The organism is Zooshikella ganghwensis, from assembly GCF_018263875.1.
Classification (GTDB): domain Bacteria; phylum Pseudomonadota; class Gammaproteobacteria; order Pseudomonadales; family Zooshikellaceae; genus Zooshikella; species Zooshikella ganghwensis.
In genome coordinates this window covers 1-41,461 of sequence record NZ_JAEVHG010000029.1, presented here as the reverse complement: position 1 = coordinate 41,461, position 41,461 = coordinate 1, and the positions used below count along the sequence as shown (strand labels likewise).

Here is a 41,461-nt window from a genome sequence, read left to right as displayed (position 1 = left end):
GAGGCTAAGCCTTATAACTAACTGCGATAACAAAAAAAGGTTAATAAATACAGCTTATTTAAAGGTAAGTAGTTGCTAACATTAAAGGCTGCGAGTAATACGTAATCGGACGAGTGGCAGGGCTGGCAGTTGAAAAAATAGCCGATAACCCTGCGTATCGGCTATTTTCACTCAGGGGCGGATGGATCAAAATTCATTATCCTAACAGATAAATTAAATGAACTGCCCTGTGCGGTCCCGCATGCAGGGTGATGTGGGGAGAGCTGGGTAGATACCAGCTCTTACCCGATTAGAAGCTACCACGCTATTACCCTTTATACTTTTCAATATCTGTTGCCACAATTTCAGCTGGCCAACCCGAAAGATGACCACAGCCACCAAAATTTGGATCCGGTGCCAGAACTTTACCCTCAACAAGGACGGGTTTGTGAGCGAGTTTCTGCATGGCTCTGTCCTCGAACTTGAGAACAGGGCTACAGCTAAGCCAAATACTACTGTCGGAGAAACCTTCCTTTCTCTCTGACCTGGGGAGATGGCAAATTGAAACATTCTCAAACTCCCAAATGAGCACGCCATGAAGATATACATTCTTCCCTGCATACTCATCAAGATTTTCGATAACTTCGTTAACGCTCAAAATTTCCATAGGCTTCTAACTATTAATGAACGTCACTCTGACGCAATATATTACGTCGCATTGACGTAAAACACTCTGATTAATTTTAACCAGCCCTCACTATTTGAGCCAGATTAAAAAAGCGGCCCTTTTTCATTTCTCCTCGTGCACACTGTTGGCTATGAAGGCCGCATTAGCCACAAGGTTAAAATCAATAGAGGCGACTGCAAATAAAACCACCGTTTTCTTTACAGGTAATTATCGCTCAAGGACGGATGGATCAAAACTCATTATCCTAACGGATAAGTTAAATGAGCTGCCCTGTGCGGCCCCGCATGCAGGGTGGTGTGGGGAGAGCAGGGGAAATACCAGCTCTTACCCGATTAGGCTTAGTAGTAGCCAATGATACTAAGAACACCCGCTGCCTCTCTCACTGGTTGTAAATATTGTTCGAGATCTTCAAACCATTTTGCAGGTTTGGAAAGTTCGTTGCTCTCGTCTTCTAGTGGGGGGTACCACTCTTTGTGACGATTGAATAAATCAGGAATACCTCGGTTTAACATGTTTAATTCTTCTTGCGTGAAGCCTTCATTTAGTAAACGGTTTGCCTCCGCTAGTGCTTGCTCATAGACTGGAATTTTCTCAGCGAATAAGCACACATTGTTCAAATGAGAAATGAGAGCTTCTAGCGCTGGAATTAACTTACACAGCTGATTCTTTCGATCTTCTTTTGTGTAACGATATTCACTCATATGGAGCCTAACTATTAATGAACGTCACTCGGACAGAAGCCTAACCTCATTGTAGGCCTTATGGCTAGTGGTATCCCGGGAGGTGGGTAGATACCAGCTCTTACCCGATTATGTTCAGACAATTTGCACACATTTTAAATCTGTTTTCGATTGAATGATTGCTGCCAAGTATGCTGAAAGATCAACTGTCTCTGCATTTTCTAAATATGAAGCATGACTTCTGCTTGTTAATTGATAAATATCTTCTGGCTCCTCCCTTAAATCAAATTCCGGTTCTGGTAGTGCTAGGAGTGCCAACTCAATTCCTATTATTACTGATATGTAGGCAGGAAATTCTTCCCATCTGCCACTTTCATCTTCTTCGAAAACTAAGTTAAGTGCATTTCCAATAATTCTTGCTGTCTCTACATGAGAATACTTTTTCTCAATATTAAACAATGCATGAAGAGTTATATTACTTACCACTTAACTTCACTCCATAGAGAACATAACGCCCCAATCAACGTAGCTGGCTCCGCGTGCATTAGCTTGTTAGCTCTATTTAGCACCATTTTTTCTTAGAATAGACTTTACTTCATTGTTTAATGCCATGTTCAATGGTGTAGCTCCTGTAATATCTTTTACGTTAACGTCTGCCCCGTTTTGAATAAGTAACTTAACAACTTCGCTATGTCCATTCATTGCTGCCAAATGTAGAGGGCGAATATTTTCATCGGCTATTAAATTTACATTGGCACCAGCGGTAATCAATATTTTAACGCATTCTACTTGTCCTCTCTGGCTTGCACGTAGCAGGGGGCTAGCCTTATTTTTATCCAGTGGATCTATGGGGGAACCGCTTGATATCAGTAGTTTGAGTATTTTTATATCGCAGTTTTGTGCTGCTAAGTGGATTGGTTTTAACCGTTCTTCTTCAGTTGTGGTATTAACAAGATCTTTATCTTTATTCAGTAGTTCATGTACTTTTTCATAGTTACCGTCATTCACCTCAACGTGAATTTGCCCGGCTATAAGATGCTGACTAAACAATATAAATAGTAGTGCTAAAGATACCTTACTCATATTCATCCTTTAGAGCTAACTATTAATGAACATCACTCTGACGGAAAACCTACCCCCATTGTAGGCTCTATGGTTACTGGCATCCAGTGGGGTGGCTTCTTGCCTGATTAAGGCTTTCTAGCCATTCATTCACTTGAGTACGACTTTTAAGTCTCAATTTATCTCCGTTAAAGCGTTCATAAAGCGCATAGTGGAATGAGTGAGAGTTCTTGCTGTCTCGTGTGTAGTACTCAGCACACCAGTCTATCAAGCTATTTAATGATTCATCAGTTTGGCCTTGCCTAGCTCTAGATAGCATGCTTGCTTTACAAACCTCCCATGGAATATCTAAAAAAATTACAAAGTCTGAATAGGGCATAAATGCTTCTGCCAATGCACCAAAGACACCTTCAACAACCCAATTACTCTTTACTTTAAGGAGCTCAATATCACTTTTAACTATTTCTTTTGGCCTTTTGGTATTGAATCCATCTGGCTCCCAGAATAAATCATCTAGGGAAATTAGTTTATTCCCATTTGCTTTGACAATTTCTTCTGATAAGAAGGACTTACCAGAGCCACCATTTCCTAAAACTACAATTCGTTCCATTTTATTTAGTTGGTATTAACTATTAACGAAGACCATCTCAACTCTAGCCTCACTGTAGAGCCTATGTAGTGGTATCCAGCGAGCTAGGTAGATACCAGCTCTTACCCAATTAGTTTTTGGTCTCGATATCATAAATTCGCTCTCGACAGGACATTGAGGCTACCACAGCAGCTATGAAAAGAATTGGTGAAAACCACATCCAATTACCCATTTTTGGTGTAACATAGCCTAGCATGCCACAAAGACCCAATAACAATATGATACTTATGATCTTATTTTTTTCTCCAAGCTTAGCCAATGTATGTTTTGATATAATTAGCTCATTACCTTTATATAGATCACATTCAATCCTCCCCGTAAATACATTTTTGACTTTAAATTTTATAAAGTAATAATTTTCGTTCACCAAAAATTTATATTTTCCAGACACTCTAAAGGATTTATTCGTTTTAATAAGCTCTTCATTGATATAAAAATCTTCTTTACCCAAATATCTAAGTTCAAGCAGAACCTCATGCCCTTCAACATCGAATATAAATTTTGGATTAGCCATAATGAGCTCGTATTACAGTATAAATGCTAACATCCAAAGCAAGCACGCCGCCTTTTGGTGTCACCTTGCCTTTACTTGTTAGATGCTGATAAGTTCTGGATCATGCCATACATCCTCATACTCTCCAGCAATTAAAAATCTATAACCCGGAGGCAAGGATAAATATTGCTCTATTCCTGGCAGGTATTCTCTAATATGGCTTACGTGTAGTGCTTTAAAAAAATCCGGGTCTTCAGACATTTCTTCACCGCACCAAATATACCAGCCACATGCTCCATTTTCAGGGTCGTGCCGTAACCCGTTCACAGGCAGCTTGCCAATAGTTTCTATAGCAATTCCTATCTTCTCTTCCGCTTTGCAGAGAAGTGGGGCCGCATCGAACTTTTTACATATTTCATTCTGATTAGGCACAATGTCTCCTAAGGCATGTAACCATTAATGAACGTCACACCTAACGCAAACCTGAACACATTCTAGGCCTTGTAGTTACTGGTATCCAGTGAGGTGGGTAGGGGTGGCTCTTGCCCGATTATGCGATTTCGTCAAAACTTGCACCACTCAATACTGCTTCGGCAATTAAGAAAGCACAACGACGGTAAATATCATACCTTGGGCTGTCGTTAGCGACATACTCAAGCTCGACAATTTCCAATTCCCCGTTTAGTTTACCATTGGCCGTGGCTACACCTTCTAAGGAGTGCTTGATTATCTCTTCTTCATCGAGACTACCATTAAGACGCACATCGGTAGATCCCGTTTTTATTACTTTAATAGAATTGGGTTCTTCAGAACCAAACTTAAGCCCAAGATAAACATGAGCTGGCCCAGTTATCATCGTAACAATGTAACGATTACCTTTCTTATAATATCCCGGCATGTACCAAGCCTATTTCGCATAACTATTAATGAACGTCACTCTGACGTAAAACCTAACCCCATTGTAGGCCTTATGGTTAGTGGTATCCAGTGGGGTGGGTAGGGAGTAGTTTTTGCCCAATTAGCATATTCATTTGCCGGAATGGCCAATGGAGTTCGACCATTTCGACAACCAGTTCTTTATTTGTTGGTTTTCTACAAGTTCATCTACACTAACCAACCTCGAAGACATATCTATATGAGGTTTAAATTCAATATTTAGTATGCTCTCTAACTGTTTAACTAAAGCTGGAAATTCATATATATCTCCAAGCGTTGGCCATTTAATTATTTTCTTATATTTAATCTGTTGTGATTCTACTCTTACATCATTACTGGGACGCCACTGAACTTGAAATAGTTTGTCATGCCGTTCGAGAGTAGCCACCCAACACCCCTCCGCTGGAATATTTAGATCCAATTTGATGGAATCACCTACAAGTCTGTTTCGTTTATAAAACCAGTTTTCTATCGGCACCGTACTAATACGAAAACCAACGACCCAGGAATCATTTGGAACTTCAATTGCCAGCTTATCTGCCCATTCATTTACATTCATACTGGATCAAATACTCATTTCTTTAGTAATGCTAACTATTAATAAACGCCACCCTGACGCAAAACCTAACCCCATTGTAGGCACTATGGTTAGTGGTATACAGCGGGTAGATACCAGCTCTTACCCGATTAGGCATACCTACCTATATATTTATGTTTTTTACCACAGGATTCGAAAACTCTCGCAGCAAAGATAAGTGTGCTATGCCCTTAACCCTACTCAGCCTCTCTATCTTGATATTCCCATCCAAAGTAAGTGCAGGCTCAAAACCATAAAGCTCATCATGCTCAAGGTGGCCAAGTCGATTGAAGGCATCATTAAAAATGCCTTTACCACCTAAAGAAATATCGTACGCGCCTTTCCTTTGCATTACGAACCAAGATAATATTATTTCTTCTTTATCTTCGAGGTCAGATTCTTTACTAATCTCACTAAGATCTAAACTTATAAAACCTAGAGCCGGGCTAATATTGATAATGGCGCCAGATTTAGCTTCTAATATCTGGAGATCCCCAAAAGCTCCTCTGGCGATACAAAAGTAACTTCCGTCTTCTGGCAGACCAGTACCATCTAACCAGTCAGCAATAACACCCTCATACACTTCAGGATTGACTAGCCAAAATAATCCATTATCAAAACCTGAGAAGCCTACTATTTCCCAAGCTCCAATTAGGTTTGATGGGAGGACATTGCGGTATTTATCGATCACAGCAGCGTCAGCTTCACATCGCTTGGTAGGGATGTATTTCTGACTTATATACTCAGCTAATTCTTTATCCATGCATCAAAACCTTCCTTGCCTAACGCTCCGATCATCGGGCCAGCGTAGTGGAACAGTTTTTTTGTAAAAGAGCGCAGCGATATCATAAAAACTGTTGAGCGTAGCTAGCTCCACATGCATGGCTTGTTAAGCATTTGCCCGAGTTAGTAACGAGTTTACCAGTTCTTGGCTGGACTCCATATACTGATATACATTTCGCTCAAAATATATAATTGGATCAACTTCGTCGTAATCGAAATAATGATCTAGCTGGTAGCCAAATTGCACTTCTGGGATTTCATAATCCTCGCCTATGGCGTTTCGAGCCACCCAATGAACAAATTTCCTAACTGCTTCATAATTCGTTTGGTCTAATTTTGTTAAGCGAATACAAAAGCGCTCCTTAAATGAGAATTCAATTGCAGATGGAAATTCATAGCTAGGCTTTTTAACACATACTGAAGGACCCTTGAGCGATAATTCAATCAATGGATCATAGATATCATCATCTAATTCGATAATTTGCTTGTCTGCCCAGGCTTTAACTTCTCTTTCAGTGAAGTAACCTTCTGCTCATAAACCAATAATTATTGAAATTCGTTGCTCAATCATGACCGATGCTTAACGTCCACGGCGTTTTCATGATCAATAATTATACAGCACTATCAGTACACAGGGTGGTGTGGGGAGAGCTGGGTAGATACCAGCTCTTACCCGATTCTGTGTTTTGCGGCACTAATAGCATTGCCAGGTGAGTGCCCAATCGTTCTTTTTACCCTTGGATGTGCCGCGCCCGAAATAGCCAACACCATTATCTCCCCACATCCAGTTCCCCTTTTCTGTTGTATCGACTTGAAAAACATACTCAGGATTAGCTTCATGCTTATTCCAAGGAGCCCAGAATATTTCCGCTTGAATTAAAGTAGGCCAGCCCCCAAATTTGAACCCACCTACATTCTCAAAAAGATCATAATACATATCTTCGATTTCTTCCGGGCATTCAACTGGTACATCTTCCCAACATGGGAAATCCTCATCAACAACCCTCGGCTTCATGGGAAATGGCTTTAACCAACTACCGCTATCTGATTGCTTCAACGGAACAAGATCTTTAATGCTTTTATAAGTTCGCAATTCCCAATTGTTACCATTTGGCACATCAATTGGAAGCTCTTTTGGGCCAATAAAAATAGTAATAAACTCGATATCTTCCAAGCCCTTTGGCTTAAAAGGGAATTCTGTGAGGTTTACTTGTGCTAGCGCATGCATTGGCTCTCCACTCTGTTCAGGCCACTCTTCGCCAGGGAGACAAAATGATACTTTTCCAAACCAGGAACAGAAAGGATCCTCTGGTGGTCTGAATCCACCAATATCCATTACGATTGCTTTACGAATTATTTCCCTTTTAAAACTTTCGATAATTTCATCCATGCTCATTTCCTACTACACAGAACTTAATGAACGTCACTCTGACGCAATACATTACGTCGCATTGACGTATAACACTCTGATTAATTTTAACTGGCTCTCACTATTTGAGCCAGATTCATATTATGAATTTTAACTTATCTAATTGATAATAAAGGGTATTTTGTTTTTTTGAAGGGGTGTTATACGTCAGAGTGACGCAATATATTACGTCACTTTAGGGTACTTAACCGTCGCTATTTATGAGAGTGATTTTGAGAAAAGCCTATCATTAATCAAGTTTATAATTGTGTCCTCTTGGTGAGCATGCCTGAAGCAAATGCACTAAACAGCACATCCTCTCAGCAGCCGTGCATAGTTTATTTCATGGCTCTGCATACTTACACCGAGGGGACACGTTTAAAAGGGCTTAGCTTCTTCGCTATTCTCCGTATCTTCTTATGAGACAGTAAAGTCTTTGAGCTTTTTCAGGGGTTGAATTCTCACTTGCATAGAAGCGGGTTTAGCCTTAAACATCATCTCTTCACCCGTAAATGGATTCACGCCTTTTCTGGCTCTAACAGCAGGTTTTTTCTTGGTTTTAATCTTGAATAGGCTAGGGAATACAAATTCACCACAGCCGCGCTTACTGATATGTCGCCCCATGATATCAGCGAGAGACTCCATTACTGCATTCACATCCTTTTTGGAGAGCTCCGTACTTTCAGCAATTTCGCTGACTAGCCGACTTTTGGTGAAAGGTTCCTGTACAGCGGTTTTCTTACTAGATGATGCCATTAGCATATACCCTCAAACATAACCATTTCCGGTAACATGATCTCAGCACTATACTTAATTTGTAGTATGCATTCATGACAAAAGGCAAGATAGTATGATAAGAAAAACGAAGACCATTGACAGAAGTAGAGTGTTTCCTCGGCAGCCGTGCAACCTGTCATAAGTCTGTAGACAATTTGATACATGACTTATGAGAGCACTTTTGATAGTCCTCACCTGCCCCTCTCAAAATGTATACTTTTTGATAAACACCTAAATGCATTATACATAGGCAACTGGTACTTATTGCTTTACCCTATGGATAGGGCCTTATAGTTATAACCTAAATGAACTAGATGTTGTACATCTCTAGCCGAGGGGACACCAATGAATAGGTAAATAGGTGTTAAATTTGCACTTTAACCCTATTTAAAGTCAGTAGGTTAAAGCTTTTTTTGGCGAAAATTTCCAGAATCCAGTCAAACCATTAATACAATTAAATACAAAATAATTAATTTAAATACACGACACTACATGTATTTTTATATATGTTATGCGATAATGATTCTCGTTTTTGTTAGGCTTTCTACTGATAAATGATGCTTCAGAAATCAATAAATTGCCTGTATTAAAAAAGGAAATATTAGTCGGTAACTGTTTGCCGCTCATTAAAAGGACTATTAAGATGAATACTTATAAAAAGTTAGCCCTCACATTTCTATCATTAGGCACTGCTTATGCTTCTGCGGCCTTTGCAGAAAATTCAACAAACTTTATAGAAATTGTTATTGATCAAACGAGCTCAATGTCAGCCACGCGGAGCAGCACAGGTAACTCTCGATTCGCTGATGCAATTAGTTCTGCAGTCAAAAACCTGCAGCTTGTCAATGACAGAGCAAAGGTTAAAAATACAACGTTATTAGTTGGTGTATCTACGTTTGATTCTAGCCAGGGGTTTAAGCAGCGAGTAGACTTCGTAACACCAGAGCAAGCACTTGATACATTACAGCAAATTGCTCTCGAAAGTCCCCGCGCAAGTACTCCCTTAGCTGATGCCTTATGTTCAGCTGCTGATGAACTATATCAAGAATCTGTTCCTAGTGGTAAATATAGTCGCTACATCTATTTCTATACAGATCTTAATGAAAATCAAAGCAAAGGCTCTTGTTCAGGCAGTGATTGGCAGTCTAAAGTAATTCAAAAATTCTTCAGTGGGTTTCCACACCCCATCATGAATGTAACCATGTTTACTACTAAAGATAACCTAACAACTCCAAATTATTCCCTTAGGGAACTTAACGGTATGCTATCACGGCGCCATACAACCAATAATAATGATGCCAGCATAATAGAAGCTGCAAGAGAGTTTACCTGGTCAACCCAATTAAACGGTGATGTTCAAAACGAGGTATTATTTTTTACTTACCTAGCCAATTATACCAATGGCTCTGCAGTGGGTTATAGTGATGAATCTGCTGACCCTATAATTGATTCAAGCAATACTAGCGGTAGTGGGTGCGATTGGATGTACCCATCTTGTAAAGAGTGATTACACTGTTGGCTGTGATTCTGGATTGTGTACAGTAGAGCATAAGTCAGATCCCACCAACCTAACTCTGACACACAGAGCCATACTTTAAACAGGTTAATTTTGCCTCAAAGTTAACCTGTTTTACTTTAGAGTCAACGAGTTCACTTGCTATCGAGTAGATTTGATCGATACTCGCATTTTCTAAGTTGTGCTTTCGAAACTCCCTGCCAAAAGCACTGGTAAGAATCTCATAACCATCTTGGTTGCAAAGAAGCTCAAGATTACCAGGTAAGACATCGTTAACCCAATTGATGAAGCCATCGCATACTGAGTTGATCATATCTTCGTGATTATCGAATCCATCTACCATGTTCGAACTATCTCTCCAGCCAACTTGTTGGCGTTGCTGCCCGGGATTGTTATAAGCGAACCGTCTTAAAGAATTCGCATATAGCATCATACTCCATACCTTCAGCTATTTCCTTAGCCGTTCGTTGTTGGTGATCTCTCAGTGCTAAATTAGCTCCGAGCTGAACTAACCTTTTTACCGATTCAATTTGATTAAACACAATGGCACTCATCAATGCCGTCTGCCCCTCAAAGTCTTGATGGTCAATATCACTGCCGTAGGAGATCAATAAATCTATTACGCCAACGTTTCCTTCATCTGCAGCGCAAGTTAAAGCCGTATAACCAAATTCGGGCTCTTCCTCCTCAAGGTTTGCTCCATTTTCTATCAGATATGACACAAGCTCGAGACTATTTCCCCAACCCGATGCTCTCATAAGTGGCGTCCAACCAGCATCGATATCAGATGTATCTGGAATAAGTCCGTTACCTAAATACTTCTTAGCTTTTTTAAGATTGCCTGTCTCACAAGCTTTGAGAAACTCGATTTTTGACCCTGTATCCATTGCTATCGCTTATAACGGTAAGTTCTGCCATGCGCTTTTTGCGTCGGCTGGGGCGCGTTGTTATGCGCAATTAACCTATTTACAGATACTTTCATTTTCTTTAGCTTGAATGCTAGTGAAATAAATTTGGCGTGGATATTTTCCTAAATGACCAAAACTCCCTTCATCCGTAATCACTGCCGCTCCAGATACCACCACCTCTTGATGTTTACATGGCATGGCATCAAGATCGCAACGGGGCTGGGCATCAAGAAGTTTTTTGGCATTTTTCCAGCCTTGGGCGTTAAATGTTGGTGAACTAAGCCACCATCTCTCCTCTGAATTACATTCAATAAAATACATTGCTTCTGGGCCAAAGAAAATTTTACCCTCTATATATACTTTCGAAGCATGAACAGTGTTGGATAAAATCACCAAGAGGACGATTGCCAATAAGTTTTGTAGATTTATCATGTTCTACATTTTACACATAACTATTAATAAACGTCACTCTAACGCAAAACCTAATCTCATTGTAGGCCTTATGGCTAGTGGTATCTAGTGAGTGGCTATTAGCCGGTTATGTCAATTTAATATATCAAATGAATGACTGAAAAATTCCACATATAGACACCCAATTAAATAGCTTAAACCGGTCCCCAAGGGCTTGCCATGAGAACGAAGGAACAGCGCAATGAAGAGGCTACAGAAAGTCAAGATCACAACAACGATAAAATAATTAATCAAACCAGATACCCCATACCAGGCACCAACCATAGCAAAGTATTTCATATCACCAAAACCGATGACCTCTTTTCCAGTATCGGCTTTAAATGCAATATAGATAAAATAAATTAACAGATACCCCGTTACGGCACCATATACAAAGTCGTTGGAATTTCCGTTAAGATAAGCATTCGACAAGAGACCAAGCCATAAGCAAGGAAACACTAGAGAATCAGGATAAAGTTGATGTTTATAATTAATGGCTGTCAACACACAGACAAAAGCAAAAAATATAATCTTTGCAATCACGACATGACTGATACCATTTAGAAAAACTAAAGCCCCGACTATGGCACCGAAAACTAATGTTAGCAATGCTCGCTGCCCCCAATTAAGCTGAAATTCTACTGGGTTCAAATCACTATAATCATAAACTTCTACATTTTCATTCCAACTTTTTTTTAGCCTGAAAGGAATAACCTCAGCCAGCTTGACTCCCAGAGTGAGAAACAACATCGCACAAAGCGCGATCACACCATATGACAGTTCACTCATACTACTTTTTCCGATAATTTTTCGAGGACATAACTATTAATGAACGTAACTCTGACTTAATATATACAATCTCACTCATAGTATTCGTTTAACTAGCTAAGTAACAGCCTTTAGCTGATTAATGCGTTTTAAAGCCAGTAAACCAAATACTAAAGTAATGGTGATTGGTACATAAAAAAACTGCTCAATAAGAATACCTATAAAAAAAGCCATTGGTGATCCATAACCATCCAATCTTTCCATACCTTCATTCTCAATGATAAAGCTCACTCGACGAATAGTTTGCCAAGATAAAGGCAACCAACAAACCAAAACAGGGATCATTGAAACAATATACGAAAACTTTAAGCCAATTTTAAGGGTTAAATAGCTGCCCCACCATACCATTAATGGCACAGCCCAAAAAGCTATTTGATAAAAGTCAGACTTATATATACCTGCTGATATGAAAATGATTATTGGTATTGATACGATGACACATGTAACTAGAAACGATTGCTTGTATTTATTCATAATTTGAACGCACTATGCTGATGCAGCACTTAGCATCATTCTATGCCTTATTTCTTTCCTCTAAGAGCTTATCAAGCTCTACTAGCACCGCATTCCTACAAACAAGTTGTGAGCGGTATTGATTATTCTTTATAGTTAAGCTAGTTGGCTTGTGAGTGACTTTTACATACCCATTTTGTATTATACGTCCAGCCACACCATACTCATTATTTTTCACCTCTAACTCAATTTCATCTTTCTTTATGTTTTTGAGTGAGGAAATATCTAACCTTTTCAAAAACGACTCATCCATTTCCTTGAACTCTCATTAGCTACAACTACTACTAGCCTACGCAGGAATAATCTCAAATTTGGAATTGATTACTATGGTGTAACCAGGCTAACAGACGGAAAATACGTCGAAAAACGGCCTTTATCTCTTGAAATCAAAGTATAACCCTTTACAGCAGCATGAGCGCCAATGAAGAAATCAGGTAATACATTGCTCTTGTTGCCTCTTCTTCTACGATACTGCAAAAATGCTTTTCCCGCTAAAAATAAGGCTTCGCGAGGAGTATCAAGCAATTCAAACTGGCAATGTCCTATAAACTCTTCATAATCTTCTATCTTTTCAAATCCTATAGAAACCTCAGCATAAATAGTCGAATTGATTGCAAACGTATAGTGTTCATCAAGGTTTTCAAGCGTTCTTGCGGACCATTCATACCAGCTTGAGTCTGGGTCAGCTAAATCCAGTAATATATTGCTATCCACCAACGCAACAGACATCAATTATCACCCCTTGTTAAGGCCATGATCTCGTCTGTTGTCATGGTTACACTAGCCACTTTGTGGGCTGTTCTGAAGCGGCTCTTCTTGATGGTTGGTGTAACAACTTCAATGTATATCCGACCGTCTGGAGCTTCGATAAACTCGACCTCGGTGTCTGCTGTGATGTTCTTCTTGTCCCGTATAGCTTGTGGGATCGTGACCTGTCCCTTTGTAGTGACTTTCATGACTAATCGCCTTCAGTATTACTCATACAGGTAAGAGTAATACCATTGACAGCTTTAAACAACCCTACTCCCCTCTCGTTCGCCTACCTATGGCTTGCAAGGCGCATGGGGCTTGGCTTTAATGAGTGCCACATAGCAATGTTTGACGTAGCACAGTGCCAGGAAGTCGTAAGAGTCAGTAAAATGTTTCTCTATGCCGCAAGGAAGTAGCAAAATGATTAAACATACTAGCAATGATGAAATGTGGGTTAATATATCAGCCAAATACCAACGCAAAAAAATACAGAATATCGAGACAAGGAAAAAGCTGCAAAAGGCTATAGAAGAAGCTCGAAAGCGGATTAGTAAAACTCAGTAACTTAATATTTAAATCATTTTTATTTTTTAGATGCTGGCCGGCATAAAAATATTATTCTAAGGGATTGGATTACCAGTTCTTCGCTGATTATGAGTCTAATTTGCATCCCATATCCAATATTTCTTTCCATTTAAGGAGAATAGATATACGGAAATATCACCACCCTCATTGTAATGATTCAGCTTCTTCTGAGGTAAGCGATCCCACAACCACTCAATTTCTTCCTTCGTTTGATCTTCTTCAAGAAACGAATTAAGAAAGTCGTTTTTGTCGAGAAAATCTTCTGCCGATGCAATACATTCAAATACAGGAAACTGGCCATCAACCATTGGCCACCCAATATCTTGCCAGGTAGGTAAAGCTGGTGTTTTGTACGTTATAGTTTCTGCAGCTTCCGAGCCATCGTCAAAATTCATATTTGGCTCTATTTCTAAGTCGATTAGCGCGCCAGCCTTTAAACAAGAAGTGCAAATGCAGTCAATATCGTTAATACCGGAGTAGCCTCCTGCATCAAAGCAAAGCTCTTCTCTACCACATATAGAGCAAGGTTTTGGCTCAGTAACTTTATAAGCAAATTTTTCAGGATATCTAAAGAACTCAAATTCCATAGCTTCTACTCATAACTACTAATAAACATCACACTTACGCAAACCTAACTTCATTGTAGGCCTTATGGTTAGGGGTATCCAGTGAGGTGTCTTTCCCGATTATAACGCTTCGTATCCATCATACAGATCCTTTAACCAACTGTCGAAACTACCAAACTTTTGCCCAGTGGAAGCTCCATATTTGTCGTAGTAAAAGATTTCACTTGTTTTCTGTGAAAGACACATATAGTTTCCACCACCATTTTCAGTAAATGGAAACCAATCATAATTCCAATTATCTGGTGGAATATCGCCGGATTCCTGTAACTCATTGAGTTCTTCTCTAACTTCAAGAGATACTTCAAGGGGCATTAGCATTTCATTAGTTTTTGAGTGAAAGTTTCCGTAGAAGCTTTGACTTTGCCCATTACACCACGCCCATAATACTCGCAGATCCGCAGGAATATCAGTATTAAAACCTTCAAAGTCTTTAATGGAAAGTCCTGGCAACAATGCTTCAGCAAGATCAGGCCTTTTATCTTTGATTAATTTCATTAGATCATTGAGCATAGGCTTCATGTCAGGCCTTATGAGTTATAGCTATTAATGAGCGTCACCGTAAAACACTCTTATTAATTTTAGCTGGCACCCACTTTTAAAGGATATTTTTTGAGTAAGGCGGGGATGTCATAGTAGCTGAATATATTGCGTCATTTTATTTTTATATTTTAGTCAGAATAAAAATATTATCTTGATGGGGTGATAGTAGGTTTTATCTGATTAAGTCTGCTCTATCCATACGCGATAGTAACGTATAAAAAAATAACCCCAAATATCACTACGCAAGATAGAGCAAAAAATAAAGTACCCAACACACCTCTTTGCCACCCTGCTAATAGATTCCATCTTGATGCCAGCTCATCAAAAGGCATACCTGCAACCAATTGCATTATACCAACCATCGCTATTGCTCCCGGTAGAGCAAACCCATAGCCAATAAATGTCCAGTTTCCTTCACCCATCATGTAATTTGCAATCACGATCATAGCAACTGTAACTGCCAACCCCACGACTAGTAAAATCAATCCTTTTTTTCTAACTTCATTCATTTCTCTGTTTGACCCTGATTGAGGCTTAACCACTAATAAAAGTCACCCTGACGTAAAACCTCACTTCATTGTAGGCCTTAAAGTTAGCGGTATCCAGGGAGGTGGGTAGGTGGCAGGTCTTAGCTGATTAGCTATTTTATTCATCTTCAATCAATTCTTGCCAAAGTTCTTCAAAGACCTTTTTCGTTTCATTGGTTAATTTAGGCCAATCATGCAGTAGCCACTGCCTTCCTTCTTCAGTAGGTTCCACATAAGGATATTCTTTTTTGGCAAGTGCTATGCCTTGTGGAATAACATCTTGAAAGTCGGTAAGACCACCAGCGATCATGCCTTCGATGGGATGTCTAATGAGCCTTTCCGTCAAATGCGGCCTCATGAGGCATGCAGGAGCTATAATTGACAAAGACTGCTCCACAAAACACCAGCAGTTGGTTCCCCAAAATGATTCTTCTATTTTAGAGACAACTTCATCATCCGAATAAGAGCTTGGATTCTGAATCATCCCCTCGTAAAACTCTCTTAACTCTACAAGTTGTTTTGGTGATTCCCACATATCAATCTCTTGATGGCTAACGCCTCAACCATTGGTGCGTAGCATCCAATGCCCATGCCGAGCGTATACAATTTTATCCAGCGGTAATGCATTATCCCACGCCTTCTGTGTCTGACTCTCCACGTTATTACTGCACAAAAGGCTCTCCGCAATGCGTTCCGCTAATAATGACGTTACTTTTTTCTGGGGTTACATTCAATATGGCGTATCCTCTCGGCAACTATGTGTGGATGATTAAAAAAATTTTTGTTTTCACGCATCTTCACCGAGAGTACACGTTGCTTCATACAACAGTAAACGGCTATTAGTGAAATGAATGCAGCGTACTAGACAGACAGAGAACTGAGTAAGAAGACATTAGCGGTATAGAGTGTACGTTTTTTACTGCAGCACACGATTGCAGAGGGGACACGATAAGTTACAGCTCCGTAAAACTTCTACAATAGTGAGTAAGCTGTAGACTTTGGAGTTTTTTTGAACACCTCACAAAGCCCTAGCAAACGTTAACAAGACAGGGCTGGCTACCCTGAATGACCATCATAATAGCGCTGAGCCTAAACTGTAGCTATAATCGCCGCCTTTAATGAATCCCTAAAAGCAGTGTTTCGAAAAAATTGATGTTAAAAAAAATAAAGCTTGGTGCTCTGGTCATTTTAATCAGTACTTTATCTATAGGGTGTGTAGCACAAAAACAAGATACGTTTGTCCCCTTCACAACAGATAAAGAAACATTAAAAATATATCTTAATGATGGCGCCGATGTTAATGCCGCAGATGAGCAAGGTATGACTGCACTTCACATAGCAGCAAACACTAATAGTTTAGATATTGCAAAGCTACTTCTTGAGGCGGGAGCTGATATTAACGCTAAAACTAAGCAAGGAGCAACGGCTCTTCATATAGCGTTAGCCACAAAAAGTTTAGATGTTGCAAAACTACTTATTGAAAAAGGAATTAATATTAATGCAGCAGAAGAGCACAATGTCACTGCTCTTCGTATAGCTGTACAAGAAAACAGCTTTGACCTCACAAAGCTGCTTATTGATAAAGGAGCCAATATCAATGCTAAGAATGAGAAAGATGTAACCGCACTCCATTTTGCAGCACGAAACAACAGCTTGAATATTGCAAAATTGCTCATTGAAAATGGAGCAAATATTAATGCTACAAATATTCAAGGCTTTACTGTGCTTCACACGACGGCACAAGAAAACAGCTTTGATGTCGCAAAACTGCTTATTGAAAATGATGCAAATTTAAATGCTACAAATAAGGTTGGCTGGACTCCACTTCATACTGCCGTAAAACACGGAAACACAGAGATAATAAAGTTACTTGTTATGGCTGGGGCAAATATTAATGCAACCAGTAATGCAGGTTTAACACCGCTTAGTGCTGCAGTACAAAAGGGAAAATTAGAGGTTGTAAAATATTTAATTGACCAAGGAGCAAATATTCAAGCTAACATTATTAATACGAAAGATGAAGCCCCTTGGACGAATCTCAATGTTGCTATTAAGTATGGGCATGTTGATATAGCTAAATTACTTATAGCCGCTGGTGACAATATTGAAATACCTACCAATAAAGAGGGAACACTACTTCATTTTGCAGCTATACAGCCTCAAATTGATCTTGAATTGATAAAACTGCTTATTGAAAAAGGTATTGATGTTAATGTAAGAGGCGTAGATGGAGCCACAGCTCTTCTTCTTGCTTCTGGTCAAGGGCACCTTGAGTTAGTTAAATTGCTGGTCGAATCAGGGGCCGATATTAATGGAGTAATAGCGTCCGGTCATACCCCCTTGTCTATTGCCGCATCGCTAGGCAAGCCAGGTGTTGTAAAATATTTAATTCAAAAAGGTGCAGCTGTTAATGTCAAAGTAATGCATGGTACTACAGCGCTTCATCTTGCAGCCTTACGTGGACATCTTGAGGTAGTTAAGTTACTTGTAGCCAATGGAGCTAATATTAAACAAAAGACTCCTGAAGGTATTGATGTTCTTATGTTTGCGCAGCACAATGGCCACCACGAAATCGCAGAATACCTAAAATCCAAGATGTAAAAATACATTACCGCTTGAATCTTCCTGCTCTTCTCTAGGGCAGGAAAGCAAATTGTTTAACTTGCACGCTTGCCGAGGGGACACAGAGCTATACAGAGTGGACGGCGCTATAAAAGTTGAAATCACAGAAAGTTTAGCCAAAGAAATATGCTATAAAGTTCACAGAGGTACTGTGGGGATTCCTTACGACTTTATAGGGTTTTGTGAAGCTGAGGGTGATTTAAAGGTTTCAGACCATGTCGAGCTGGCTTTATCCTATTTGAAACTATCTGGAAACGAAGATTATGATAGAGACTTTGAATACATTGCCGCGCTAAAACATGGTCAGGTAAGAGCTAGTATCGACCCAACTCCCTAGATACCACTAAACATAAGGTATACAATGAGGTTAGGTTTTTCGTCAGTGGTATGGCCTGACGTATAAGAGGTGAACAATAATGTTAATTGAAATTTTAAAAGGTGCTCTCTTCTAGGTATTTACCTAAAGGAGAGTAAAATGAAAAGAGAATGTCGTCTTATTAAGGCATTTGGAAAAAATGAAGTTTGTTTGGCAGATATGCCAAACAAAATTTCTGGGATCAAGGTTTCCAGAATTGTAATTGGTGAAGACACAGGTTGTTCTTGGTGTTTTCCTCATGGCTATGAAACATATAATAGTCATTATGCAAATTACCAACGAAGCTGGAAAAAGCAAAGAAAAACCAAGTGGAAATAAAGTTAAGCGAAATCATTCACATAGCCGGGTAAGAGCTGGTATTTTTTCAGCTCTCCCCCACACCACACCCTACATGCAGGACCGCACAAGGCGGTTCATTTAACTTATCCGTTAGGATAATGGATTTTGATCCATCCGTCCCTTAGTGAAAAGTGTCTAAGGTTTTCAGGCCGTACGAGGTCTACGGCACGTTCGCTGCAACCTGCAGTTCTGGCCGTTTGTAATAAAACAAAGTACTTCGATTCACAAGGCTATTTTTGAATATATGATAAGAATTACAAGGATGGAAGTATTTATATAAAAAAGAATAGAAGACACTTTAAAAGACTGGCATGCTATATTACCAAGGCGTTTTATTCTTTCGTTATTTTCAGTTAAAAACTCTTTTTTATCGAAATAATCTTGCAAGTGACATTTTTCCTGGCTGCTTGAGAAGTAAGGGTTTAAACCCCATATTGTCATTTTTTTCCATGCAGCTTTATTCACAGATTTTAGCTTGAATAGAAAAAAAGAAATTAATATTGGTGAGATAATAAAGTGAAGGAACATTGTTAAAAACAAAAATGGTATATATACATCAATAAATGTCATGGTAAGTCATACTGTTAGCTTGTGAATGCTCTTTATTAGGAGCAAAGAAGAGAGGTATATGGATGCCCGGCCTATGTCAATTGTATGTTGGTCGGCATAAAAACATTATCTTGATGGGGTGATAGCAGGTCTTGCCTGATTAAGCATTTCATTGTAATTAGCTGTACTCATCAATAATTACCAAGCATGGATAATGCTCCATAGATAAAAATTGTTCAATTACATCATTACTATTACCCTGAACTTCGAGCCACTTAACCATTTCATCTTTAGATTCGAATACTGGACTAACTGGAGTTCCTTCTGAAACATTTTCATAAATCTGAAAACACGTTTTCTCAGCTTCAGAGGTATACCATAGTGGTTCCAAATGAGCTCCAGGTTCAAAATAACCATCTGCATCCTTTGGGTGTTTAAAGCCTATAGGAACTTTTCTAATTTCTCTACCCATGCTACTACCTTTGCATGCTTAACTACTAATAAGCGTCACTCTGACGCAAAACACAACCTCATTGTAGGCCCTATGGTTAGTGGTATCCAGCGAGCTGGGGAGATACCAGCTCTTACCCGATTAGGCATTTGTAAGACGATAAACCTCGAATATACGATATGGTCCAGGCTCACATTTATTGAAAGCTCCAGACTCAATAAGGCTCTTCGCCTCTTCAAATGAACTCAATAAGCAATGCGAGGTGACTTTTATACCCTCTGCCATATGATTGCATGAAAGCGGAGAGCATTCAGCGTATGTTTGAGCCGTGAATGTTGTTACATCGTAACCCTCTAGTACCAACGAACCTGGAAGCTGAACATTAGTTTCAAATGATCCTTCAGGTTCAAATTTCTCCCACTCAGACGTTTCATCATTCCACTGGTATTCAAACACTTTGTAAAAGAAGAGCTTCATTTCAGATAAATCAATCTTGTGCTCTTTAGCTAAACTTTTAATGATCTCGGGTGAGTCGAAGAACCAATAACCATTGTGTTTCCAATAATTGATCCAATCGTCAAAGTCTTCTGAAACACAACCGCTGACAGAATATATGTCCTCCACCTGATCGGTCTTAAGCCAGTCAGGTTTAGATTTTACCGACTTATACATGTAGCCTGCGGGAATCATTTTCTATGCCTAACCATTAATGAACGTCACTATGATGTAAAGCCTAACCTTATTGCAGGCCTTGTGGCTAACGGTATCCAGGGAGGTGGGTAGGGGCGGCTCTTGTCCGATTACCTGTGACGCTACCACAATTTCCACCATTTTTTTTGGAGGGTAGCTACTTTATAACCCGTAGGCTCTTTTTCTTCGGGTATTCTTGAATCTGTATACTGAATACCTTGAAAATCACCGTTGTGGCCAGTAAGAACTATTTTTCCAGTATCAAGCCAGCCAATAACCTTTTCAGCTTCTTCACAAACACTTGGATAAAAGCTCTCAATAAGCCGCTTCTGTTCTGGAGATTCCAATTTATCCCAGCTATCTGCGTTGTATTCAGATGGAGGGACGGTGACAGCCAAACCATAGCCCAATCCAAGATTGTCTAAGAATCCATAACCATCACAGTACATGTCATAGCATTGCTCAATATATTTATGAGCATCAATCGGATGCTCAATTACATTTTGTAGAACCCTACGCAAATACCACTCATAATACTTTCCTATATCGATGTGTGGTTTGAGAATCTTCTCGGCTTCGTATAGAAACGATGGCTGCTTGTAGGTTAGAGAAATCAAATTTAGATACTCGTCGGAGCTGAGAAAACTTTCTAGGTCTTTCTCTGAGTATACCCACTGCTCGAATTCATTTATTTCGATCTCTCTAGCAATAAGCTTATAAATGATTAACTCGAACTTATTCAATGCACTTTCTCAAGACAGGTAACTATTAATGAGCGCCACTCTGACTCAAACCTAACCCCATTTTAGGCTTTGTGACTAGAGTGGGTAGATAGCAGCTCTTACCTGATTATATTCCACCTAGAAAATCCTCAAAATATGGAAAAACTGGGTCAGACTCCATTTGCCAAGTAAGGTGAACACGCACCACTGGATGTTCTGGGTGAGACGTTTCGAATATAAACTCATTTGGATCGTTATCATTTTTAGCCAAAACCTGAAAGCTACAACCACTTAAAGGATGAGAAGCGGGAAGCTCACGAGCAAGCTCTAACTCCAAAGATGACTCTGTGGCTTCCCCTCCAAACGTTTCAGCCATTACCTGTGGGTACTCAAGAGCTTCATTACGATCAAATTCCTTTATCCACATGGTAAGTACGCCTAGACCTGATAAAAAAATATAACGTTAAGCTGTGAGGCTGCCGTAGGCGGTCCTTACAAGCGTCGCGTTATGTGTTTAATTTTCTATATTTCAACGGACCATCCTTATCTATATGCAATAAGGATTTTTTGTCACATGCACCAAAATCATTAAAGTTTCTTTTACCTTCACCTAAAGTCATATGATTTGGGCCACTATAATCATTATCGTTACGGGCGCCATCATCCTCCCAAAAGCAAACAGGACAAATATCATAAGCACTCGATTCACTGAGTGCATGGTAGTGGCAACAGGGGCAAACAGATAAGTTTTCCGGTTCACCATTGATAGTGCCAGATATAACCCCATACTCGGCAAGTTTATTCTGAATGTATTCGTTTAGCACACCATACAAATCACCTTTAATACTTTGCAAGATTATTGGATCATATAAACTGTCATTGATGTTATTTGGCTCCTTTCCCTCACAAATCATCATTCTTAAATTTGGGGGAAAATCTTTTATATCTTCATCATCTTCTTCATAACCGCTTAAAAACCACCCATCAATGGTATCTTTTCTTTTTTTAAGGGGAAATTCTTCAAATAAAAATTCTGCTAATTTATTTTTTGCTTCTTCTCTATTCATTTTATTTCATAGTTCAAGCACATAACGCTTAGCTAAGGGGGGCCCACTCAGTGGACGTCCCATGGAGGGCCAACGGCCCGGAATATGCCTGAGCGTATTGTTATGTGTTTTTCTAACCTGACACTAATGCAATAGAGCGAATATAAACAACGCCCCAAATAAACCACACTAGCCACAGACTCCACAACAACCAGAATAACAACGCCCAAAACAGCTTTTACAAACCAACTCTCTTTCTTACGATACCTTCTGAACGCACTAACGAAAAAAGGGAAACACACAAGTAAACCCATAAGCCAGACTACAAACCAGCCATAGAACCAAATGTCCACCTCCCCTCCAGAAGGGTTCAATAACTCATTAATAACATTATCAAGACCAGATGCTTGTACCTGCCCAGATATTAGAAACAAAAAAAATAATACACTGAGCTTCAATTGATATTTCCTTTATATATTACGAGCACATAACTATTAATGAACATCACTCTGACGCAAAACCTAATCTCATTGTAGGCCTTATGGCTAATGGTATCGAGGAAGGTGGGTAGATACTAGCTATTAGCCGATTAGATCCAATCCTCATCATGTTTTTCAAATTCTTCAGGGTTATTGATATAGCCCATTTCTAAATCTGAATTTCGTTGTTGCTGTATCTCTAATTCCCGTGCATTTTTCAAAATGCTATACAAATCAGCGATACTGATTAACTCATCTGTATCCGTTTCAATTAGGGTGAATGGGGGGGGGTCATTTTCCCACCTGACATAAAGTTGTTTCAAAGTCTCTCTTACATTTTCCCAGTCTCCTTCAAAAAACTTATACTCAATAATTGAATTTCCTTTAATTGAAGCTTCTTTTATAGAAGATAAAGACTCGTTGGTGATTTCACGAAGCACCTTAATGTCAGCAGTCGAAAGATTTTTTTCTGGAATTAATTTAATCATATTCCTGGGATCTAATTATTAATGAACGTTACTTTAGAAAAGTTAACCATTGTTATTTATGAGAGCGATTTTGAGAAAACCCTATCATTAATCAAAAATATAATTCACTGAACTAATTAATTAAATATAATTAACTAACCAACCCCCGCACTAACTCCGCGCTCTTGACGTATTCTTCCGGCCTACCCTTCCCGGCTACGGCGTTGTAGTGCTTTTTCCAGTAGTTGGCCCGACCCTCTAACGTTTCAGGTATTGCACCCGGTCTTAGCTTGTAATGCAGGCGACAAAAGATAAACGACAATAGCGGGGAGTATGCTAAATCCCTGTGCTGTAGCTTGCTGAGATCGACGTTAAACGACTCTTTGAGCCTGTCTCTGTCTGCGGATCTCGCACGGTTGTCCTTGAACGAAATCGGATCTATCTGACACAAGCCCACTCCCGCGCCTGTAGGTGTTCTGTCCGGGTAGTTGCCAAGTTTGGTTTCCTGCGCTGCAGTTTCTAGCAGCAAGTCAACAGCGTAGCCGCTGCCTTTTCCAAGGACCTCGTATACTTTCGTTGCGATCTTTAGCGCTTGATTGGATGAGGTAAGGCCGTAACCCTTCATTTTTGATACTCCTCATTTTCGAATGGCTCTAGCAAGTGCATGACGAAAGCCCCGTCAGCCGTGCATTTGAGTCATTTATATTTTAGGTTACGCATAACTTTTAAAACTTTATTTTACTTTATCCGTAACCTAAAATAAAACTAAGTGAGGAGTAGAAACGATGGCAGACAAGAGTGACAGCAATACAACCCCGACAAGACCTAGAGGGCGGCCAGCAAAGTATGCAAGCGACAAAGAGCGCAAAGCAGCGCGCGCAAGAGCTGCACGGGAACGGAGAGCGAGGCAGAAAGCGGCAGGCTTTAGAGAGGTCAGGCGGCTAGTGAAGCCAAAGGACGTCGTGCTTGAGAGCGACATAATTGATTTGTCGCATATACCGGATCATCGAAAGCGCTAAAACTGTCGTTCAGGTGAACAGGTTATAAGATATTTGAAGTATATAGCAAAAGGTCATACAAAACTTGTCTTTATAAGCGCTTACAGCTTCGTTTGAGGACGTCTACTGTTGTATGTATAGGTTATGGTTACTATGAACTATTTACCCTTGTAGAGGCTTCCTAATCGCTCTAACTGTAGAGTAAAAAATATACAATCTATACAGCTTACGATTTATGTTTGTAAGTCATGTTTTATCTTGTTTTTTATAACTTGTTTTTAATTCTTGTTTTACCCTCCCCTACAAGCATTGAAAATAAAGGCTTACAGAGAATAATCGACGACAACTTAACAGTTAATTGACGACATTATAACAGTGCTAATGTCGACATTTTGACAGTTTAAAACAGTCAAATTGACAGTCTAATGGCGACACTTTAACAGAGAGAGGGAGATGTTGTAGGAAAGGATTTGTTCAAATTTTGAACGATAAATATTAAGGCTATGTTGCTGGTTTTATAGCGACACTTTAACAGTAATGGCAGACATTTTAACAGTATGAGTCTTGGTTAAAATCTTCTCTGGTTAAAAAATATACATTGTGAATATTTTTTACAAACAAATAACACCAACAACTTAACAGTAAAAAGCAGACTCTTTGACAGTTTTTAAAAAAATTATTTTTTACACTGAAAATCAATCGCTAAATTTTATCAAATAAAAACAATTGCTTATGTTTATTTAGTGTTTAAATGGAGTATTTTATATTAACGCAATGACGCATGTAAAGTTGTTGATGCGTTAATGGTCTGTTATTATGTTGTTGTTTCGTAAGCTTAGTGTGAGGGGCTATGAAGAGACAAAATCGAGTAACTAAAGCTAATCAGCTAATTCAAGCACAGCTTGTTGAGTCAAAGGTTAGTTTGTCTGTACGAGAGCAGAAAATTGTATTAGCGATCATAAGCTTAATTTCTCCAGAAGATGACAACTTAAAAGACTACGAACTTAGTATTAAAAAACTTTGTGAGCTCACAGGTATAGATGAATCTAACCTCTACCGTAACCGAATGAGAGATATTGCAACTAACCTCACAACGAGTTCTATTCGAATCATAAGACCAGAAGAACCAGATGGAGCTCTATATACTACGTGGTTCTCTGACGTTGATTACAGGCCTCGTGAGGGTGTTGTACGCTTTTCTATATCAAAAAAACTACGCCCATACTTGTTGCAACTAAAGTCTCATTTCACTACCTACCAGTTAAAGCAAATCACCTCGTTACGATCAACTAACGCTATTCGAATGTATGAGCTTTTACGACAGTTTTATCCCGAAAAATCAGAAGAACCTGTTGTATACAGTGAAATTAAGGTAGCCAACTTGAGAGCCTATCTAGGAATAGAAGATTCAAAGTATAAGCGATTTAATGATTTTAAAAAGCGTGTACTGGATCATGTCCGCGAAGAACTAACAGATAAAACTGATCTGACCTTTAACTACAAAACAAAAACTCATGGACGTAAAGTTATTGCCATTGCGTTCAGCATCTTCAAGAATAATGTGTCTGAGCCAGTTGATGAGTTTGATGAATACGAGCAAGCGCTTGAATTGGAGAAAACCCTGGAAGATAAAGTTGCTGAGTATCTCCCAGCCCGCTTGGTAGTCACTGTTTTCAACAAATTTGATAGGAATCGGATTGAAAGAAACTTCGACTATACCGTTGTACAGATTGAGCTTGGCGATGTAAAGAACCCTGGGAAATACCTATGGTCAGCAATCAATGAAGATTATGCTAAAGATGATAGCTCGTCTTCACTTGAGGATGAAATTAACGATATTTCTTGGGTAGATAGGCGAGATAATTTCTGAGGTGGTGTCGTAGCATGAAAGTCTTTGTAGGTTTTTTAATTCGCGCTGCTGCCAGTGGCTGTATTTTGATAAGCAATGCACACAAAGTATGAAGTAATATATCATACTTCATACTTATTAATTTTAACTGATTGATTTAGCTTATTTTTTTAAAGTAAAGTTCAACTGCCTCTCTTATGATTGCGCTGTTATTCTTCCCTTTTTTACTCTTAGCTCTCTTACGATCTCTAGCTAAATCTTCAATCTTATTTAGCAAACTTAACGGTAAGCTAATTGTTGTCCTAGTGAGTTCATCATCAAGATCAGTGATTTCTGGCTCCTCTATTATTTGAGGTTCAGGTTTCACTACACTAGCATTTGCACTATAAGGACGATCAGCAAGCTCATCCGCAAGCCTTTCAGCTTCTACAGCTGACACAAGTTTACGCTGTGATGGCTTCTTGATTGGCATGCGAGTATATCTCCCCAAATAGTTTTAATACTTCATTAGATGCTTGCTCATTCTTAGACTCAAGCACACTCAACCCCTCGCTCATCACATCCCTATAAACTTTACGGTATCGACCCACAGATGTAAGAGCTTTAAATTCTGGAAATTCTGAAACATAGCTTTCGAACTCTTGGCGCTCAGTGTCCATTACGCTTGGATTTGTTGACGCCATGGATTGATAAACATAAACACTTAACTCAGGATTTAAGTCACGAACCCTTACTATTTGGTCGTGAAGTTCTCCAAGAGTATCTAAATCTAATTGGCTGCATTGGTGAGGGCATATCATTACGTCTGCAACAGTTGCAGCAGTAATCATCTCGCGGCTATTTCTACCTGCAACATCAACAACTACTCGATCATACTTCTCTCGCAAACTATTTAGGGTTTGGGCTAAATTGTCGTACTTTTGCGTTAGTATGATTTTGGGCGAATGTCCCTGCTCTTCTCTCTCAGTGCACCACCTTGCTGCGCTACCCTGCTTGTCAGCATCAACTAAACAGACTTCGTAACCCAGGCGAGCAAAAGCAACCGCAAGATTGCAAGAAACAGTTGTTTTGCCTGACCCTCCCTTGTTGCTAGCAACTAATGTAATCATGACAAGCCCCACACATTATGTATTTATGAAGTGTTACTTATGAAGTATGAAATATTTGTTGTTAGTTAACAAGTATCACATGTTAAGTGTTAACAAATACTTCATATGTATTACCTATGAAATATTAAAGCATACTTATGAAGTAATACTTATTATCACCATAGTTCATTTGTATTAAATATTAACTCATAAGTATTACTTATGAAATATTAAGAAATACCTATGAAATCATACTTATTAGATAACATGTCATACCTGTGACATAATACTTAACCAGTATTATTTAGCATTTCATACTTATTAATTCATAAGTATTACTTCATACTTTTTCGGAGGTGCTTAGTGCCACTAGTACGCCACCCCAAGAGCGCACTACAACTGATACCCAGCTACACGGGTGCCACCCTGAGTGTCACTTTATCAGTGGCACTATCTGTATTGCTCTTTGCATCAATCTCAGAAAATTACTACTACAGTCTTATGTTCGCTGGGCTTGCGATTGCATTCGAGTTAGCAAAATTTGTTGCGCTACCTGAGATTGCACGACGCAAACATCGCAAAGACTGGGTGGGTGTCATGGGTGCCACCCTTCTTTTTGTCACGCTAGCTGCTGCAAGCATCCTTGGCTCGATTGGTGGGTTGCAGAGTGACACCCAGCGAATTCAGGCCAGCATTACCAAAGCAGAACAGCAGCGAGCAGCTCTGATTGAAGAACGTCAGTTGCTACTTGCTGAAGTGGCAGAGAATCAGAAAGCTATAGATAAGTACATCGCACTTAACAGAATTAAGAACTTTGCGCAGCCTTTGCAGCAACGTAATGAGGCGTTGAGGATGAAAGCGGCAACGATACAAGACAAAATCAGTACGCTTGATGTTACGCAAGAAACGCCAATGACAGCTTTACTTGGTGCAATTGCTACAGCAGTGGGTGAAGATAAAGCAGTGGTGCAAGTTTATGTATTCATACTTTTAGCGGTACTGCTTGACCTAGTTGCAAGCTTTTTCATTTGCTTATTGCGTGAAGAAAACGACTTCCGTCGTGACTATCAAAGTAAACTAAAAGTTAACGAGGGTGGCACTAATGAACATGAGGAAGAAAACACAACGGATGCACTTTTAGAAACTGCCACCCCTGATGCTGAAAAAGTGCCACCCACTGCTACCCCTTGCCAACGGGAAGATAGCGACGTTGGGTGTCAGCAAGAGGAGGGTGGCGATAAACCCAAAGATATGGAACAACATCAAAATGTTGTCAGCATCAATAGTAGCAACAAGTACGAAAAGATAAAAAAAGAAGTGATATCGATGAAAGGAGGGGAGGCTATAAGCAAACGTCAAATGATTAAAGACTACAAGCTTGGTACCCGAACGGCAGATCGTTATTTTAACTTACTGCTTAAGGAAGCCTTGATTATTCAGGATAGTGAGACAAAGTATTTTTATCGCGCTGCTTGATGTTGAGTAGATTGAAGGGACGTTCTATCACGCTGCCTGTTTTTGTACTTTTGTGATCGCAAGTTCATCAGCTCAAGCTAGAATTAGCTTACAGTGCGTTAAGGATGACTTGGAGTGGTTCGAATGATTTTAATGCATAAGATCAACGCTGAGACGAACGAAAACAAGTACTACAGTTTGCACATACAGCCAGATCTTTTTGGGCACTGGTCCCTTATGAGGTACTTTGGCCGTATTGGCAAAAATGGGCAGCTTAAAGTCGATAGCTTCGAGTCCGAGGAAGAAGCGAGAGAGTTATACGACAAGTTAGAGGCAAGCAAAAAAGCGCGGGGTTACTTCGAAGTATAGAAACTGCCACTGTGTGCTACTAAGCCCAGTTGCAGTACCTTTCAAAAAACTGCACTTTTTTTCATTTTCTTGCGCTTTTTTTCACACCGTGCAATCACCCATTTTTGCCTGAATCCCAGTAGATATATGGGGTAGGGCGGTGATTGTGTTCACTTTGAGATTTCACAAAACGTTTAGGACGCAAAGTCCACAGGGTGGCGAGGAGGAGTGCGTTTTCAACTAGCATTCTTTTATGGATACGTTGAATAAAGTGTGCCGTAGTTTTTCACTACTGTACTTCCCCCTCAGGGGGATAAGAGGGGGCCTTGTGATTGTTAAAATGGTCCGTGGGGGAGTTTGTGGGCGAAGCGGTAATAGCAGTGTAGAAGGGGTGTGAAGCAGGGCGGAACACCGCTTATGCAGGGCTTTTACCGCGCCTCGAAGCGTCGTCCACTGATCAGACATACTTCAAATGCTGCCCTCACATTTTAACTGTAGGATAGGGCATTTATTTTTTAACTCGCTGACTCTCCAACACGTTTTTTCGCGTGAACCATGTCCCACTTTTATACATTGTTTAAAGTAGATAATAATCGATATTCATACGCTATTTTGTGTTTTAAGTATATACATATCAATTTATGGGGCTTTTTATTGTTATAAATTGATTTAAATAGATTAATGTATATTTTTATATATAACTTGGTGCAAAACGACAAGTAAAATATATATGTATCAACATTTTTAATGAAAATGACACGGTTGCCATTCTGTCCCTAGTGCCTAGGGACAGAATGGCGGACACGCACATTCATTGGACTATACGACGATTGCATTGCGTTATCAGCACGTGACGTATACTATTTCAGGCTCATGCTGTGCACCTCAGACAGTCAACTGAGGTTGATCATCGTAGTACGTCAAGCCCAGGACGAAAACCAGGCGACCATCCTGGCTTTGCCAGCGTAAACGTCAAACCAAAGACGCAAAAAAAGGTTCCCCTTACTACGATCGATCATCAGGTCCCACTCCAGACCCTAAACGGAGTACCCGCCGCAAGACCTGGAGCCAACCAGCCAATAGTGCCGTAAAACCTCCCTTGCAGGTGATAGCAAGGTCCCAAACCATTGGCCTTCCCAGTGAAGCCCGCAGTGCCCAACTGTGATAACAAGGTGGGTTAATAGGAAGCAAGCAACAAGCGATAGTTGTCGTTCACTAGAAAAAGACTGCGAAGTCCTAGTACGAGAATGAAGCGTTGAACCGATGTAAACACCTCGTGTTGACCCTTCAATCTGCTTTGCCATCAGCCACCGCTGACCAATGCAGAGGGTTTTTGACCCCACTTAACATCTATGGCCTTAACCTGTGATCACAGGACTTTTCTACGCAACGACGTAGGCAAGAGGCTTTAACACTTACCGTTTTTATTGTTGTTAAGATCAACCGAGCTTGTTTAAACCATGAGTCAATCCACGCTGAAATACCAGCTAAAGCAGCTGTGTGCTCGTAATCGGGATGGTTCCTTTGCCACCCAGGCTAATCGACAGCGACTATTAACACGCTGTGCGGATGAATTAAAAAGCTTGGGCTATTTGCACATGAACCTGCATAGCCTCAAAGGCAAGCAGAGGATAAACGTCCGGCAACCATTAAAAATCGAATGGCAGCCTTACGTTGGTGGGCGGAAAAAATCAATAAACCGCAGGTTATTGCCAAAGACAATGACTTTTATGGTATTGAACGACGTCAGTATGTCACCAATACCGATCACAGCCGAACACTCTGCCAGGAAAAACTGCAACGTATTCGTGACCCACATATTCAATTAAGCTTGCAACTACAGGCCGCTTTTGGTTTACGTCGAGAAGAATGCTTAAAATTCCAGCCCAGCTATGCGGATCAAGGTGACCACCTCCAACTTAAAGCCTCTTGGTGTAAGGGCGGTAGGGAAAGAATAACCCCAATCAGGACACAAGCTCAGCGAACACTGCTACAGCAATGTCATGACTTAGCCGGTAATGGCTCCATGATTCCTGCCCATAAAACCTATGTACAACAACTGCGGGCCTATACCTATTGGACCATGCAAGCCACGCTCGATAAAAATCACGGCTTACGCCATCGCTATGCACAAGACCGTTACCAAACAATAACGGGTTGGCCTTGCCCCAAACAAGGCGGTCCTTTAGCTAAACAACTCACCCCACAACAGAAAGCACAGGATCACGCAGCACGACTCAAGATTTCTCATGAATTAGGCCATGAACGGGAAGAAGTCACGGCAGTGTATTTGGGGCGTTAATATCATGAATGGTTTAATTTATTTAGAAAATAAATTAAACCATTGCCACCGTTGAGCATGCTGATCTGCTACAAAATAGCGAAAGAACAGGACTGAATAATAAGAGAGTGTGGCCTAGCTCAGGATGACAGCATTGATTGCCACAATATTTCTCATTGAAAACTCACAGTAGTTTGAATTCCATAAGCGTTTATCGGTATAGATTTTCGCTATTTTACTGCTATTAGAAAATCACTATTTTAGCACTACAAGTGCACTACAAGTGCGCTATTACTCCACTATTAGTGCGCTATTAGTAGCCATTACATGCCTGTTCTATAGTATTTCAGGATATCAAACGTAAAATAGTGGTGAAATTGTGCAGAAATGGCAGCTTATTCGAAATGGTTGTTGCACACTTATTGTGGGGTAATGAACGCCGTTAGGCGGGCAGGATGGGTGAAGTAGGCCCACACGTAAACGTGATGCTCCTACTTCACTTAACCTTATTCGCATGGCATGCTCAACGGTTATCCTGCTCTGCGAGGCTAGCCGATTGCCATCGGATAATTACCGAAGAGATATTGAATTGCTGTTCACTTTCTTTGTGGGACAAAGAAATAGAGTACGTAGATATGAGGGTTGGCTAGGCTAACGTCGGTTGAATGTTCGGACAAAGAAACAAAGCTGTGATATTTTGGCTAGGACTTGAATCCATTTAAATCGGCTTCTGACCCGTAACAACAGCTGTAAGGTTCTGTTCGTCTACAGCGTCTGTGGCAGGAGCGAGTCAGGAGAAGACATAAAATATGTATAAATACCGCTTTGCCCTTAAACCAAGTCAAAAAGAGAAAAAACTCGTTGCTCAGGTATTTTATTTTTTTCAAAAAGAAGAAGATAAACTAGAGGATGCAGCGCTAATTGAGATTATTAAAGCAAGAGAAAACCAGCCATCAATACCTGTAGATATAGATGATCTGTAGGCATTTTTTGTTTCCTTCAGTGAACGTGTGTAATTCGAAGTATTGTTATTTTATGCACCCTTTCCACATGGACACATTTTATTTGCGTGGATCTTACTGTGACAGATGTAGTCAATCATCAGGATAAGGAGCAACCAGCATCACTTATGGTGTTTGGTATTGAGCTAACTCGCCCTGATGGCACAGTCTTAAAAAAACATCAGTTACTGACCAGTGTTGTTGATGCGTTAAATAAAGTTCATCACCTTCGGAAGGTGGGGGCCAAGGTACTCTATAGATTCAAGCTCCCAGTCTCCAACAATATTTACTGCTAGTTCTCGTGCTTTTTTGGCGCTGTCTGTTTGGACAAGCGCTTGATGACGTATCCCGATAACCTTCCAGTAGCCATTTTTTCCATTGTCAGGGTGGAGATCAAAGTCAGGTAACTCATTTGAAAATAGTCCTGGGCACTCAAGGACATGAGATAATCTATCCGTGCTTTTATGTTCAGTATGGTCGTCACGTTGACAACGAATAATCTTCATAGAAGTGCTTATGTTAATAAGACACGCTTCGCACAGTGAAATATCGACAGATGTCATATCCCATCCTGGTGGAGAATCATAGCCAAAGGTATGTTTAATGCGAACACAAGTATGCATTTCATATATTTTATGGCATTTGTCACAGGTGAACTTATCTGGTTCCTTTACTGATACTATTTTGTAGTGGATTGGCATTCGTGCGTTTTTCTCCTGAAAAAGAGCTAATTCGGTATGCATTGCTCGCACATAATATTAATCAAACGATCATCCAGGCAAGAACGCATAAACTGATTCATAGGACCTTGATCACCAGACTGATAAAAGTCCAACATTAACTGGTTAAACTCCAGCTGTCGTTTAACAGGAAGATTAATGACGGGGTAACCAGCATTGAGCAATATGCCATTCATCATGAGCCGCCCCATCCGTTTATTCACACCATAGAAAAACCGATGACGCGCCATGGTTAGGAATACAAAAATCGCTTGGTCATAGATGTCGTCTATCCCTTTGGCACCCGCTACCATTTTATCAAACAGGCAAGGAAGTTCACTGGCTCGGGGAGGCATGTAATCAGTACCCGCAATGGTGACTCCTCCAGAACGGAACTGACCCCACTCTAAAGCTTCTTCTTTCCCTGCAATGCCATGCAACCAACAAGCATAGTCAGCGTTCAATTTAAACGTCCCTTGCTGTATAGAGTCAAACAAGTGCCGCCACGCATTACCCTGGTTTACAGCAATTTGCTGATCACTGAGTTTATAACCACCAACGGTAATACCCTCTAACAGTGTTTGGATCTCTGGCAACGTGAAGTGAATACCTTCCAGTGCTACAGCATCATGTACAAACACTGCAATTTCACGTTTTGCCAGCATTAATGCTTTATTTTTATTGGGCGTAATATGCCAGTGTTTATCTGTTGCCATACGATTATTTTCTATTATTCAAAACCAACAAAATGTGAGTAAAAGCGGTGATAGTGGGTAGTGCTTCCAGGCTATCTCGAAAATACTTATATTTTATGCGTTTTTGACTTGGACTGACGGGCAACATTTTCATTTATTTTTTGTGTAGCTTCCTCAAGTCGTTTATTGATATTGCTGACTTCTGCAGGTGTTGCATGACGCTCAGGTGTTTCAATAAGCGACTTTAATTTAGTGTAATTATTTTGAAGTTCTGACAGTTCCTTAAGCGTCATTTGGCGATCACGTTCATACTTCAGTAGCTGTGATGCTTGAGGCCCAATTCTCCATTGGTCATCTTCTAGCTGATTCGTGTAAACGGCCTTATGGTCCTTGTTATACAAGGTGCTCTTATCTACCAGTTTGAGGGCTTCAGTGTGTTCAACTACGTTAGCTAAGCCTTTATAGGCTTGATCATGCTTATCTTTCGTTGAAAACCGACCAAAACCATTTTGTTTTTTCTGTTCTTCATAACGGGTATAAATACGCTGTTCACTCACCTTCTCATTAACGGCCATGGCTCGAAATTCAACGGTATACCCTGCTTGCTTTAACCCTGTTGCTAACTGCTTAAAAGCTGCTAGACCCTTTGATGTCTGATCAATGATCAGGTTTCTGCGGTTTTCTACCGCTGACATGATGAGCTTTACTGCCCATTGGCTAGCATCTTGGTGTGTTAAGTTCGCTGCTTGAATATCATCTTTTTTTAGCAAGTCATAGTAGCTAGGGTGTTGTTTCCTGAGAATATCAGCATCAACAAGGATATGACCGCCCTGGGTTTTCAGTTCCTCTTTTGCCTTTGAGGTAATACCAGATTTTCCAGAGCCTGGTTGACCACCCGTGATAATGGCCAGCGGTTTCTCTTGCTCTTTGCTGTTGGAGAGGTATTTTTTTTCAATTCGGCGTTTAAAGATACTATCGTGTAACTCTTTAGGAAGCACGTACTGCTTAGTTAACATGCTTTTCCCCTTAACTGGTCATATGTGCTTTTACAATAGGCGCATATTCATTCAACACACGCTCTATCTTGTCATCATCATCGATCAGCAGGTCATTTAACTCATCGTGAAACGTATCTTGTTCACTCTCCCACTGTCGTATTAGATCCTGGTTTGGTTCTGGCTTTTGCTCTTCTTCATAGATCCACTTTGAGCGCATAGCAATTAATACACCGATGGTTTCTTGCGCGGTTTCGTAACGCGCTAACTTCTCTGTCGTACTTAAATTCATTGATAACGCTCACGTCAGTGGTCTGAATCCGGTTAATGTAGAGAGTACTTGTTCCACAAAATGTTCCACGCGGAACATAACACAGTTGATGTGTGCCTTCTGTAACACATAGATCAATCAAGCAAGTAAAGTGCGACTTCAGCTTTTTTGGCTGCTTTTGTTAAGTTTTTATCCAACGTTGCAATGGGTAAACCTTCACGCACAGCGAGTTCCAAATAGGCTGCATCATAACTACTGAGGTTATAGGTTTTCGCTAAACGCATGATACGCCCAAAGGCATGGCTGGCGGTGGCAAGATCAACATGTATTGGCAGGCTTTCCAGTTGTGCCAAAAACGACTCTACTTCCGCAAGACTGATTTCTTCCCGTTTTTCCGCACCAAGTAACACACTAACTGCCTCCAGATGCCACAGGTTTGGAACCACAGCCGCCTTTTCCACCATCGTCTCAAGCACACTGATTGCGTACTCTTGGTCAGTGACTTTGGCTGTTTGTAGAAGCCAGCGCATGGCGACTGAGTTATCTAAGACAAAATCACTCACTACTTACGACCATCCATTTTCAGTTCATCTAAGACCTCATCCGACATCACATGTTGTTTCATTTTCTTGATATTGGCGATGGCATTTTTCACCTTCTGTTTCTGATGATCAGCGGGCACCAAATCGGCAATGACTTTACCCCGGTTGGTTATAGTGAAGGATTCACCAGACTCTACCCGGCGCAATAACTCTGGGAGCTTAGATTTTGCTTCATACGAACCAATTTCGTTATGCATACTATTATTCTCCTTAACATATGAACCAGTCTATTAAACTGGTCTATATGTGTCAAGTTAAGCCATTATGCAAGCTAGAAGCTTGTCAGCGCCTTGCATCTGCTCGAACTGTTTGAACATGAGGAGTAGCAAAAAATGAGAGGTTATGGCCTATTTTCATCAACTCAAGCGCTAGAGATTGGAGCCCAAGAAACCAAGCTCGGTCACTAACCTGATACAGGAGGGATTAGCGGTCCATTTAGGGTACACCTATAGTGTACCGGTTAAAGATTGGTTAATTATCAATCAGTAAATTCGGCATAAAGTTTTTACTGTTTCTAAAAAATCTAGGTTTTTATAGCTATATACGATAGATTATGGACAAATTTTTAATGCCATCAGTGTCATGACTAAAAACAAAGGTGTATTTTAATTTCTTATGAATAAGCTCATGTTAGCTGCTTTGCTATATATCTGTATTACTCCTGCCTCTGCTTGGGAGATTGATATACCCCTAAACACTGTCACCACCATTGGGGTCCATGATAAAAATGTGGGGTTTGTATCATTCAAAGAAGGTGTACACCAAAACTGTGCTTACCAGCACTTATACTTTGATATATCAACAAGTACAGGAAAATCTTATCTATCTATTTTGTCCACTGCCAAGGTTAGTAAAACAAAAGTTCGAATTGGTTATACAGCTCCAGCTTCTCAAGGTCAGTGTTACTTAGAGCTAGCTGCTTTGGTAGAAGTAGAATAAGCAAGAAAGGCTTTTGAGGCTATAGTTAAGGCAAACATAGCCTTTTAATATTGCTCTATCCAAGATAGTTATAAATATTTATATTTTAGTAAAAAATAAATGAAAAACATTATACTTTACTTACTAATATTTTTTTCCATTGCAAATATAACTCAAGCTACTGAAATAAAGCGATTTCACTATATTCCACAAAGTGCATCTTTAGAAAGGGTTATTGTTAATAACGCAGATAATCCTCCTCCTCAAAATAGCTTACCACATCTTGTAGCAAACAATATTGTTTCAGAAGACGAAGAGATTACACCATTACCATCATCCATTTGGAGTGGAAACTATTGGACAAATATTGATGAGCTCACAGCTGACGCAATTCTTCAAAAGTCTCTAACAAAAATAGGAGGGTTTCCAAAATATGGAAACACGGTGGTTCAAGTTTCAAACCATAATGTTGGATTTCACTTAAATACATTTAGCACTAGTTTACCAACCATGTATACTGCGACTTCCCTTCAATATTTTGTTGGTTGGGAAAAAGGAAAAAAAGTTTGGTACCCCAATGAAAAGCTTTGTTTGAGTGGACAAGCAAAAATAGCTTCAAGTTTCTCAACTGGACAAGCTGTAAACCAAGTAATGTACACATTACATTTTACAAGCATAAAAGGAAATATGCTTTTTTTAAATGTGATGCTTTTTGATTCAAGAAATACATATAAAATAGAAGACAGTGTTCATTGGGATGAACAAGATACTGGTACAGCCATTGTGATTTCACATGCCCAATCTCAAGAACAAAATAGCTCTAACGTTAGATATACTTCTACTATCGACGGTTATGGTAGTTTGTTGCTTCCTGCAAAAGTGGGTAATGCCCCAAGTATAAAGGGAGATTATGGTTTCTGCATAAGCCAGCAACAGTTTTCCCTAGCAGTTAATGATATCAACAATAAGTTTGGTAAGAATTATTCTACTTCTCCTGAAAACTGGCTTTTAGACTTTTTCCTTTTAGGGCCTGAAATAAATATAAGACCAAACTCCAGTCTTCCCCAAGGGAACGGACACATAGGCATGAGCGTTGGAGAAATATGGGTTTATAATAAATAAACTTCTACTGGGCTATAGTATAGAGTTTTCTTGTACTCTATGCTTGCTCCTTCGCAATTCAACCCCATCTTAGATAGTGCATTTAGGGTATACCTATAGTGTACTGGTTGCAGGGTAGTACACTAATTATTGACCCCCTATGTAAAATGGACTTTTTTAGAGTACCAATGTAAAACGGACCAGTCGTTTATCAAAAAGTATACATTTTGAGAGGGGCAGGGAAGGACTATCAAAAGTGCTCTCATAAGTAATGTATCAAACTGCCTACAGACTTATGACAGGTTGCACGGCTGCTGAGAGGATACGCTGTTTAGTGCATTTGTTTCAGGCATGCTCATCAAGAGGAAACAATTATATGCTTGATTAATGATAGGCTTTTCTCAAAATCACTCTCATAAATAGCGACGGTTAAGTATCCTAAAGTGACGTTCATTAATAGTTAGCAGTCAAAGGAAACCATGAACTTTTTAGCTGGAACCATAGTCGATTGTGAAAGAAATGAAGCTCTTGAGCTTGATGAGGAAATTGAAAAAATCGCACAGGAGATTGGTTGGGATAATGTTCTCAAAGAAGCTTATCTTACTCTTGCATCATATAAAGTAATGGGGCTCTGGTATGCCGCTGCGTCAATAATTGGTTGGGCAGCTGAAGATGGCCTGAAAATGCCTATTCCAGAAAAAGAAATCATAGCTCGCATGTACTGGTGTTTGGCTAAATATGAAAATTTGGGAATGACAGGGGTTGCCGATGGAGAAAATCTTGTTTGGAGCACAACGTGTTCTCTTGCAAAAATATCGTACACAAGCGACTGGCAACCAATGGAAGACCCAGAAATCCAGAAAATGGTGGAGAGTTTTGGGTAAAACTGCTAACAAGGCACTGTTGTCGGAATAGTTTTCCGCTGTGCTCTAAACCATCCACAAAGTGCGACGTTAGAAAACAAGCATGTCACAAAGTACCGAGCTAAGATTGCAAGCCGCAATAAGCATATGCACAAAGGTCATTGAATCTATTGGAGGAGATGGGTGGCAAGATCTTGTGCTGGATTTGATAAAAATAAATGAGTTACTTACATGCAAGCAGTTTGAAAATGCAATAGAAATAATTCGAGGCCTCCCTCGAGGAGCCCTATCAGGAGTATATAATAAGGACACTGATTGGATGGATACTTTAACTGAAGACGATCTTTCTGAAAACTTACATATGGATGCATGCTATGTGTTAGCGTTAGAGGCTCTACATGATTTACGTGTTCACTTGTTATACGGAGCAGAACGAAAAATTGTCGATATCAGTGACAATGCAATATTGCAAAAAAAATCGGAACTCGAGTCAAATGCCAAAACGGCTTTCTAACAAATTGTCAGTTTCACTCTGCGTTATATTTTAGGTCGTACTATTGAGCGATGAATTAAAAAGTAAGTTGAGTCAGCTTCAGCAGCGGCGTAAAGCTCGCGAAACCACGCATCTCTTGCCTAAGGAAGTATTGGAAGGGGCTGATCTAAACCGGTTTTCTTATAAGGAAGATGTTTACTCAACTCATAGTCTGGAACTATTTCCTAAAGGAGTTGAGGGTAAATACGTATATCCTGAGGGATATTCCGTATATGAATATGTTGAAGTCGATCAATTAGCTCATTTGGTCAGGTGTATTGAGGAGTCTGGCCTTGTATTTGATAGTGAAGTATTTGTTTCTCTTGATAATGACTCTGCTTATTGGCCACTAAGCCAAGAGAAAATTGGTAAATTTTTAGCTTGGTATTTTAGTTGCTTAGAAAATAGTTATCAGGAGCTGGTAATATTTCAAGCTGATTTTAAAAAAGGTATTGTTGTGGATAAATATTGTGGTTATTTACCAAAAGGAATGAGCACAAATGCCAACGAAACTGTTTATGAATTCGTATATTGGGAAAAATAAATATAATCGGCTAATACTGCTCCCTACCCACCATCACTGGATACCACGAACCACAAGGCCTACAATGGGGTTAGGTTTTGCGTCAGAGTGACGTTTATTAATAGTTATGCATAAAACTGGAAGCTTCAGATACATATGAACGAGATGGATTTTCAAGAAGGAACTGAATTCTATATCAAAGAATTCGATACGCCTCTGGCCTATATTCCAAGTAAAGGCTGGGTAAATTATTTCGGCGGTTCACCTCGCCCGTATGACCCTAAAGGATTAAAGCCTGGTAACAATTGGCCTGCAAGCTCGTTTAGAGAATGGCTTAAAATTGTTGAAGACTCGAAGTCTTGATGTACTTCTTGAATACATAATCGGGTAAGAGCTGGTATCTCCCCACACCACCCTGCATGCGGGTCCGCACAGGGCGGTTCATTTAACTTATCCGTTAGGATAATGAATTTTGATCCATCCGTCCCTGAGTGATAATTACCTGTAAAGAAAACGGTGGTTTTATTTACAGTCGCCTCTATTGATTTTAACCTTTTGGCTAATGCGGCCTTTATGGCCAACGCTGTGCACGAGGGAAAATGAAAAAGGGCCGTTTTTTTAATCTGGCTCAGATAGTGAGGGCCGGTTAAAATTAATCAGAGTGTTTTACGTCAATGCGACGTAATATATTGCGTCAGAGTGACGTGCATTAATAGTTAGATGAAAGGGAAGTATGAAGAAGTTAATTAGCTCTATATTGGCTGTTTTAGGTTTAAGTAGCTCAGCAATGTCTGAAGAAAAGCAATTTCCACCTGTACCTAAATGGAAGCCAGACTTTTCTGCATCTAATGAAAGCCAATTAGAAAGAATGATTTTTTACACTAATGAGGGTAAGGATTTAGCGCAGTTTTCAAACGGAACTATTGTAATCCTTGAAGATGGGCTTGATGATGATCAAGCAAGGCAATATGCAAATGAAGTTCTGTCCAAAATATTCAATTATCACCCAGATATGAATCCGGTGAATATGAAAGATGGAAATATTTTGGTTCAGTACAACCATCCGGCGTATAACGTCGTACTCACCGGTTTTACCCAAGAGCATATGGATGTCATAAAATCGAGACATATAGATGCCCTGGCAACTGATGAGGTGTTAATTACTGGCTTAGGCCAAAACAAATTTGATGAGTTTGGTATGCAAGCCTTATACGGTAGAGCGTTTATGTTTATGGATGCTCAAGAACCTAAAATTGTTCGCTTGTATCGTAAAGGCTCATCTAACAAATAAAGGCAGCGGACAAACCGCTGCTTTAGGCGTTAAATTTCACCATGATTGAAGAACTTACTAAATTCTGGAATGGCGAATTCGATAATTTCGCTCCAGAAGCTCATAACCTAAAGCATGCGTATAAAAGCCGCTGGGTACGCTTTCATTCCTTGCCAGAGTCGAAGCGATATCCAGAAAATGAAAGTGAGTATTTAGAGATCTTGAGTAGGCACAATCTAGTTCTTCAAGAGTTGTGTGGCAATGGAAGTAAGGTTTTCGTTGTATTACCAGAGTACTCAGAGGGACGATTACTCTCGCAGCCAAGGTCAGAACTCTTAAAGCTATTTTCAGCCAGTGAACCTTGGTGCACACTAGCGCAACACGAAGATGACGATGATTACGAATCCTATTGGCATCTTCATGTATCAGAGGTCGAGTTCCCTAGTAGTGAGCTTAATAGCCTTTTTCGTATGGTGGCCAACGATGAGGTGGATAATATTATGATTATCTGCCCCAGCAAAGGCATCGTGTTTCACCCCTATGATGGAGGCGCGGATATCGTGTTGGCATCAGCAGAGGAAAGAGATCACCTAAAGGAGCAGCACCGTGAATGGTTATCGTCGCATCCTGAGGGTTTCTAAATTTAATCGGGTAAAAACTGGTATCTACCCAGCTCTCCCCACACCACCCTGCATGCGGGTCCGCACAGGGCGGTTCATTTAACTTATCCGTTAGGATAATGAATTTTGATCCATCCGTCCCTGAGTGAAAATAGCCGATACGCAGGGTTATCGGCTATTTTTTCAACCGCCAGCCCTGCCACTCGTCCGATTACGTATTACTCGCAGCCTTTAATGTTAGCAACTACTTACCTTTAAATAAGCTGTATTTATTAACCTTTTTTTGTTATCGCAGTTAGTTATAAGGCTTAGCCTC

61 protein-coding genes are annotated in these 41,461 nt (G+C 40.0%); 20 read left to right on the top strand and 41 right to left on the bottom strand.

From position 1 onward, the window contains the following. Positions 1-307 precede the first annotated feature (307 nt). From KHS79_RS24395 to KHS79_RS24335, 13 genes are all read right to left on the bottom strand, one after another. The gene (locus tag KHS79_RS24395; protein ID WP_212722787.1) at positions 308-646 is read right to left on the bottom strand and encodes a hypothetical protein; all 339 of its coding nucleotides are present in this window, start codon (positions 644-646) and stop codon (positions 308-310) included. Between the two features lie 359 nt (positions 647-1,005). Beyond that, entirely contained in the window at positions 1,006-1,368 is a 363-nt protein-coding gene (locus tag KHS79_RS24390; protein WP_212722786.1) for a hypothetical protein, read from the bottom strand. Between the two features lie 114 nt (positions 1,369-1,482). After that, on the bottom strand, positions 1,483-1,833 hold the full coding sequence (locus KHS79_RS24385; protein WP_212722785.1) for a hypothetical protein: 351 nt from the start codon (positions 1,831-1,833) through the stop codon (positions 1,483-1,485). Positions 1,834-1,905: 72 nt separating this feature from the next. Beyond that, complete coding sequence (locus tag KHS79_RS24380) at positions 1,906-2,430, bottom strand: ankyrin repeat domain-containing protein (RefSeq protein ID WP_212722784.1); 525 nt, start codon at positions 2,428-2,430, stop codon at positions 1,906-1,908. A gap of 73 nt (positions 2,431-2,503) precedes the next feature. Then, the gene (locus tag KHS79_RS24375; RefSeq protein WP_212722783.1) at positions 2,504-3,019 is read right to left on the bottom strand and encodes a P-loop NTPase family protein; all 516 of its coding nucleotides are present in this window, start codon (positions 3,017-3,019) and stop codon (positions 2,504-2,506) included. Positions 3,020-3,128: 109 nt separating this feature from the next. Continuing rightward, a complete protein-coding gene (locus KHS79_RS24370) occupies positions 3,129-3,572 on the bottom strand; it encodes a hypothetical protein (protein WP_212722782.1) in 444 nt (147 codons plus the stop codon). A gap of 78 nt (positions 3,573-3,650) precedes the next feature. Beyond that, the gene (locus tag KHS79_RS24365) at positions 3,651-3,983 is read right to left on the bottom strand and encodes an immunity protein Imm33 domain-containing protein (protein WP_212722781.1); all 333 of its coding nucleotides are present in this window, start codon (positions 3,981-3,983) and stop codon (positions 3,651-3,653) included. Between the two features lie 118 nt (positions 3,984-4,101). Next, the gene (locus tag KHS79_RS24360) at positions 4,102-4,449 is read right to left on the bottom strand and encodes a hypothetical protein (protein WP_212722780.1); all 348 of its coding nucleotides are present in this window, start codon (positions 4,447-4,449) and stop codon (positions 4,102-4,104) included. Positions 4,450-4,578: 129 nt separating this feature from the next. After that, positions 4,579-5,046, bottom strand: coding sequence for a hypothetical protein (locus KHS79_RS24355; RefSeq protein WP_212722779.1), 468 nt, complete (start codon positions 5,044-5,046; stop codon positions 4,579-4,581). A 142-nt stretch (positions 5,047-5,188) separates the two neighbouring features. Further along, a complete protein-coding gene (locus KHS79_RS24350) occupies positions 5,189-5,827 on the bottom strand; it encodes a GAD-like domain-containing protein (protein WP_212722778.1) in 639 nt (212 codons plus the stop codon). 126 nt (positions 5,828-5,953) lie between these two features. Then, a complete protein-coding gene (locus KHS79_RS24345) occupies positions 5,954-6,136 on the bottom strand; it encodes a hypothetical protein (protein WP_212722777.1) in 183 nt (60 codons plus the stop codon). 405 nt (positions 6,137-6,541) lie between these two features. Next, positions 6,542-7,237: a DUF1963 domain-containing protein gene (locus KHS79_RS24340; RefSeq protein ID WP_212722776.1), complete on the bottom strand. Its 696-nt coding sequence runs from the start codon at positions 7,235-7,237 to the stop codon at positions 6,542-6,544. A gap of 435 nt (positions 7,238-7,672) precedes the next feature. Beyond that, entirely contained in the window at positions 7,673-8,011 is a 339-nt protein-coding gene (locus tag KHS79_RS24335; RefSeq protein WP_212722775.1) for an HU family DNA-binding protein, read from the bottom strand. A gap of 664 nt (positions 8,012-8,675) precedes the next feature. Between KHS79_RS24335 and KHS79_RS24330 the strand changes: the two genes are divergently transcribed. Beyond that, positions 8,676-9,539 (top strand): vWA domain-containing protein, encoded by an 864-nt coding sequence (locus KHS79_RS24330; RefSeq protein ID WP_212722774.1) that lies wholly within the window; start codon positions 8,676-8,678, stop codon positions 9,537-9,539. 61 nt (positions 9,540-9,600) lie between these two features. Here the strand turns inward: KHS79_RS24330 and KHS79_RS24325 are convergent, their stop codons facing one another. The 8 genes from KHS79_RS24325 to KHS79_RS24290 all read right to left on the bottom strand — a co-directional run bounded on the left by KHS79_RS24325 (position 9,601) and on the right by KHS79_RS24290 (position 13,203). Continuing rightward, entirely contained in the window at positions 9,601-9,891 is a 291-nt protein-coding gene (locus KHS79_RS24325) for a hypothetical protein (protein ID WP_212722773.1), read from the bottom strand. A gap of 49 nt (positions 9,892-9,940) precedes the next feature. After that, positions 9,941-10,435 carry an ankyrin repeat domain-containing protein gene (locus KHS79_RS24320; RefSeq protein WP_212722772.1) on the bottom strand — a complete coding sequence of 165 codons (495 nt, stop codon included), beginning with the start codon at positions 10,433-10,435 and terminating at the stop codon, positions 9,941-9,943. 75 nt (positions 10,436-10,510) lie between these two features. Further along, positions 10,511-10,888, bottom strand: a complete 378-nt coding sequence (locus KHS79_RS24315; protein ID WP_212722771.1) for a hypothetical protein — start codon at positions 10,886-10,888, stop codon at positions 10,511-10,513. Between the two features lie 111 nt (positions 10,889-10,999). Continuing rightward, positions 11,000-11,695, bottom strand: coding sequence for a prepilin peptidase (locus KHS79_RS24310; protein ID WP_212722770.1), 696 nt, complete (start codon positions 11,693-11,695; stop codon positions 11,000-11,002). Positions 11,696-11,791: 96 nt separating this feature from the next. After that, positions 11,792-12,091, bottom strand: a complete 300-nt coding sequence (locus KHS79_RS24305) for a hypothetical protein (RefSeq protein WP_212722769.1) — start codon at positions 12,089-12,091, stop codon at positions 11,792-11,794. A gap of 157 nt (positions 12,092-12,248) precedes the next feature. Next, positions 12,249-12,500 (bottom strand): hypothetical protein, encoded by a 252-nt coding sequence (locus KHS79_RS24300; protein ID WP_212722768.1) that lies wholly within the window; start codon positions 12,498-12,500, stop codon positions 12,249-12,251. A gap of 71 nt (positions 12,501-12,571) precedes the next feature. Beyond that, a complete protein-coding gene (locus tag KHS79_RS24295; RefSeq protein ID WP_212722767.1) occupies positions 12,572-12,976 on the bottom strand; it encodes a type II toxin-antitoxin system VapC family toxin in 405 nt (134 codons plus the stop codon). Further along, on the bottom strand, positions 12,976-13,203 hold the full coding sequence (locus tag KHS79_RS24290) for an AbrB/MazE/SpoVT family DNA-binding domain-containing protein (RefSeq protein WP_094789620.1): 228 nt from the start codon (positions 13,201-13,203) through the stop codon (positions 12,976-12,978). Before KHS79_RS24290 ends, KHS79_RS24295 begins: the two co-directional genes overlap by 1 nt. Positions 13,204-13,248: 45 nt before the next feature. Between KHS79_RS24290 and KHS79_RS26410 the strand changes: the two genes are divergently transcribed. Beyond that, positions 13,249-13,413: a zinc-finger-containing protein gene (locus KHS79_RS26410; protein WP_206196890.1), complete on the top strand. Its 165-nt coding sequence runs from the start codon at positions 13,249-13,251 to the stop codon at positions 13,411-13,413. Positions 13,414-13,417: 4 nt separating this feature from the next. Further along, the gene (locus KHS79_RS24280) at positions 13,418-13,561 is read left to right on the top strand and encodes a hypothetical protein (RefSeq protein ID WP_165773596.1); all 144 of its coding nucleotides are present in this window, start codon (positions 13,418-13,420) and stop codon (positions 13,559-13,561) included. Positions 13,562-13,656: 95 nt separating this feature from the next. Here KHS79_RS24280 and KHS79_RS24275 read toward each other — a convergent pair whose 3' ends face one another. The 4 genes from KHS79_RS24275 to KHS79_RS24260 all read right to left on the bottom strand — a co-directional run bounded on the left by KHS79_RS24275 (position 13,657) and on the right by KHS79_RS24260 (position 15,810). After that, positions 13,657-14,169, bottom strand: a complete 513-nt coding sequence (locus KHS79_RS24275) for a CbrC family protein (RefSeq protein WP_212722766.1) — start codon at positions 14,167-14,169, stop codon at positions 13,657-13,659. Between the two features lie 99 nt (positions 14,170-14,268). Continuing rightward, positions 14,269-14,727 carry an SMI1/KNR4 family protein gene (locus tag KHS79_RS24270; protein WP_212722765.1) on the bottom strand — a complete coding sequence of 153 codons (459 nt, stop codon included), beginning with the start codon at positions 14,725-14,727 and terminating at the stop codon, positions 14,269-14,271. Between the two features lie 212 nt (positions 14,728-14,939). Then, positions 14,940-15,257, bottom strand: coding sequence for a hypothetical protein (locus tag KHS79_RS24265; RefSeq protein WP_212722764.1), 318 nt, complete (start codon positions 15,255-15,257; stop codon positions 14,940-14,942). Positions 15,258-15,393: 136 nt separating this feature from the next. After that, positions 15,394-15,810: a hypothetical protein gene (locus tag KHS79_RS24260; RefSeq protein WP_212722763.1), complete on the bottom strand. Its 417-nt coding sequence runs from the start codon at positions 15,808-15,810 to the stop codon at positions 15,394-15,396. A gap of 617 nt (positions 15,811-16,427) precedes the next feature. Here KHS79_RS24260 and KHS79_RS24255 point away from each other — a divergent pair. The 3 genes from KHS79_RS24255 to KHS79_RS24245 all read left to right on the top strand — a co-directional run bounded on the left by KHS79_RS24255 (position 16,428) and on the right by KHS79_RS24245 (position 18,591). Then, a complete protein-coding gene (locus KHS79_RS24255) occupies positions 16,428-17,876 on the top strand; it encodes an ankyrin repeat domain-containing protein (protein ID WP_212722762.1) in 1,449 nt (482 codons plus the stop codon). A gap of 52 nt (positions 17,877-17,928) precedes the next feature. Beyond that, on the top strand, positions 17,929-18,234 hold the full coding sequence (locus KHS79_RS24250) for a hypothetical protein (protein ID WP_212722761.1): 306 nt from the start codon (positions 17,929-17,931) through the stop codon (positions 18,232-18,234). A 138-nt stretch (positions 18,235-18,372) separates the two neighbouring features. Continuing rightward, positions 18,373-18,591: a hypothetical protein gene (locus KHS79_RS24245; RefSeq protein WP_212722760.1), complete on the top strand. Its 219-nt coding sequence runs from the start codon at positions 18,373-18,375 to the stop codon at positions 18,589-18,591. A gap of 243 nt (positions 18,592-18,834) precedes the next feature. Here KHS79_RS24245 and KHS79_RS24240 read toward each other — a convergent pair whose 3' ends face one another. The 8 genes from KHS79_RS24240 to KHS79_RS24205 form a co-directional block, all read right to left on the bottom strand. Next, complete coding sequence (locus KHS79_RS24240) at positions 18,835-19,077, bottom strand: hypothetical protein (protein WP_212722759.1); 243 nt, start codon at positions 19,075-19,077, stop codon at positions 18,835-18,837. A gap of 262 nt (positions 19,078-19,339) precedes the next feature. After that, on the bottom strand, positions 19,340-19,633 hold the full coding sequence (locus tag KHS79_RS24235) for a hypothetical protein (RefSeq protein WP_094789868.1): 294 nt from the start codon (positions 19,631-19,633) through the stop codon (positions 19,340-19,342). A gap of 120 nt (positions 19,634-19,753) precedes the next feature. Beyond that, complete coding sequence (locus KHS79_RS24230) at positions 19,754-20,302, bottom strand: hypothetical protein (RefSeq protein WP_212722758.1); 549 nt, start codon at positions 20,300-20,302, stop codon at positions 19,754-19,756. Between the two features lie 122 nt (positions 20,303-20,424). After that, complete coding sequence (locus tag KHS79_RS24225) at positions 20,425-21,045, bottom strand: hypothetical protein (protein WP_212722757.1); 621 nt, start codon at positions 21,043-21,045, stop codon at positions 20,425-20,427. Between the two features lie 106 nt (positions 21,046-21,151). Beyond that, positions 21,152-21,451 carry a hypothetical protein gene (locus KHS79_RS24220; RefSeq protein ID WP_212722756.1) on the bottom strand — a complete coding sequence of 100 codons (300 nt, stop codon included), beginning with the start codon at positions 21,449-21,451 and terminating at the stop codon, positions 21,152-21,154. 79 nt (positions 21,452-21,530) lie between these two features. Beyond that, positions 21,531-22,091, bottom strand: coding sequence for a CPCC family cysteine-rich protein (locus KHS79_RS24215; RefSeq protein WP_212722755.1), 561 nt, complete (start codon positions 22,089-22,091; stop codon positions 21,531-21,533). Positions 22,092-22,659: 568 nt separating this feature from the next. Continuing rightward, the gene (locus KHS79_RS24210; RefSeq protein WP_212722754.1) at positions 22,660-23,037 is read right to left on the bottom strand and encodes a hypothetical protein; all 378 of its coding nucleotides are present in this window, start codon (positions 23,035-23,037) and stop codon (positions 22,660-22,662) included. A 130-nt stretch (positions 23,038-23,167) separates the two neighbouring features. Next, positions 23,168-23,641, bottom strand: coding sequence for a hypothetical protein (locus KHS79_RS24205; protein ID WP_212722753.1), 474 nt, complete (start codon positions 23,639-23,641; stop codon positions 23,168-23,170). A 1,223-nt stretch (positions 23,642-24,864) separates the two neighbouring features. Here KHS79_RS24205 and KHS79_RS24200 point away from each other — a divergent pair. Next, on the top strand, positions 24,865-25,884 hold the full coding sequence (locus KHS79_RS24200; protein WP_027709737.1) for a replication initiation protein: 1,020 nt from the start codon (positions 24,865-24,867) through the stop codon (positions 25,882-25,884). Positions 25,885-26,020: 136 nt separating this feature from the next. On the opposite strand, the gene KHS79_RS24195 is transcribed toward KHS79_RS24200, so the two are convergent. Continuing rightward, entirely contained in the window at positions 26,021-26,335 is a 315-nt protein-coding gene (locus KHS79_RS24195; protein ID WP_027709736.1) for a hypothetical protein, read from the bottom strand. Further along, positions 26,307-26,972, bottom strand: a complete 666-nt coding sequence (locus KHS79_RS24190) for an AAA family ATPase (RefSeq protein WP_027709735.1) — start codon at positions 26,970-26,972, stop codon at positions 26,307-26,309. The genes KHS79_RS24195 and KHS79_RS24190 overlap by 29 nt, the downstream gene beginning before the upstream one ends. Positions 26,973-27,314: 342 nt before the next feature. Here KHS79_RS24190 and KHS79_RS24185 point away from each other — a divergent pair, with 342 nt between their 5' ends. The 5 genes from KHS79_RS24185 to KHS79_RS24165 all read left to right on the top strand — a co-directional run bounded on the left by KHS79_RS24185 (position 27,315) and on the right by KHS79_RS24165 (position 32,018). Continuing rightward, positions 27,315-28,427 (top strand): hypothetical protein, encoded by a 1,113-nt coding sequence (locus tag KHS79_RS24185; protein WP_212722752.1) that lies wholly within the window; start codon positions 27,315-27,317, stop codon positions 28,425-28,427. A gap of 123 nt (positions 28,428-28,550) precedes the next feature. Continuing rightward, positions 28,551-28,775 carry a WGR domain-containing protein gene (locus KHS79_RS24180; protein ID WP_094789627.1) on the top strand — a complete coding sequence of 75 codons (225 nt, stop codon included), beginning with the start codon at positions 28,551-28,553 and terminating at the stop codon, positions 28,773-28,775. Positions 28,776-29,632: 857 nt separating this feature from the next. Continuing rightward, the gene (locus tag KHS79_RS24175; protein ID WP_212722751.1) at positions 29,633-29,845 is read left to right on the top strand and encodes a hypothetical protein; all 213 of its coding nucleotides are present in this window, start codon (positions 29,633-29,635) and stop codon (positions 29,843-29,845) included. 569 nt (positions 29,846-30,414) lie between these two features. Further along, entirely contained in the window at positions 30,415-31,056 is a 642-nt protein-coding gene (locus KHS79_RS26010; RefSeq protein WP_325167644.1) for an integrase domain-containing protein, read from the top strand. Positions 31,057-31,844: 788 nt separating this feature from the next. Then, complete coding sequence (locus KHS79_RS24165; RefSeq protein WP_212722750.1) at positions 31,845-32,018, top strand: hypothetical protein; 174 nt, start codon at positions 31,845-31,847, stop codon at positions 32,016-32,018. Positions 32,019-32,245: 227 nt separating this feature from the next. Here the strand turns inward: KHS79_RS24165 and KHS79_RS24160 are convergent, their stop codons facing one another. The 6 genes from KHS79_RS24160 to KHS79_RS24135 form a co-directional block, all read right to left on the bottom strand. Beyond that, positions 32,246-32,779, bottom strand: coding sequence for a hypothetical protein (locus tag KHS79_RS24160; RefSeq protein WP_212722749.1), 534 nt, complete (start codon positions 32,777-32,779; stop codon positions 32,246-32,248). Further along, positions 32,764-33,471 carry a Fic family protein gene (locus KHS79_RS24155; protein WP_212722748.1) on the bottom strand — a complete coding sequence of 236 codons (708 nt, stop codon included), beginning with the start codon at positions 33,469-33,471 and terminating at the stop codon, positions 32,764-32,766. The genes KHS79_RS24160 and KHS79_RS24155 overlap by 16 nt, the downstream gene beginning before the upstream one ends. An 86-nt stretch (positions 33,472-33,557) precedes the next feature. Beyond that, complete coding sequence (locus tag KHS79_RS24150; RefSeq protein WP_212722747.1) at positions 33,558-34,466, bottom strand: zeta toxin family protein; 909 nt, start codon at positions 34,464-34,466, stop codon at positions 33,558-33,560. A gap of 10 nt (positions 34,467-34,476) precedes the next feature. Next, entirely contained in the window at positions 34,477-34,737 is a 261-nt protein-coding gene (locus KHS79_RS24145) for a hypothetical protein (RefSeq protein ID WP_094790002.1), read from the bottom strand. A gap of 113 nt (positions 34,738-34,850) precedes the next feature. Continuing rightward, positions 34,851-35,279 (bottom strand): type II toxin-antitoxin system VapC family toxin, encoded by a 429-nt coding sequence (locus KHS79_RS24140; RefSeq protein ID WP_212722746.1) that lies wholly within the window; start codon positions 35,277-35,279, stop codon positions 34,851-34,853. Next, entirely contained in the window at positions 35,279-35,515 is a 237-nt protein-coding gene (locus KHS79_RS24135) for a type II toxin-antitoxin system Phd/YefM family antitoxin (protein WP_027710417.1), read from the bottom strand. Before KHS79_RS24135 ends, KHS79_RS24140 begins: the two co-directional genes overlap by 1 nt. Before the next feature lie 418 nt (positions 35,516-35,933). On the opposite strand from KHS79_RS24135, the gene KHS79_RS24130 reads away from it, so the two are divergent. From KHS79_RS24130 to KHS79_RS24095, 8 genes are all read left to right on the top strand, one after another. Continuing rightward, positions 35,934-36,257 (top strand): hypothetical protein, encoded by a 324-nt coding sequence (locus KHS79_RS24130; protein ID WP_212722745.1) that lies wholly within the window; start codon positions 35,934-35,936, stop codon positions 36,255-36,257. Positions 36,258-36,356: 99 nt separating this feature from the next. Further along, the gene (locus KHS79_RS24125; RefSeq protein ID WP_212722744.1) at positions 36,357-37,358 is read left to right on the top strand and encodes a hypothetical protein; all 1,002 of its coding nucleotides are present in this window, start codon (positions 36,357-36,359) and stop codon (positions 37,356-37,358) included. 458 nt (positions 37,359-37,816) lie between these two features. Further along, positions 37,817-38,221, top strand: a complete 405-nt coding sequence (locus KHS79_RS24120) for a hypothetical protein (protein ID WP_212722743.1) — start codon at positions 37,817-37,819, stop codon at positions 38,219-38,221. 82 nt (positions 38,222-38,303) lie between these two features. Further along, positions 38,304-38,714 (top strand): hypothetical protein, encoded by a 411-nt coding sequence (locus KHS79_RS24115; protein ID WP_212722742.1) that lies wholly within the window; start codon positions 38,304-38,306, stop codon positions 38,712-38,714. 43 nt (positions 38,715-38,757) lie between these two features. Further along, positions 38,758-39,276, top strand: coding sequence for a hypothetical protein (locus KHS79_RS24110; RefSeq protein ID WP_212722741.1), 519 nt, complete (start codon positions 38,758-38,760; stop codon positions 39,274-39,276). Positions 39,277-39,411: 135 nt separating this feature from the next. Then, a complete protein-coding gene (locus KHS79_RS24105; RefSeq protein ID WP_212722740.1) occupies positions 39,412-39,618 on the top strand; it encodes a hypothetical protein in 207 nt (68 codons plus the stop codon). Between the two features lie 370 nt (positions 39,619-39,988). Beyond that, a complete protein-coding gene (locus KHS79_RS24100) occupies positions 39,989-40,546 on the top strand; it encodes a hypothetical protein (RefSeq protein ID WP_212722739.1) in 558 nt (185 codons plus the stop codon). 41 nt (positions 40,547-40,587) lie between these two features. After that, complete coding sequence (locus tag KHS79_RS24095; protein WP_212722738.1) at positions 40,588-41,166, top strand: DUF3885 domain-containing protein; 579 nt, start codon at positions 40,588-40,590, stop codon at positions 41,164-41,166. The last annotated feature ends 295 nt before the right edge of the window (positions 41,167-41,461 follow it).

Excerpts from the sequence above, each read along its gene's own strand:
- KHS79_RS24355 (WP_212722779.1), bottom strand. The coding sequence starts at position 5,046 with ATGAATGTAAATGAATGGGCAGATAAGCTGGCAATTGAAGTTCCAAAT.
- KHS79_RS24120 (WP_212722743.1), top strand. The coding sequence starts at position 37,817 with ATGAACTTTTTAGCTGGAACCATAGTCGATTGTGAAAGAAATGAAGCT.
- KHS79_RS24100 (WP_212722739.1), top strand. The coding sequence starts at position 39,989 with ATGAAGAAGTTAATTAGCTCTATATTGGCTGTTTTAGGTTTAAGTAGC.
- KHS79_RS24150 (WP_212722747.1), bottom strand. The coding sequence starts at position 34,466 with ATGTTAACTAAGCAGTACGTGCTTCCTAAAGAGTTACACGATAGTATC.
- KHS79_RS24105 (WP_212722740.1), top strand. The coding sequence starts at position 39,412 with ATGAACGAGATGGATTTTCAAGAAGGAACTGAATTCTATATCAAAGAA.
- KHS79_RS24300 (WP_212722768.1), bottom strand. The coding sequence starts at position 12,500 with ATGGATGAGTCGTTTTTGAAAAGGTTAGATATTTCCTCACTCAAAAAC.
- KHS79_RS24315 (WP_212722771.1), bottom strand. The coding sequence starts at position 10,888 with ATGATAAATCTACAAAACTTATTGGCAATCGTCCTCTTGGTGATTTTA.
- KHS79_RS24330 (WP_212722774.1), top strand. The coding sequence starts at position 8,676 with ATGAATACTTATAAAAAGTTAGCCCTCACATTTCTATCATTAGGCACT.
- KHS79_RS24290 (WP_094789620.1), bottom strand. The coding sequence starts at position 13,203 with ATGAAAGTCACTACAAAGGGACAGGTCACGATCCCACAAGCTATACGG.
- KHS79_RS24125 (WP_212722744.1), top strand. The coding sequence starts at position 36,357 with ATGAAAAACATTATACTTTACTTACTAATATTTTTTTCCATTGCAAAT.
- KHS79_RS24195 (WP_027709736.1), bottom strand. The coding sequence starts at position 26,335 with ATGCCAATCAAGAAGCCATCACAGCGTAAACTTGTGTCAGCTGTAGAA.
- KHS79_RS24130 (WP_212722745.1), top strand. The coding sequence starts at position 35,934 with ATGAATAAGCTCATGTTAGCTGCTTTGCTATATATCTGTATTACTCCT.
- KHS79_RS24145 (WP_094790002.1), bottom strand. The coding sequence starts at position 34,737 with ATGAATTTAAGTACGACAGAGAAGTTAGCGCGTTACGAAACCGCGCAA.
- KHS79_RS24390 (WP_212722786.1), bottom strand. The coding sequence starts at position 1,368 with ATGAGTGAATATCGTTACACAAAAGAAGATCGAAAGAATCAGCTGTGT.
- KHS79_RS24245 (WP_212722760.1), top strand. The coding sequence starts at position 18,373 with ATGAAAAGAGAATGTCGTCTTATTAAGGCATTTGGAAAAAATGAAGTT.
- KHS79_RS24115 (WP_212722742.1), top strand. The coding sequence starts at position 38,304 with ATGTCACAAAGTACCGAGCTAAGATTGCAAGCCGCAATAAGCATATGC.
- KHS79_RS24135 (WP_027710417.1), bottom strand. The coding sequence starts at position 35,515 with ATGCATAACGAAATTGGTTCGTATGAAGCAAAATCTAAGCTCCCAGAG.
- KHS79_RS24095 (WP_212722738.1), top strand. The coding sequence starts at position 40,588 with ATGATTGAAGAACTTACTAAATTCTGGAATGGCGAATTCGATAATTTC.
- KHS79_RS24350 (WP_212722778.1), bottom strand. The coding sequence starts at position 5,827 with ATGGATAAAGAATTAGCTGAGTATATAAGTCAGAAATACATCCCTACC.
- KHS79_RS24205 (WP_212722753.1), bottom strand. The coding sequence starts at position 23,641 with ATGAAGGGTTACGGCCTTACCTCATCCAATCAAGCGCTAAAGATCGCA.
- KHS79_RS24280 (WP_165773596.1), top strand. The coding sequence starts at position 13,418 with ATGATTAAACATACTAGCAATGATGAAATGTGGGTTAATATATCAGCC.
- KHS79_RS24190 (WP_027709735.1), bottom strand. The coding sequence starts at position 26,972 with ATGATTACATTAGTTGCTAGCAACAAGGGAGGGTCAGGCAAAACAACT.
- KHS79_RS24230 (WP_212722758.1), bottom strand. The coding sequence starts at position 20,302 with ATGATTCCCGCAGGCTACATGTATAAGTCGGTAAAATCTAAACCTGAC.
- KHS79_RS24210 (WP_212722754.1), bottom strand. The coding sequence starts at position 23,037 with ATGATTAAATTAATTCCAGAAAAAAATCTTTCGACTGCTGACATTAAG.
- KHS79_RS24320 (WP_212722772.1), bottom strand. The coding sequence starts at position 10,435 with ATGGATACAGGGTCAAAAATCGAGTTTCTCAAAGCTTGTGAGACAGGC.
- KHS79_RS24295 (WP_212722767.1), bottom strand. The coding sequence starts at position 12,976 with ATGTCTGTTGCGTTGGTGGATAGCAATATATTACTGGATTTAGCTGAC.
- KHS79_RS24200 (WP_027709737.1), top strand. The coding sequence starts at position 24,865 with ATGAAGAGACAAAATCGAGTAACTAAAGCTAATCAGCTAATTCAAGCA.
- KHS79_RS24325 (WP_212722773.1), bottom strand. The coding sequence starts at position 9,891 with ATGGTAGATGGATTCGATAATCACGAAGATATGATCAACTCAGTATGC.
- KHS79_RS24180 (WP_094789627.1), top strand. The coding sequence starts at position 28,551 with ATGATTTTAATGCATAAGATCAACGCTGAGACGAACGAAAACAAGTAC.
- KHS79_RS24335 (WP_212722775.1), bottom strand. The coding sequence starts at position 8,011 with ATGGCATCATCTAGTAAGAAAACCGCTGTACAGGAACCTTTCACCAAA.
- KHS79_RS24165 (WP_212722750.1), top strand. The coding sequence starts at position 31,845 with ATGTATAAATACCGCTTTGCCCTTAAACCAAGTCAAAAAGAGAAAAAA.
- KHS79_RS24220 (WP_212722756.1), bottom strand. The coding sequence starts at position 21,451 with ATGTGGATAAAGGAATTTGATCGTAATGAAGCTCTTGAGTACCCACAG.
- KHS79_RS24270 (WP_212722765.1), bottom strand. The coding sequence starts at position 14,727 with ATGAAGCCTATGCTCAATGATCTAATGAAATTAATCAAAGATAAAAGG.
- KHS79_RS26010 (WP_325167644.1), top strand. The coding sequence starts at position 30,415 with ATGGCAGCCTTACGTTGGTGGGCGGAAAAAATCAATAAACCGCAGGTT.
- KHS79_RS24395 (WP_212722787.1), bottom strand. The coding sequence starts at position 646 with ATGGAAATTTTGAGCGTTAACGAAGTTATCGAAAATCTTGATGAGTAT.
- KHS79_RS24360 (WP_212722780.1), bottom strand. The coding sequence starts at position 4,449 with ATGCCGGGATATTATAAGAAAGGTAATCGTTACATTGTTACGATGATA.
- KHS79_RS24255 (WP_212722762.1), top strand. The coding sequence starts at position 16,428 with ATGTTAAAAAAAATAAAGCTTGGTGCTCTGGTCATTTTAATCAGTACT.
- KHS79_RS24265 (WP_212722764.1), bottom strand. The coding sequence starts at position 15,257 with ATGAATGAAGTTAGAAAAAAAGGATTGATTTTACTAGTCGTGGGGTTG.
- KHS79_RS24235 (WP_094789868.1), bottom strand. The coding sequence starts at position 19,633 with ATGGGTAGAGAAATTAGAAAAGTTCCTATAGGCTTTAAACACCCAAAG.
- KHS79_RS24215 (WP_212722755.1), bottom strand. The coding sequence starts at position 22,091 with ATGAATAGAGAAGAAGCAAAAAATAAATTAGCAGAATTTTTATTTGAA.
- KHS79_RS24340 (WP_212722776.1), bottom strand. The coding sequence starts at position 7,237 with ATGGATGAAATTATCGAAAGTTTTAAAAGGGAAATAATTCGTAAAGCA.
- KHS79_RS24310 (WP_212722770.1), bottom strand. The coding sequence starts at position 11,695 with ATGAGTGAACTGTCATATGGTGTGATCGCGCTTTGTGCGATGTTGTTT.
- KHS79_RS24155 (WP_212722748.1), bottom strand. The coding sequence starts at position 33,471 with ATGGCAACAGATAAACACTGGCATATTACGCCCAATAAAAATAAAGCA.
- KHS79_RS24380 (WP_212722784.1), bottom strand. The coding sequence starts at position 2,430 with ATGAGTAAGGTATCTTTAGCACTACTATTTATATTGTTTAGTCAGCAT.
- KHS79_RS24160 (WP_212722749.1), bottom strand. The coding sequence starts at position 32,779 with ATGCATACCGAATTAGCTCTTTTTCAGGAGAAAAACGCACGAATGCCA.
- KHS79_RS24370 (WP_212722782.1), bottom strand. The coding sequence starts at position 3,572 with ATGGCTAATCCAAAATTTATATTCGATGTTGAAGGGCATGAGGTTCTG.
- KHS79_RS24275 (WP_212722766.1), bottom strand. The coding sequence starts at position 14,169 with ATGGAATTTGAGTTCTTTAGATATCCTGAAAAATTTGCTTATAAAGTT.
- KHS79_RS24375 (WP_212722783.1), bottom strand. The coding sequence starts at position 3,019 with ATGGAACGAATTGTAGTTTTAGGAAATGGTGGCTCTGGTAAGTCCTTC.
- KHS79_RS24260 (WP_212722763.1), bottom strand. The coding sequence starts at position 15,810 with ATGTGGGAATCACCAAAACAACTTGTAGAGTTAAGAGAGTTTTACGAG.